Source organism: Paenibacillus sp. J5C2022, assembly GCF_025567625.1.
In the GTDB taxonomy this organism is placed as follows: Bacteria; Bacillota; Bacilli; order Paenibacillales; family Paenibacillaceae; genus Pristimantibacillus.
Genome location: NZ_JAOQJC010000045.1, coordinates 1 through 57671, shown reverse-complemented (window position 1 = coordinate 57671; position 57671 = coordinate 1). Strand labels below are relative to the sequence as shown.

Genomic DNA, 57671 nt, shown 5'->3' with positions numbered 1-57671 from the left:
GCGCCGTTAACCTCAGATTGGCAGCTAAGAAGCTTGCCGGCGAAGAGACGCCTGACACATACGATCTGGATGCGGCGCTGATTACACAGGCGCAGCTGAAGGAGTCGAAGGAAGAAGTGAACGTCTCTACGCTGGCCGATGTCGTACCTGGTTGGGGCGCGTCGAACGCCTTCGAAGAGGATTGGATGAAGGCTGTGAAGGAAGCGAAGTAACGAAGCAAGAGTGTGAAGGGCAAGCTGTCTTGAGAAGGCCGGCTTGCTCTCACATGACATGGAATATGAACAAGAATGGCTGCTGCAAGCGCCCTCGTCCTTATCGGACGGGGGCGCTCAGCCCTGTTTTTAGAGGAGGTATGCCTGGTGGCAGAAGGAAGAAAGAGCAGACTGGAGATGCGGGGCATATCGATTGCCTTCCCGGGAGTGCAGGCGCTAAGCGATGTAAGCTTCCAGACGGAGGGCGGCCGCTCCCATGCGTTGATCGGAGCCAACGGAGCCGGGAAATCGACGCTGATGAAGGTGTTGTCCGGAGCGTACAATCATTACACCGGCGAGATCTGGCTGGACGGCGCGCAAGTGACGATACGCTCGCCGAAGGATGCCAAGGATCACGGCATCCAGATCGTCTACCAAGAGGTGGACACCGCGCTCATTCCCACGCTAAGCGTAGGAGAGAATATTATGCTGGAGAGAACCGTTCACGGCATGAAGGGCAGTCATATGATGAACTGGCGGCAACTGCACCGCGAGGCGGAGGCCGTCCTGCGGCAGCTGGAGGTAGGCATCCCGACGCGCAAGCTCGTGCAGGAGCTGACGCTGGCGGAGAAGCAGATGGTGCTTATCGCCCGCTCCGTATCGATGCAATGCCGCTATCTGGTACTGGACGAACCGACGGCTCCGCTTAGCCACGGAGAGACGGAAGCGCTGTTCCGCCTTATCCGGCTGCTGAAGTCGCAGAGGGTCGGCGTCATCTTCATCTCGCACCGGCTGCCGGAGCTGTTCGCCATATGTGATGATATTACGATTATGCGCGATGGGCGTCTTGTCGCCCGGGAGGCGATCGCCGCTATCGACCAACATACCGTGGTGGAGCATATGCTGGGAGCGAAGCTGGAAGGCCAATTCCCCGAACGGAAGCCGTGCATCGGCGAGAAGGCGTTCGAGGCGAAGGAGATGCAGGATGGCAGCAAGGTGCTGGATGTATCGCTGTCGATACGGAAGGGCGAGATTGTCGGACTGGCGGGGCTGGTAGGCGCGGGCAAGACGGAGCTGTGCAGGGTACTGTTCGGTGCGGCTCCTGGGGCGACAGGAGAGCTGCTGCTGCATGGTAGGAAGCTGAAGCTGGGCTCGCCGCACGACGCTGTTCGGGACGGTATCGCGCTTGTGCCGGAGGAGAGGCGCCGGGAGGGCGTGCTGGTCGACGAATCCGTCACGGCGAATTTGACGGTGGCCAGTCTGTCGAAGTATGCCGGGCTCTTGTCTTGGGTGAGCAAGCGGAAGGAACGTGCGGCAGGCGGAGAGATGATCGCGAAGCTGGGCGTGAAGACGCCGCACGGCGAGACGAAGGTGCGCAACCTGTCCGGCGGCAATCAGCAGAAGATTGCGATTGGCAAGTGGCTGCTGGCGGATGCGGAGGTGTACATCTTCGACGAGCCGACCAAGGGCGTCGATGTCGGAGCGAAGCGCGATATATATGAGTTGATTGCCGAGCTTGCGGCGCGAGGGAAGTGCGTCCTGTATGCATCCAGTGAAATACCGGAGATTATGGGCATCACCGATCGTGTCTACGTCATGTATGACGGACGGGTTATGGCGGAATTGACGACGAACGATACGAGCGAGGAAGAAATCATGCTGTACAGCACGGGAGGCACAAAGCAATGAGTAAAGCGGGATCGATGTCGCAGGGGAAGAATTTCGGAGTATTCCAGTTTTTATATCAATACGGCACGCTGATAACGGTATTGCTGCTTATCGTCTTCTTCAGCTTCGCGGCGGACAATTTCTTGAACTACAACAACATTATTAACATATTGCGCGCCATCTCCATCGTGACGATTATTGCCATCGGCTTGACGATATCGCTTGCCGTGGGAGGCTTCGACTTGTCGGTAGGATCTACGGCTTCGCTTGCGAATGCGATCGTGATCTCCATGTTCGTCTGGCACGGGCAGAATATCGGCGTGGGGCTGGCGGTGACGATTGCTTTCTGCCTGGTGGTGGGGCTGGTCAACGCCTTGCTCGTCATTAACTTCAAGATTCAGGATATGCTGATGACGCTGGCGACCATGTTCGTGTTCCAGGGTGTGGCGATGACGTATACGAGAGGAGCGACGGTATCGCAAAATATGATCATGCCGAGCGGAGAGTATGCAACAGGCAAAATTCCGGACATATTCGGTCAACTCGGCAAGGTGCCGTGGATTATTATTATCATGCTGCTCGCCGTCCTTGTCGTTCACGTGTTCCTGAACTATACGAAGCATGGGCGGTTTATGTATATGATCGGAGGCAATCCGGAGGCGGCCAAGCTGTCCGGCATCGCCGTGAGCAAGTACCGGCTGCTCGCATACTTGCTGTCTGCCCTGTTCGCTTGCATCGGCGGTGTTATACTGGGAGCGAGAGTGATGTCGGCAGAGGTCAACTCCGGCGGCTCGTATTTGATGGACGCGGTTGCGGCAGCCTTTATCGGCTACTCTGTATTGGGCGCCGGCAAGCCCAATGCGTTCGGAACGTTCGTCGGTGCGGTGCTAATCGGCATTTTGTCCAACGGGCTGATCATGCTGTCGGTGCCTTATTACGCCATGGACATTGTGAAGGGCTCCGTGCTGGCACTGGCGTTGGGCATTACCTACTATAAGAGAAACCACGCGTAATAGCTGCTCTGGCGCGCCGAAATATCAGCCTCCTATCCCACTTGTGAGTGGGGCAGAAGGCTTCTTATTTACTCGGTAGCGGCTTCTATTCTATGACCAATTTCTCATAATTCACCTCTCTACTATCATACTAAAGTCCTGCTATTCCGATATATGGAAGTGAGGATGAAAATATGGGACAAGGAGCTCTGGTGAGAAAATGAAGCATTGGATGTTCAAAGGGATTATTCTTGTGTTGATAGCTATTGTAGCGGCATCTTGCTCTAGCGAGAAGAAGTTGGAGAAGCTTGGATATGATCAGGATAGCATAACTGAAGCAGTGGAGGGCAATTATGAGAAGGTTATCACCGAGAACAAGGTCCAGTACGAGGACTACCAGAAAATAATAAACAGCCCTTATTACGATGAGGCGAATATAAATCATTACTTGCGCTTGCTTTATCATACTTTTGATGTAGAAGAGCTGGACAAGCTGGTCGCAGGCGTGAATTTAATTCATAGATCCGCCGATTCAAGCACCCCCGGCAGCAAGAGTTATAATGAGTGGCGAAATGAGATCGATAGCACTTTAAAGCCGACACTAGAGTTGAAGGCGACTGAAGTACAAGCATCTATGCAAGGAGATAGCAAGCAAGCGATTCAAAACATATTACAAGCGAAAAGTGTATTTGACGGAGATTTGATTAAGCAGGCTATTATTACAACGGACATGAAGCTTGAGACGCCGGGAGAATATGATGTGAAGGTAGAAGTTCAGGATTCCAAAGGCTATTCAGCGGTGCTTGAAGAGCAAGTTCATGTGGTGGATAACATGCCGCCCTCCATTGAAGCGCCCGGCAGTATCGAGATTTTTATGGGAGAAGCGCTGGATATGCTGGCCGGTGTTAAGGTTGAAGACAATCTCGATGGAGATATGACTGCTGCCGTCACTATGGACATGGGTGATTTTACTTCCGACAAAGCGGGACAATACAGAATTGTCTATAAAGCGGTGGACAAGTCGGGCAATGAAGGCGTTCATCCGGTAACTGTTACGGTATTGCCGGTCGTTAAGTTGAATGAATCGTTTGAAGTCAATAAATATACGATTAACGTAAAATCTTGTTCGTACAACAGAACCGATAGCGAGCCAGTCGATTATTTCTACCAATATTACAATGCGGATGAAAATCAAACTTTTTTAATTTGCAAAGTGCAAATTAAAAATGAGCATGACATTCAAAGATCTCCATTTGAAATTTTCGGTGACGATAAACAGAAATTGCGCGCCGAGTTAATCTACGATGGCAATTATACCTATGGTGACGTAGCGCATGGGTTGGAGAATAACTGGTATGATACATTTATGTCCTTAAAGCCTTTAACAAGCAGTACGAAAAATTTAACGTTTGAAGTGCCTATGGAAGTAAAGGAATCGGGAAAGAGTGTTGTTCTGCAATTCTCCAGCTATAGCACATCAGATGATACCGTAAATCTAAAATTAAAATAGAGCAAAAAGAAAGCGACATCCAGCTTCACATGAAAGAGGCCGACCGGGCAATACTGCTCGTTCGGCCTCTTGCTATTCAGCTCATCCGTTCCTTACCCACCGTTGCCGAGCTCGACGAAGTCGTCGCGGTACCGCTCGTAGTCTGCCAAGCTGCATTCCAGCTTCATGCGCGTGCCTTCCGCTTCGTAGCTCGTCTCGAGCACATGGGCGCGTTCATTGAAGTAGGAGATCAGGCGTCCCTGGTTGAACGGAATGAGAATTTCGCGCTTCACATAGTTTTTGAAGACGTGGTTCCGGATGAGCTCGACGAGCTCCAGAAGGCCTTTACCCTCATGAACGGAAAGGAACACATCCTGCCCCACTACGCGCGGGTACGGATATTCCATCAGATCGCACTTGTTGTAAGCATAAATTGTCGGAATGTCTTTGGCTCCCAGATCGCCCAGCGTCTCGTTCGTCACTTGGATCATCTGCTCGTAATCGGGGTTGGAATAGTCGACGACATGAACGAGCAGGTCCGCCTCCGTTACTTCCTCCAGCGTGGAGCGGAACGCCTTCACCAGATGATGGGGAAGCTGGCTGACGAAGCCGACTGTATCCGTCAGCAGGAACGACTTGTGATCCGGCAGCTCAATGCTTCGCACGGACGTCTCCAGCGTGGCGAACAGCATGTTCTGGGCGAACACTTCCTTCTCCGTATCAGGATCGAAATGCCGCAACAGCGCATTCATCAAGCTGGACTTGCCCGTATTGGTATAGCCGACGAGACAGACAGAGGGCACTTCGTTCTTCTTTCGCTTCTTCCGCTGCAGTTGGCGGGTGGCGACCAGCTTCTCCAACTCCGCCTGCAGCGCGGTGATCCGCTCCTCAATTCTCCGGCGGTCCAGCTCCAGCTTCGTCTCGCCGGCACCTCTGTTCCGCAGTCCCGTACCGCCGCCTTGACGGCTCAAGGAAGCCCGCAATCCGACGAGGCGGGGAAGGGAGTACTGCAGGCGGGCAACCTCGACCTGCAGCTGCGCTTCACGCGTCTTCGCCCGTTCCGCGAAGATGTCCAGAATCAACACAGTCCGGTCGATAACCGTTCGGTCCAGATCCGACTCCAGATTGCGTATCTGGGACGGAGACAGCTCATCGTTGAAGATAATCATGTCGGCATCCAGCCCGTCGGCAAGCACGCGAAGCTCCTGCAGCTTGCCGGTGCCGATGTAATGAGAGGGATTGACCCGGCTGGCCTTCTGTCCCATCTCTCCCACGACCTCCAGATTGCGCGCTTCGGCGAGACTGGCAAGCTCCCCCATCGCGTATTGGAAGTCAGAATCGCTATTTAATTGCACGCCAACGATAATGGCGGTATCCTTCTGTTCTTGATCCATCATATAAGATTCATCCTCTCACAAACGTAATTTTCCATTAAAAAAACACAGACGAATCCGCCTGTGTTCATAGCTCACGCATGAGGATATAGGGAATGGTCTTCTATAGCGTTGGAAATTGAATAGCAGCCAACGCACCCCGGTAAGCGGCTAACGCTTGCGCCGGAAGCCGGATGGACATGCCAGCCGGGCGTCACGTGTGCAGGCACAACTATGCCAATGTACATTGTACGGGCATCGCTGCACGGGCGTTGACGAATCATCAAAATCCAGCTATAGACGGTTACATGGAAAAGTGAACAGACCAATCCTGAGTCCTCTGCGCACAGGCAGAGCTATCGCGTATTGCAGGCAGCAACGGCATGATCAGCGCTACATTCTTCATCAGTGTCGCCCTAATCATACGTCAGCCATTCATCGCGGAACAAGCTTGTGCCGCATCTTAATAACGGCAGTAGCTGCAGCGCTTGTTAGCCGCGCACTGTTCTGACTCGGATATAATCGATCACCTGTAACCCTCCATTCTTTGGAATGAAAACAGTGTAGCATACCGGCGAGGAAGTGGCAACAGCCAAGTTCTCAGCCAAGTCTTCTTGGCAACGTGTCCGCTCAACTCCGAATGGCATCGATAGGGGGGCTTATACTTTATTTCGATTTTGGCATATTCTTGTCCAATATTGGCTATTGTCATAAATAATGGTGGATGCGAACAATGGGCTGCTGTATGATACGGTTGTAAGCGATTTAGTTGCCAATATGAGGGGGATGGAATATGGGGAACAAACTTAAATTCGGTATTGTTGGAACAGGCAACATCTTCAAGGCGGCGCACTTGAAACCGCTGCTGGAGCATCCCGAAGTGGAAATTGTCGCATTATGCGATATTAACGGCGAACGGGCTCAGGGATTGGCTGACGCCCATGGCATTAAGCATGTCTATACGGATTACAGGGAGATGCTGGACGCCTGCGAGCTGGATGCCGTTGATATATGCACCCCGAATCTGTACCATTCCGAAGTGGCGATCGCGGCACTGTCGAAGGGGCTGCACGTATTCTGCGAGAAGCCGGATGCGGTCAATCCCGACGAAGCGAGGAGGATGGCCGATGCTGCGGAAGCAGGCGGCAAGACATTAATGGTTATGAGGAACAACCGATTCACGCCGGCTTCCAAATTTCTGAAGCGATACATTGAAGAAGGGCAGATGGGCGAAGTCTACACGGGGCGCTGCGGCTGGGTACGGCGCCGAGGCATTCCCGGCAAGGGTGGCTGGTTCACGACGAAGGAGCTGTCGGGCGGGGGCCCGCTGATCGATCTGGGCGTACATATGATTGACCTGACAATCTGGCTGATGGGCAATCCGAAGCCGGTAGCGGTGACCGGAGCGACGTATACGAAGTTTGCCAATGACGAGATTTCGGATTCCGTTCACAGTTCTTTCGGAGAGAAGCAAGAGGATGGCACCTTCGACGTAGAGGACTTGGCGATCGGCTTTATCCGATTCGATAACGGAGCGTCGTTGCAGATTGAATTCAGTTGGGCGTCCAATATTGGCGAAGAGAAGAATTTCGTGGAGCTAAGGGGGACGAAGTCCGGTTCGGCAATGGCTAACGGCCAGCTTGAGATTTACTCTGAGACGGCTGGACAATTAACGAATGTTACGCCTGTATTGAAGGGCGGCAATCCAGATGCCCACGGGGAGAATCTTCGTCATTTCATCGATGTGCTGCAGAAGCGGGCGGAGCCGATCTTCTTGCCGGAGCAAGGCGTCGATATGATCAAAATCCTGGATGCCATCTATACTTCCGCGGCAACGGGAAGAGAGGTCAGACTGGCCGACTAGCCGAGCTTGGGACTATCGGGTGATTTCGACACACTTCACAACATGTTACAATACGTGAAATAGAGATTGGAGCATGTTGGAGGTGTGGAGGGAGAAACATGAGAAGAAATAGTGCAGCAGCGGCCGTTCTGGCGGCATTCATCTGGCTCGCAGGCTGCGGTGCATCAGGCAGCGCGTTGGATGAAGCGGATAAGGTGAAGGATGGCGTTGAAGTATCGGAAGACGGAAGCGAAGTGACGATCTATTCCTCGGACGACGGGGAAATAACTGTGAGAAGCGATAACGATGGAGAGTCCATTCAAATCGACGGCGAGAATAAACAAACCGGCGAAAACATCACGATGTCGAACGAGCAGGAGCTGCCCGAGGGACTGCCGGAGCTGATTGATTTGCCGGACGACGCGGTCATCATTACATCCACCAAGACAACCGGAGAAGATGGGCTGAACAGTTATCTCGTAGCTTTCCAGACGATGAAGAGCATTGCGGAATGCGGCGAGCAGTATGAAGGCATATTTGAGACTCTCGGCTTTGAGGTTGCGCGGCTGGATACGGATGGGACTGCAGTGCTGACAGGCGATAATACTTCGGGTGCTTTCACTGTCATGATTATGGAGAACGAGCAGGAAGGCGCCAGGGAAGTGACGATTTCATATACGGAGAAGCAATAATAAGGCGTAACAACGACAAGAGGCTGTCCCGGGGGACAGCCTCTATGCTTCATGTCATTAAATATAACCCAGCAGCTGTAGCAAACGCTCCATAAGCATGACCGCTTCAGCTCGTGTGATGGCTTCCCGAGGGGCTAATGCAGTCGGTGTCCGGCCGTTGAACAGGCCTTCCTTGACCGCCAGCGCCATGCTGGTCATAGCGTAGTCTGCGTCCGTCGCATCGGCATATGCTTGCAGCGCATCCTCTTCTTCTTCGCTTGTAAGAGCTGTGTCGTATCCTGCAAGCTGCAACGCCCTGTTCAGGATAACGGCTGCTTCCACTCGTGTGATGGAACGTTCCGGACGGAAGGAGCCGTCTTCGTATCCGCCAATAAGACCGGCATTGACAGCGGCATTGACCTCATCCATGAACCAGGCGTCAGAAGCGACATCGGAGAAGGATGATTCGCTCTCTCCAGCGTGCTGCAAGCCCATGACGCGATTCATTAATGCCATGAATTCCGCACGGTTGACAGGTTGTTCCGGAGCGAAGGAGTGAGCTGTACGCCCTTCCACGATAAGTCGGCCCGCCATGCGCGAGATCGCTGCCTCGGCCCAGTGGCCGCTGGTGTCGGCGAAGGAGATGTTGCTGTTGCTGTGATATAGGGCGTATTGATCATTGCCATTGCTGAAGAACGTCGCTTCCCCTTCCTGCAATCGGCTTGGAACGAAGCGGAGTTCGCCCGTCGCTGGATGCGGCACAACGACAATGGCGCCTTCCGGCTGCGTCTCTTCGGTGCGCAAGGCCAGCTTCTGTCCATGCGGCAGAGCAATAGGCTCCGATAGGATGGATCCTCCCTCTTGATCCACTATACTGAGCGAGAATGTCACCCATGGCGACAGAAGTCCGCTTGCAGCCTGCTCGTCAGTCTCGCCATCAGATGGCTGCTTCCCGGTGATAGCGATGCGAATGAAGGAGTTCTCTATAGGCTGGCCATCCTCCAACAGCGCCTCCCAGTTCTTCAGCGGCAATCGGCCGATATCCAGTGTCCACGAGCCCAGCTCCGTCCGGATTACCAGGTTACCTTCACTCATCGTACTGATGAGCGAAGAGACGGGAATGACCGCCGCTTCCTCCGTATGAATAACCACTTGCTCGTATGCCTCGAACAGCTTATCCAGCAGTTGGCTGTCTATAGGCTGCTCCGCAATATCCTCGGGCAGTGTGACGGTGTTGCCGTCCACGGTCGGTAATACTGGAGGCTGTCCTACGGGTGGATAAGTTGGCGGTTCGACCGGCTTCGGCTTCGCCGGAATCACTTCAATCTCGATCGCCGATGCGGTCAGCAATCGCCCATCCAGTATAACTTGTGCCGTAATGGATGCTGTTCCGACGGATTGGCCGATCAACTGATTGCCGCTTACCGACACAATATCCGGGGCGCTTGAAGTGTAGATGACCTCGGCGCCGCCCAATTGAGCAAGCTTGCCGTTCTTCTGCATCACCGATACGGACGCCGTAGCAGCCTCTCCCACCTCAATTGTGCTCTTATCCGCATGCAAGCTCGCGCTATCCAATTGCACGGGCACTTTGTGCAGCTTGCTTCCTTGCGCATAGTACAGACTGCCGTCCTCGCCCATCGTCATCAGATTGACAGTGCCGGGGATCACTTGCTTAGAGCGCAGATCAGCGGGATCGATCGCCATCAGCTTCCTGCCGATCGTAGAATAGATCAATCCGTCTTCTCCCCAGCGGATATAATAAGGTCTGAATTTGCTCGTATTGAAAGGCGAAGCTGTAATGACCTTGCTCTTCACGATTTCCAGCGTCTCCGGATGCATGGCGAACAAGGCGGCATCGTAGCCTGAGCTCTGGTCGATGAAGCCGTCCAGAATGCCCCAGATTAATCCGTCAGGACCGACCGACAGCTCGCCGATGAGCTTCACTTCGCCATTGACGCCGGGAATTCTCGGTGTGAACGGTGCTTGAATCATCGTATGGGTGACAGTATCATAGACGAACATCTTCGCCTCTGCATCTGGCGTCTCGCTGCCGAGACCTCCCCAGACGGAGGTGCCTCCATAGATTTTGCCATCCAGATAAGCCAGACCGAACAAGCTCTGATCGGGTACGATATGGCGCACCGTCTCGGTGTTCACCGCGATGCTTCCGCCCGCTTGCTCCGATTCCTCCAGTATGGTCAAAGCCCCGCCAAGTTGGCCGTATGTCGGGAATGTGCCGATGAACAGCTTGCCGTCACCGGAAGTCATCGTGAACGGCCGATCCTGATCTGCTTCTATATCTGCTGCCAGGCCGGGATTGCCCTCGCCGAGCTCGTTGTATTGGAACGGCTTGTCCCGATCAAGGCGATACATGACCGCTCCGGAATAGGTGCCGAAGTAGACGGCGTCGTTCAGGAAGCTGATCCCCTCCGGCTGATGGAATTCCTTATTGCGGTAGACGAATTCCCCGCTGTCCAGATCGTAGATACTCATGCCTCTCTGATAGCCGCCCATGTACAGGGAGGTGCCATCGCTCTCCATGGCGTTGATGCTCGTAGCGGATGCAGGCACCTGCACGGCATGCTCCGTATAACGCTTGGTAGCTGGATCCAGCAGGAAGGACTCGCCGAAGGCAGCCATGCCCGCCAATACTTGAACGCCTTGCAGCGGCCCGCTGTCCGGCGTTATCCACGCATGATTCTTGATCGCTGTATCGGCCGGCAATTCGGGAATATTGTCGACAAGTGCAGAGCTGTTGTTCGCTATGTCGTAAGCGTATAGCTCCCCTGCCAGCTTGTAGTACACCAGATTGGGCTGATTCGGCGAAGGAGGCGCAAGCTTGGATTGGAACTCCAGCGTGTTGATTAGCTCGCCGGATTGCTCGTCGATCACGAACAGGTCCTTCCCGCCGTAGACGAACAGTTTGCCGCCATAGACGTCGATTTCCGACAAAGTGCGACTGGTGCCGGAGACGCCGGGAATAAGCACTTCCGATTTGTCGCCAGTCTCCCGGTCATAGCGCATAAGATGCGCAGTCGTTCCTATGCCTACGTAGACGTAGTCCTCCGTTACGCCCAGCCCCCGGGCATATTGCTGCCCATCCTTCGCGACACCCCAGTCGCTGAATTCACCGGAAGCAATGTCGTATTCGAAGACGCGTCCCATGTTGGTGCTGGAGAAGGTGCTGCCGTATATTTTCCCGTCCGAGCTTGCCTTCAGATCGAACACCTGCTTGTTGGAAGGATTCAGCCCCAGCGCCTCGATGGTGCGTTCCGCTGTCACATAGCGATAGAGCATGCCGTTCGAGCTGAAATACATGTTATCGTCGGAGCCCTTGGCTATCGACCAGATTGTATCGCCTGATCCGGCGATCTGCTGCGTGAACTTCAACTCTCCCGTGGATGCATCGACAACGTGGAAGGATACCGGCGATCCGACAGTCGCAATATATTGCTCCCACTTGCCGTCCGGTCCAATGCCGTATGCAGCGGCTTGGGAGAGGGCGTAGGATACGGCATCCCCAATCATGACCGGCTCATCGAAGTGCAGTTGCAGCGGATTAGCCGCCACGACGCGCTCCAGCTTCACATGATCGATATAAGCCTTCGTTCCAACCCCTGAAGCACCGTAATAAAAGGAGACCTGGGCATAGTCCGCATCTGCGGGAGCGATGCCCTCCAGCGCAATCTCCTTCCACTGGCCGACTGTATTGGCGAGCACATTGATCTGGCCGCCCGTCAGATCTGTGTCAGAGCCATTCTTCTTGAAGTGCAGGTAGACCCGGACACTCTTCGCCTCCACGTAAATGCTGGAGGTCAGCTTATATTTCTCGCCGGGGGTTACAGGCACAAGCTCGCTTAATACCTGAAGAGACTTCTTCGAGTTATCATCCGTCATATACAGACTGTTGGTGCTTGAACCGTACACACTGTTGGCAACGCTTACACGAAGCCCCTCTTGAGGCAGCTCAGGTATGGTCGTCCAGCCGGGATAATCCCCCAAGGCTTCTTCGAAGCCGTTATTCGGGAACGGTACCTCCTCGTACACCTCGTCCGCGGCATGGGCTGCCTTCGGCGCGGTCATCATGGCCGGAATAGCTAACGCGATGCACAGAAGCGCGGCGGTAAATTTAGTCCAATTCATTGTTCGTACCCTCCTGAATAGTGATTTGACCTCTCTATCAAACTTCCGTTATGGCTGCATGGAGGAAGATTGTGAGGATTTGAAGACAAGACTAATGCCAGTGTCATCCAATTGTCAATGTCATTTTTAACCATTAATTATGTGAATTATCATGAATTACATGAAAAAACCTTATGTTTATAAGGCTTTGTTTGATGTGGTGTTTTTTTGTGAAGGGAATCCGGCCTGCTGAACAGCAGGAAAAGATGCTTAAGATTTTCTTGTTTTTATTAAGATTGCATAATTCCTTATTGGCGGCATATCCCCCATAATGATACGGAGAAAGCGGATACAGCAAATACTTCTTAGCAAAAGGGGAACTTGATATGAATGTGACGGGGATGCCGCGGAGAGCGGATACGTGGAGGACCATCGTCAAAGACTGGGATCTTTACTTGATGCTTATACCGGGATTATTATTTTTACTTTTATTAAAATATACGCCAATGTATGGTCTAATTATAGCTTTTCAGGATTTTAGTATCTTTAAGGGGATAAGCGGGAGCGACTGGGTCGGATTGAAGCATTTCGAGCGCCTGGTCGTCAACGACCAGTTTCTCAATGTACTGGCCAATACGCTCATCATCAGCGTGTATAAGCTCCTGTTCCTGTTTCCGGCCCCTATCCTCATAGCGGTGCTAATGAACGAGATCAGGAAGCTGATGTTCAAGCGGGTCGTACAGTCCGTCATTTACCTCCCGCATTTCATTTCGTGGGTCATCATCAGCGGTCTCTTCATCAACCTGCTGTCGCTTAACGACGGCATTGTGAATACGATTATCGCCAAGCTTGGCGGAGAGCACATTGCCTTCTTCATGGATCAGAGCGTATTCCGCGGATTGCTCGTCCTTACCGAAGGGTGGAAGGAGGTCGGCTGGGGAACGATTATCTACTTGGCCGCGATAGCGGGCATTGATCCTCAGTTGTACGAGGCGGCGAAGATGGACGGGGCCAGCAAGCTGCAACAGATGATTCACGTCACGCTGCCGGGCATCTTCTCCACCATTGTGCTGATGCTTATCCTGCGGCTGGGCAATATGCTGGAGGCCGGGACGGAGCAGATTCTCGTCATGTATAATCCGGTCGTCTACGATGTTGCGGATGTTATCGGCACTTATGTGTATCGGGTCGGCATAGGGGCCTCGGATTACAGCTTCTCTACCGCTGTGGGCATGTTCGAATCGGTCATCGCATTTACGCTCGTCGTCTCGGGCAATGCGATATGCAAGAAGTTTCTGGGAAGGAGCATTTGGTAATGGGAGCGACAAGCGAACCGGCCATCCGGCAAAATAAGAAAAGCGGCAACACGATCAAGCTTTCCGCGGGAGAGAGAATCTTTACCGTATGCAATTACGCTTTTTTCACCCTATTGGGCATCATGACCTTGTTTCCCTTTCTCAACGTCATTGCCAAGTCATTCAGCAGCGAGGCGGCGGTCGTATCCGGCATTGTGACGATCTATCCGATTGACTTCCAGATCGGCACCTACAAGCTGGTATTGGCCAACAGCCAATTCATTAATTCTTTCAAGATTACCATCTTCGTGACGGTGGTCGGAACGCTGGCATCCTTGCTTATGACCGTGCTGGCGGCTTATCCGCTGTCCAAGCCGGGGTTGAAGTTCCGTAAGCCGCTGCTGCTCATCTACGTGTTCACGATGCTGTTCAACGGCGGCATTATTCCCTCCTATCTGGTCATGCGGGAGCTGGAGCTTGTCAATACCGTATGGGCGCTGTTCGTGCCGGGGCTTGTTAACGTATTCTATATGCTTATCGTCAAAAACTTCTTCGAAGCGCTGCCGGACGGCCTGGAGGAATCGGCGAAGCTTGACGGGGCATCGAACATGCGCATCCTGTTCAATATTATATTGCCTCTATCGAAGCCGGTGCTGGCGACAGTGGGATTGTTCTATGCGGTTCTGCTGTGGAACAGCTACTTTAACGCCATGATCTATATCACCTCGGCCGAGCTGAAGACATTGCAGCTTTACTTGAAGGAACTGATCGCTTCCACGCAGGAAGTGCTCACGACAGCCGGGCAGATCGACGTCAACCGCGATTTGAATCAGGCGCCGGAGGCGGTGCGCGCCGCATCCATCGTGACGGCTACCGTTCCTATTCTGCTGGTCTATCCTTTCCTGCAGAAGCATTTTGTTAAAGGTGTGCTGGTCGGTTCGGTAAAAGGTTGAGAAACGCCATATCATTCCTTCCATCGCTTCCTGTTTTCAATCTAGCGATGGGAGGTTTTTCTGCTATCATGAAGAGTGACAGCATAGAAACGGGAGGATGGGTGTGAATGAGAGCGATTATAGTAGACGATGAGCCGATGACGAGAAGCGGTTTGCGGCGATTCATCAAGTGGGATGAGCTAGGCATTGAAGTGGCGGGCGAGGCGGAGGACGGCATTGCGGCTTATGAGCTTTATCTGGAGAAGAGACCGGATATCGTGCTGTGCGATGTGCGAATGCCCCGCATGGACGGCATCGCGTTCGCCGAACGAATTCGCCAGATCGATCCGGAATGCAGAATTATTTTTTTAAGCGGTTACAATGATGTCGATTACTTGAAGTCTGCGATCAAGCTGCAAGCGGTCGACTATATGCTGAAGCCCATACAGATGACGGCGCTGACGGAGCTGCTTCGCCAGACGAAGGAGACGGTGCTGTCGATTCGCGAGGAGCGGCGGGAGCTGCATGCCATGCGAAGCCAATTCGACCGCAGCAAGTCGGAGTTGATGGAGCATCTATTGAGGGCGTTGATTGCCGATGATCCGGAGCCCGCCTCGCACGCTCGTGAGAAGGAGAGCGATCTTGCGCGACTGCATCCTTCCTTTCCATTAACGGGATATTATCAGGGCATCTCGTTCCGATTCCGCGACGAATCCGACAAGCTGAACTGGCAGAATACGGTTATGACGGCGGCGGAAGAGGAGGAGTTGCCCGTTCTTGCTTCTCTCGTGGATGGCTTGGGCTTCGCTCTTGCGGCGATTAACGGTTCTAAAGGGGATGAAAGGATAGGGTTATGGCTGGACAGGCTAATCCGCCGCAGAGAGAAAGGAGAGCCTGCCGGCATCGTAGCCGGAATAGGCGAGCCTTGCTACAGCCTGAATGGATGCGGCAGTACGCATAGGCAATCGATGACGGCGCTTTCCTATCAATTCTATCGCGGATGGGGCACGATAATCGGGTATAACAGCCTGCTGCAGGAGCAACGGGAGCCTAGGCTATTCGATAAGCAAGCTGTCATCAAGTTCGGGGAACTGCTGCAGAGCAAGCAATTGCAAGCGGCAGAGCAATGGCTGGACACCATTATTAATGAGCTGCTGCTGCACACGCCGGCAGACATTGAAGGCATTCGGAAAAAGCTGTTCCGCTGGTATGCGTCCATGACCCGCATCTATCCGGAGTCGATGTGGGAGTTCGAGAATGACCGGATGTGGGCTTCCATGTTCGTAAGCGGAGAGCTGTATACGATTCGCAAATTTCTCGTTCAACGATTATCCGCAATCGGAGAAGCATTGGATCAGATGAATGGCGGCGACAAAGCGGTCATCAGGGACATTATGTCGTTCATTCAGGACAATTACGATGAGGACGTATCCGTCAATACAATTGCAGGACATGTTCACTTGGCGCCTACCTATATGTGCATGCTGTTCAAGAAAGAGAAAGGGCTGTCGATTCATGATTACATTACCCAATATCGGATCAAGCAAGCGAAGCGGCTGCTGGAGGATCGCAAGCTGAAGCTGTATGAGGTCGCGGCAAGGGTAGGTTATCAGGATGCCAATTACTTTGCCAAGGTGTTCCGCAAAGTGACGGGCGTCGTTCCTTCGCAGTACAGGGATGCGCGGCAAGATGGAGGGTGATGGCGATGCTTAAGCAGGCGTTCCGCAACAAGCTGCAGCATATTCGCATCCGAACGAAGCTGATGCTGGTATTTATGACGCTCATTATCCTGCTGCTTAGCGTCGTTTCCTTCGTGGTCTATCAGCATACAGTAGAGATACTGGAAAACCGGGTGAAGCAAGCAACGGAACGAGCGATGGATCAGGCCAGCTCGTTTCTTTCCTATAAACTGAGCAATGTGGAGGATGTATCCAGCATTCTATATATGAACAAAGAGCTGACGACAGCTTTATCACAGGGGAAATCCGATCTGCCCCTTGGGGAACAAATCGATGATTATCATAGAATTATCAATATTCTGCGCTCGGCTAAGAACAGCCGCGAAATATACAGCATCAGACTATTCGTGAATTCGGACAGCATCTACGCCAGGGAGAATATGACGATCTTTCCGCTCGGCGTGATTGAGGGCGAAGATTGGTACAGGGAGATGCTGACTAATTCGGAGGGCATCTACTGCCGCTCTACCTACGAGCATAACTACTTGGGAGAGAGAGGAATTCAGCGAATCGTCTCATGCATCAGACCTCTGCACGCTGACGGCAATAGCAGCGACATTGTCGGCGTGCTCTCGCTGGATATACTGGAGAGCACGCTTCAGCAGATTATCATGCATACGCAAATTACAAAACAGGGCAAGGTGTTCTTGGTCGATCGCAGCAGCCATGTGCTGTCCAGTATGGATGAAGCGGATATCGGACATCCGCTGTCCGAGGTAGATGCCGGGACGCATATGGTTGTCAATAAGCCGATCGAAGGCACGAGCTGGAAGCTGGTTGCCCACATCCCGAAGGATGAGATCTACGGGGAAATCAAGGAGTGGTCTTATGATCTCTACGTCATTCTGATCGTCGTCCTTATTGTGGGGGCGGTATTGGTGGCTGCTGTGTCGCAAGGGCTGACGCGCCGCATCGGCCCGCTGCTCCAGCAAATTAAGCGGATCGAATCGGAGAACTGGGATCATCGCACCCCCATTACCTCGCATGATGAGATCGGGGTGCTGCAAGCGCATATGAACGGAATGGGAGCGAACATTCAGCGGCTTATTCAAGAGAAGTACCAGTCCGAGACTTTGAAGAAAGCGGCGGAGCTGCAAGCGCTGCAAGCGCAGATCAATCCCCACTTTCTGTACAACACGCTGGATATGATTCATTGGATGGCCATGGAGAGGGATGCCGAGGAAATCAGCGAGGTTGCCGTGCAGCTGTCGAGCTTCTTCCGGATCAGTCTCAGCAGAGGACGGGATATTATTCCCATTGCGGATGAGCTGGAGCATGTTCGAACATACCTGGATATTCAAAACCGGCGATTCGGCGGTCAAATTCAGTATGTGATCGAGGCGGAGCCGGAAGTCAAAGCGCTAATGACGGTAAAGCTGGTGCTGCAGCCTTTTGTTGAAAATGCACTGCTGCATGGCATTCGCGAACGCCATAACAAGTCGGGATGCGTGAAGATCTCTTGTCGTATGCAGGATGGGTGCGTTTCTTTTGTCATTTATGACAACGGGGTCGGTCTAACGCCGGACAGAGTGGCGGAATTGAATGGAGATATGGGCGGCGAAGGCTATGGCATCCGCAATGTGAAGGAGAAGCTGAAGCTCTACTTCGGCGATGAGGCGTCCGTTACATTCCAATCGGAGGAGCATGAAGGGACGCAAGTGACGATCCGCTTCCCGGTCGCGATAGAAGAAGTGCGATGGAATGAGAAGCTTGGAGGAAGCGGGAGTGGGAGCGACTTATGACAACTAAGGGAGCGCGCTGGGACAAATACACGCTCAAAAACACATGCTAGACTAAATGGCAAGCAAAAGAAAACACTTACATTTGGGGGAGATCACATGTTTAAGAAGTTATCGACGGGCATTGCGCTCTTGCTGGTCATGGCCCTGCTCGCGGCTTGCGGCAGCGGCAATAACAGCGGCGGCACAGGCGATGGCAGCGGGGAGCAGGGGGGAGATGCGAAGCCGGAGCTTAAGCAGCTGGGCTTCCAGCGGAACTTTGATCCTAATCAGGATCCGGTGGCGAAGTTCCTGGAAGAGAAGACGGGCTATAAAGTGAAGTATGAGACGCTGCCTCTTGAAAATCCCGACGACAAGCTGAATCTGCTTATGGCCAACAACGAGCCGTATGATATTGTGAAGCTGTCCGGCACGCAGTATAACCGCTTGGCGGTGCAAGGTGCGCTGGAGCCGCTGGATGAGCTGCTGGCGGAGCATGGACAGAATTTGCTGGAGGCAACGCCTGCCGAATTTTATGAGAACGCCAAAGTAGACGGCAAAATCTACGGCATACCGGAGAAGCACCCGCGCGGCTTCGTCGGCAGTGCGCTTGCGATTCGTCAAGGCCTGCTGGATGAGCTGGGGATGCAAGTCCCAACGACGATTGATGAATTCTACAATCTGTTGAAAGCGATCAAGGAGCAGAAGGGAATTATTCCGCTGACCGGCTTCGAAAGCATGATTCCCGAGATTTCCGGGGCGTTCGGCGTCGTGACAAGCTTCGACGTACAGGACGGGAAGCTGATTCACCGTCTGGAAGGACCGGGCATGAAGGACTATCTTGCCTTTATGAACAAGCTGTATAGCGAAGGGCTGATGGATCCGGAATGGCCTGTGAACAAGTCGGAGACAGTGCAACAGAAGTTCACGACTGGCAAAGCGGGCATCATGACGTACGGATGGGGCGTTGCTCCTGCCGTGACGGATGCGCTGAACAAAAACATGCCTGATTCCAAAATTACGCTGATTACCTCGCTGCAAGGCGAAGACGGTCAGATCGGCAACTGGGTGCAAGGCGGCGGCGTAAGCTGGTATATTGCGATTCCGAAGTCGTCCAAGCATAAAGAGGATGCCATGAAATACTTGAACATGAAAGTGGAAGCGGCGACGTTCAAGGAGCTGGCAATCGGTCAGGAAGGCGTTCACTTCAAGTCCGAGGCAGAGGGCATGCAGCCGATTCTGCCGGCCTTCAATGAGGCTCGCGGCAATTCCGACTGGTTCATGACCAGCACCGATGCGGACGCTTTCGAGGAGCAATGGCTGCTTCGCGTTCGCAAGAATCAGGTCATGTACGATACGTTCCAAGAAATTCAAAAGCAGCTTCCGATCTCTGTAAGCGATCCTACGCTGCTGGCTCCGCCAATGCCTGTCGTTGCGAATAACTTGCAGAAGCTGAATAAAATCGAGAATGACTACGCCATTAAAGTAATGGCCGGAGCGGAGTCGCTGGACGGCTATGCGAAATTCGTAGAAGAGTGGATGTCGCAAGGCGGCAAGGATATGCTGGATGAGCTGAGAGGCTGGTACGACAAATCGAAATAATGATGCGCCGATGAGGGCCATGCGGGAGCTGCCGCTTGGCCCTCTGCTCATTGCGGAGCAAAAGAGCTGAAGATATTCCTTATTATCATAAGATTCGTAAGCTGACGGACGGCGCTCTTCTGCGGCAGAATAATAGAAAGCGATTCATGATCGTGGAAGAAGCAGAATGGAAGGAGGCTTATTCATGTCCGCAAGAGCTGCATCGTCCCTTCGAACAAGCTCATCGTCCATCTTTCACAAGCGCTATCTTGAACACTCCTGCATGCTGACGCATGTCAGGCTGCTGCAGCTTCATGATCAGTGCACGCATGCGGCGCAAGGGCGCACATTGCAGGGCGGCTACTGTCTTCTATACATGCTGTCGGGCTGCGGCACTCTTCAGACGGAGGCGTCAGAGCTTAAGCTGCCGCAGAGGCATGCCGCCTGGCTGCAGTCGGATTGCGCATACCGCATCAGCTCCGATAGCCGTGAGCCCATTCGACTGGTGGCGATTGAATGGCAGCCGATTGGCGAATTGCTGCGTCAGCATACAGCCGTGCAAGATTTCGAGAGCTGCAGAGTGATAGCGGATCGGACGGGCATGGATGGCCTATTGATAGATACGATGCGTGAGCTGGAGCGTAAGGATGACTACACTTTAACAATGGTGGACGTGCTCGTCAGCCGCTTGCTCATGCTTGCTCTGCGCGAGCTGAGGGGCGTATCCATGAAGGAAGCATGCTGGGACAAGTCCTATGGCAAGAAGGAGCTTGTCTATCGGGCAGTTCAATACATCGATCAAGAAGTGGACGCTATGACGGAGCTTGGAGAAGTATCGAAGCAGCTCGGGTACAGCCATTCGCATCTGTCGCACGCTTTCCGGGAGGAGATGGGCATGTCTATGCAGGCCTACTGGGCGCAGCGTCGGATGATGAGAGCGATGAATCGGCTGCAGTCGGGCCATTCCAGCATTACGCAGATTTCGGAATACTTGCATTACCGCTCGATTCATGCGTTCAGCAAGGCGTTCAAGAAGGCGACGGGCTTCACGCCTTCGGAATATCAAGCCTTGTATGGAAGCGATGATCGGGAAGGCTACCCTATTTAAAGGTTGGAGGTCGTATCATGAAAGTGGTCATATTTTCGGAGAAGCCGTTTAGCGGGCATATGAATATAGAAGGGGCATCGAGGAAGGAGTGGGCGGAATTGGAATCCGTCGTTCTGGAAGATTACGATGCCGTGTGTTTAATCGGAAGCCAATCATTGGACCACCCCTTGTCCTTATCGATGGAGGTCTGCTCCAAGCTGTGGGCCTATGCGGAGAAGGGCGGACTGGTTTACGCGGAGATGATCGAAGCTTTTGACTTCCCTACCTCCAGGCTGCTGGGCTGGAAGCAGGATTTCCCCGCCACAAGAAGGACGATGGAGAAGCTTCGCGCAGCCGGCAATCTGGGGCGGCTGGAGGAAGGCGCTCTGCTGGAATGGGGCGGTGCCATGCAGCAAGGGTTTTCGTTCGAATCGGAGGAGCTGCTCACCTTCGGACCGTATGGGGATACGCACCGCAGCGAGCAAGTAGCGGAGACAGCCCGTCCAGCGATTAATGTTCGCAAGCTTGGACAGGGAACAGTTGTCTATGCGGCGTTCTCGTTATTCTCCAGTCCGTCTCCAGAGCAGCTGAGACCCTACAGCAGCTGGGCTATGCTGCTGGAAGCGCTGGCGGAGCGGACAGGTCTTCCCTGCGCCATGTGGGAACCGGCGATCAAGCTGGCGGGCGACAACGGATCGGAGCAGGCATTGGCATGCAATATGCGCTGGTTCGAACAGTCGGGCATGCTTCCGAACCATGACGGATCGGAGGGCGTGTACGAGAATATTCACTCCGTTACCGCCCAGTTGTCGAAGGATCGGAGACCGGACTGTCATGCGCACGCTGCGCTTATGTTCCATCTATACGGAAGATGGAGCGGGGATGCCTCCTATGAGGAGCGTTCCTATCGTCTAATGGATTATCTCTTCCGCGAAGGCTATCAGGACATGGACCCGGATTCCGAATCCTATGGCTTCTTCAAGTGGTATCAGTTTCCCGGTGCGTATCCTCACCAGATCTTCACGGATGATAACGCATGGGCATGCTTCGTGCTTCTCTATCTTGCCCGGAGCACGGGGCGGGAGGAATACCGCCGCCGCGGCATCCTGCTGGCGCAAGCGCTGCTGGATACCCAGCGTCGCGACGGCCTCCGTCCGAACGTGCTGATCCGCTCGGAGATGAAGACGCTCGGCCGGGAAGGCGTATTGGAGCTGGAGCCAAGCTTGAATCCGCATTTCGAGAGCATTACGCATGCCGCCTATATTCAGGCCTACCTCGTCACCAAAGATGAGATGTATCTGGATGCCGCATTGACGGGGACACGCACCTTGCTGGCTAAGGAAGCGGAATATAAATTCATGTACAGCCGCACATCGGGGCTGACGCGCTTGTTGCTTCCGCTCGGTTATCTGATTCAGCATGACGGCACAGGAGAGATTGAGGCCGCGCTGAACCGGACGATGGCGTATCTTATGAAGCACCGGCATGCATCCGGCGGCATTGAAGAGGCCGATAACCCGGATCCGCAACGGTTCGGCAAGGAAGATGCGGGCGTGTATATCGCCAATGGCGAAGGCATAGCAGATCAGCTGTACACGAACAACTTCCTGCTGATGAACAGCTGGGAGGCATGGAAGGCAACGGGAAATCCGGCTTACAAGGAGCTGTATGATGACGTGTCCGCCTTCATGAGATCGATTCAGATCAGCAGCGAAGACTGCAGGTATAACGGCGGCTGGATGCGTGCCTTCGACCTGAACAAGCGGGAGTACTTCGGCAACAATGGCGATACGGGCTGGGGGCCTTACTGTATGGAGAGCGGCTGGACCAATGCGATCGCTTCCGCAGGTCTTCTGATGGGGTTGTTGGATGAAAGCTTATTTGCATAACGGGGACGGAGGAATATAGCGATGGAACATAGAGTAGAGACGATGTCGCTGGAGGAGAAGGCAGGACAGCTGTTCACCTTCTATTATTGTAATCAGAATTATGCAGAGGCTGCGGAGATGTGCATTAAGCAGTTGAAGGCGGGCGGGATGTTCCTGGACGTTCAGAGCTTGGACAATCCGGAGCAGGTGCATGAGCTGACCGGAAGAATGCAGGAGACGGCGTTGCAGGAGGGGAGCGGCATCCCCTTGTTCATAGCCGCCGACTTCGTCGCCGGCGCGGGCTGCAAGCTTCCTGGCGGCGGCGCGGTGCACTTTCCCAAGAACATGGCGATCGGCGCGGCCGGAGATGAACGGCTAGCCTACGAGAGCGGACGAATTACAGCTGAAGAGTCACTGGCGATGGGCGTTAACTTCAATTATAGTCCGGTTGTCGATATTAACAACAATCCGGATAATCCCGTCATCGGTACGCATTCGTTCGGGGAGACCAGAGAGCTTGTCGCGACGATGGGGACGGCTGTTATCAGAGGTTATCAGGAGCATGGCATGATTGCGACCGCCAAGCACTTCCCGGGACATGGCGACACGAATGTGGATTCGCATCTGGCGCTTCCCGTCCTGCCATTCGACGAGGAGCGGCTCCGGCAGTTCGAGCTGTCGACGTTCAGGGAGGCGATCCGCTGCGGAGTGGATGCGATTATGGTGGGACATATTGCCGTGCCCGCACTGGATCCCTCCATGTTTCCCGCCTCCCTGTCGAAGCCGATGGTAACAGGGCTGCTGCGGCAAGAGATGGGCTTCCATGGACTGATCGTTACCGACGGCATGTCCATGAAGGGCGTCACATCGCTGTATTCCCAAGCCCGTGCCTGTGTCCTGGCTTTGGCAGCGGGAGCGGATATTGTGCTGGCTCATCCCAGAGAAGATCGGGAAGCGGTAGAGATGGTCGACGCTGTACTGGAGGCGGTGCGGAGCGGCGAGCTGGAAGAAGCGCGAATCGATGAATCGGTGCGGCGCATATTGGCGGTGAAGGAGAAGTACGGGCTGACGCCGGAGAGAGCTGCAACTGCTGCTGGGGCGATGAAGACGACTCTTCTCAATCAGCCTGCGTCTCGAGAGATCAGCCTTCAGCTGGCCGCTCAAGTGATGAGCCCAATTGGCGAAGCCGGTCGATGGGAGCAGGTGAAGGGAGTAAGAGCGGAGGGAACGCAGTGGAACCTGATTGCTCATTCTTCCTTGACGTTATTTGCCGACAGGCTGGAGAAGAGTGGCGCAATCGCTTCCAAGCGGCTGGTGGATGCCAATGAGCGGCTGTCGCAAGCGGCAGGCGAATGGGCAAGCGAGGGGCCGCTGCTTGTGGCGATTGCCCATAACAAACGATTGCCGGACGAAGTGTATGAGCAGCTGCGCGCCCTTGCCGCGTCTTCGGCGCATGATGTTGTTGCGGTTCACTTCGGCTCGCCATACGATGTGCGGGAGTGGCCGGAGCTGCCCGTCTTGCTCATGTACGATCACGCTCCCGCTTTACAGGAGACGGCGGCGCAATTTTTCACCTCATAGCAATACTAGCCTTTGAACACGGCCGCTCAATTCTGAAAGGTCGAGTGCAGAGGTTTTCACAACGAATTATGGGGTTGCGGTCATTGGCTGCAGCCCTTTCTTGTATATAAAGCGTATGAAATTTCGGGGTGAGATTGTCTTTCGTCAACCTGCCAAATGGATTTTATGTCATTATTTCAACTAATATCATCGTTGTACATAATGGAAATGGATAATGTACAGTTGAATTTGGCTATATAGCACAACATCTCATCAATCGGTCAAAGGAATAGCATGAAATCCAGTTCATTGCGATAATAAGGGTAATTTTGGAAGATAGATAGCAAATAATACAGTTAGATCATAGCCTTTTCTCGAATAATCCATCCTTCTCCGCATCATAGCGACAGAGAGGTTTGTTGAGTAGCGGCATTTCGTCTGCTTCCGTTATTGCACTCGTTACTGCACCCGTTACTGTTCCCGTGCAGACAGTGAGGACTGCACATATTGCTCCGGCGTTACGCCGATAATCGACTTGAAATCGCGGATGAAATGGGGCTGGTCGTAGTAGCCTTGCGATAAGGCTAGCTCCATCCAGCCGCCGGAATACCCTTTATCCAACTGCTCCGCCACGTTCTGCATGCGGTACAGCTTAATGACCCACTTGGGGGTGACGCCGACATATTGCTGGAACAGACGCTGAAGCTTGCGGATGTGTATACCGCTGTTGCTGCACATTTGCTCGACAGTGGTAATGGTATCGGTATGCTTCACATCGTTAATAATATCGTTAACAGTATGAATGATAGGGTCCGCTTGCGGCAACTGATGGGATAAGATGTCCGCCGACAGCCGAATGAGCGTGTCTGCGGGAGCGGAGTCGCGGAAGGCTTCGCAGAGTGCGGAGTCGTCACAAGGGAAGGCGTCGGCTATATTCATCCTGCTATTACGCAGCTCCGCCAGCGGTTTGCGAATGTACGGATATAATCCCCCGGGCTTGAACTTCACTCCGAAAGCGCGTCCCCGTCCCGTTAGCCGCTTCGTGTATATTCTGTCGGGAACGCCATACAGCCCGCTTCCGGCCTTCTCTACAACCAGATTGGCGCACGGATTCGGAATGACGTCCTGCAAGTAGATGGTCTCGCCGGGAAGATCCCAGCTTACCAGCCAATAGTGAAGAACGAATGGGGACAAGCTTTCATGTGGGGCGAACCGCTCAAGTCGAATAGGCGAAGTTTTTTGGTGGAATTGCAGAATGCCCATGCTGGGCAGAGTTGAGACGGATTGGCTCATCATCTTCACTCCTGTCAAGGGATGTCGCGGCTTTTTGCAATACCGCTTCCGTTCGTATCTCTAATCATAGCAGCGCAAGTCTGCGAGGCACAATACGAATTGGACAAAGAGCGACGAAGATAGGCAGCTTAACTTTATGAATGTCGAGCCTTCCAAGGGATGGAACGCCCTGATGAAGCCGCTTGGAACGAAGGCGGTGTTCTTTGACTGTATGTTCCAATTGGAGCTGAAGAAGGACGATTATGGGTGGTAATGGCAAGAGTGAGTTGGTGCGTTACTACTTAGCTAGCTACTAAGCAAGTAGGAGCTTATCGCTCAATATGGTCACATAGAAGCGGAAAAATAGAGGAAAGTGTGCGCTATCGCTCATTTTGCTCACATAGCTCCATCAAGCGTGCCTCGTACCGCCGAAAAGTAGGAGCTATCGCTCAAAATGGTCACATAGAAGCGGAAAAGTAGTGGGAATTGTGCGCTATCGCTCATTTTGCTCACATAGCTCCATCAAGCGTGCCTCGTACCGAATGGACCTAAGTAGTAACGTTGGTGCAAATAGCTGGCGGGAACCTCTCCTATTCTTTATACTGATGTATACAGAGAGTTAGCGGATAGCCATGCCGCATAAGAAATGGGAGAGGATGAAGCGCCATGAGCTGCAAAATAGTATTTTTTGATATCGACGGTACATTGGTCAATGAGCAAAAGAACATTCCGCAGGATACCGTTGAAGCGATTCGCGAATTGAAAGCAAGCGGAGTGGAGCCTGTTATCGCCACCGGACGGGCTCCTTATTTTATTGGGCCGATACTGGAGAAGCTGGGCATCGAATCCTACGTCAGCTTGAACGGAGGCTATGTTGTCTATAAGGGCGAGCCCATCTATCGATTCGCCATTGCTAGAGAGATAATGGGCGAGCTGGTCGACAGGGCTGCTGATCATGGGCATGGACTGGTGTTCGAAGGTGCGGAAGCTTATTACGCCAATCAAGAGACGAATACGTTCATGACTGATTCGGTGCTGTCACTTAAAGTGAATCCTCCCGGCTACGATCCTGAGTTCTGGCGGAAGGAAGAGGTGTATCAGACGTTCCTGCACTGCGAGGCGCATGAGGAGACGTTGTATGAGCCGCTGAAGGATGAGTTGACCTTCATCCGTTGGCATGAGGGCGCAATGGATGTGCTGCCGAAGGGCGGCTCCAAGGCGAAGGGCATTGAAGCGATGCTGGACAAGCTGGGTTATGATGCTTCCCAAGCCGTCGCATTCGGAGATGGGCTGAACGACAAGGAGATGCTGGAATACGTCGGGTTCGGCATTGCGATGGGCAATTCCCATCCCGATCTGCTGCCGTATGCCGACTACGTTACCGCTCATGTCGACGAGTCCGGCATACGCCGGGGATTGGTGGAGGCGGGACTGCTCCCGGGCGAGCCGGTTGCTGCGGCGCATAGTGGCGCGGGCGCGGTGTAACACTCACCAATTGTCACGGGCATACGTACAATAACCTAACCATATCAATGGCTTGGGGGTAAGTGACGTGATCGTGATAATGAACGACAGCATCAATAATCTGTATCCAAGCATGCTATCGGATCTGGAGCGCCGAATTGTGAGCAAGAAGCAAGCCAGTCCCATGATCTACCGGTATCCCAGCATGGATGCCTTAATGTTCGAGCTGAGGATGCGTTCCAATATTGTTCAGGCTGCCAAGGATATGAATGCCAGCGACGTGGGCTTCGCCACGTTCAGCAATTCCCGCTGCAACCCTCAATACTGGATACGAACGCCGAATGGCGGCTTCTTGCTCAGACCCGGCGTACCGCCTTCGGTAGGCATCAACGACATTTTCCAGAACGGTCAGCTGTATGCGTTTGAATGCGCAGGAGCGATTATTATCATGCTGTACAAGGCGGTGCTGTCGACGATCGGCGAACCGGCGTTCAACTATTATTTTCAGAACTTGTTCCTGAGAGATTGGCAATATGACAGAGATCTGCGCTTGATTACTACCTATAACCTGGCTGAGACTTATCCCGGCGACGTCCTGTACTTCAAAAACCCGGACCATCATCCCGCTACCCCGGAATGGCAAGGGGAGAACGTCATCATGCTGGATGAAAATCTGTACTTCGGACATGGGATCGGTATGGGGACGGGGCAGGAGATGATCGCAGCCTTGAATCGCGCAAGGCGGCCGGGCAGCATGGTATCCGCCTATTTGCAAAATCTGGTGCTGACGCCGGACTTCGAAGCCGTCCGCAGGCTGACGATGCGGGAGCAGGTGGAGGCGGAAGAGGCAGCGCTGGCGGCGATGTCGGCGATTGATGAGGATGAGGGCGATGGGATTATTGGCGCGGCTGCTGGAGTGGCTGCCGTGATGGCTGCGGAGGATGCTGACGGCGAGCAATTGCCGGTATGAGGTGAGTGGGATAGAGGGGCTTAAGTCGTGCTGCACGTGATGCGGGGCGGCTTTTTTTATGTTGATGAGCTACGTTCGGGTGAATCGTTGGCGGAGGCGAAGTTGGCGGGTTTACGTGGCTAATATGAGTGATAGGCCACACATTACAGCACGTTCTCGATGGCTATGTGATCAAATTGAGCGATGACGATAGTTATGGGGCGTGGCGCGCTTTGGTGGATATGTGTTGAAAGGTCTGAACAAAAATGCTCCGGAGCCCATATGGGTACGGAGCATTTGGTTATGTCGTTAACTTGTTTTCTTCGGTTCCTCAAACGTCATGCCTTTCTTATCCACCGTAACTTTCTTCATGGAGATCGGCTCCAGCGGCTTGTCCTGACCGTCGCGGTCCTGGTTGACAATTTCATCCACTGCTTCCATACCTTCAATAACTTTGCCGAATGCCGCATAATCTCCATCCAGATGAGGCGCTTCATCGACCATTATAAAGAACTGCGAGCCAGCCGAATCCGGCATTGTCGATCTAGCCATGGAGATGACGCCGCGGTCATGCTTCAAGTTGTTTTCGAGTCCATTATTCGTGAACTCGCCTGGGATTGAGTAGCCTGGACCGCCCATGCCGGTGCCATCCGGATCGCCGCCTTGAATCATAAACCCGGGCATGACGCGATGGAAGATGACGCCGTCATAGAAGCCCTGATCCACGAGAGCGATGAAGTTGTTTACCGTATTGGGAGCAACCTCCGGGTACAGCTCCACTTTAATAATGCCGCCGCTGCTCGTCTCGATTGTCACTTCAGGATGTTGATCGGAGCCTAGCAGCTCAGGCTCCTTGTCTTCCGGAGCGGCAGTCACTGCAGGAGGTTGTGTTTCCTTTGTTGCTTCCGTGTTTGTGGCGGAATTACCCGCAGAGCCTTGCGAATTGTTTTGCTTCGCCTGATTTACACCGCAGCCTGCCGCTACCAGAATGGTGAGCGCGATAACTAGCAGGGTGCATAATCGCAGTGTTGTTGTAAGTTGTTTCAATGGGGTAACCTCCTTCTTCATGTTCCACACTTCATATTATCACAGAGATTGAAGTCAGGCCAATGGTTGTAGCCGGTGTAGATGCGGACGAAGCGGTGTGTTGCAAGCGAACTCTGATCCGCGCAGGAGCAAATGTAGCGGTTGCCACAGAGCTTAATCGGCTCAAAATGGGCAAATTTTTAGAGTAACGGTTGTGACGGGGCTTATGAAACCCGGAAAATGCGATATCGGATGTCACGGCGAGAAATAGGCCTCGTGGTGCCCGTTACAGCAAATAAAGAGGGATTTGAGATGCAATAAGCTCGATGGCAACCGTTAAGAGCGGAGAGCGGAACGTTCGAGGATGGAGCGGCGAACGGAATGTTCGAAGTACGAGCGGTGATTGGAACGTCGGAAGAACGAACGGCGAAGGCTGTCACCTGTCAGGGTGATTTGTTCTTTCGTTTACGTTGGGGAAGTCGACGTCCGGAATTAAGAAGCAATGAAACATCCGTATCATGTTAAGACTTGACCTTCTCGTAGCGTCAACGTATACAGTGTGAAGGAACACATGTGAGAAGGAGATGAAGCAATGCCGAATCATGAACAAATTTATGCAGAACAAGCGGCCCGTTATGAAGCGATGATCTCGAAGCAGCCCGATCTGCTTGAGGTTGTGAACAGCATATGCAGTGTGCAAGGGCTGGACGTCGTGGATATGGGAGCGGGGACGGGACGGCTGACGAAATTGCTGGCGCCTGATGCGAAGTCGATTGCCGCGCTTGATGCGTCGGGAGCGATGCTGCAACTGACGGCTGCGAGCCTGCGGCAGTCCGGGCTGGTGAACTGGAGCGTGCATACGGCCGATCACCGTACACTTCCGCTGGAAGACAACTGCGCCGACTTGATCGTATCGGGCTGGAGCATTTGTTATCTGTGCGCGACAACTCATGAAGAGTGGAGGAATAATCTTGCTGCCGTCATGAATGAAATTGAACGAATTCTGCGTCCGGGCGGAACGGTCATTATTTTCGAAACGATGGGAACGGGGTGCGAGACGCCTTCGCCGCCGTCCTTCCTCGTGCCTTATTATGAAGCGCTCCAGACGGAGTACGGCTTCCAGCACCGTTGGCGTAGAATGGATTATACGTTCGGAAGTGTGGAGGAAGCGGAGGGAATGACGAGATTCTTCTTCGGTGACGAGCTTGCCGATGCGGTGGCACGGAGAGGAGAGTCTGTCGTGGCGGAATGCGCAGGCGTATGGTGGAAGACGCTTGAATAAGCGGAGTTAGCAGAAAGTGCAGCCGATGTGACCTCGGCTGGAGCGCGTAAAGCAGCGGAAAGAGCAGAAGTAGGAGATGGAACCTCGGCTGGAGCGCGTAAAGCAGTGGGAAGAGCAGCAGCAGCCGATGTGACCTCGGCTGGAAGGGCCGAGGTTTCATCTGTGGTCTGAAGAATCGCTGTCGGGCGCTTTTCTCATTCTGTCCAGCAAGGTATGCACCTGATCCAGAAGCGCCGCGCCTTCTTCGGGGGTGGCGTTCAACTGGCAGGCAAGCTTGTAGGGGATGGAGACAGCCTTCTCCCTCAGCGCTGTTCCCGAATCAGTCAAGGTGATCACAACGCTGCGCTCATCCTGCTTGTCCCGTGCGCGCACAATCCATCCCGCGGCTTCCAGCTTCTTCAGCAACGGCGTCAAGGTGCCGGAATCCAGATGCAGCCTATGGCCAAGTGCGTTGACGGTTACATGATCTTCTTCCCATAACGCCAGCATCGTGACATATTGCGTATAAGTTAAGCCCAGATCTTGCAGCAACGGGCGGTAAAGCTTCGTTATTTCCCGCGAGCAGGCATATATGGCGAAGCATAGCTGGCGGTCCAACTGCAGCGGATTGCTAGTCGTCATCGTCTACCTCCGTTAATTGAGTGGTTCTCAATTCAATTGTGTTAAATCTAATATAGCGAACAGGCTGATTGAAGTCAATTTTGGAGAGATTGGCTAAGTGTTGCAAAGCACGAAGGCCTCTAACTGGATTTTGTGTAGTTAATGGGGCTGATGTTGTTGTACTCATATGCTGCAAATGGATCTTGTGCAGTTAAATCAGGTCACATGGCATAATATCAATTCTTCCGATCGGATTAACAGCATGAAATCCCGTTCATTGTGACAAATAGGGGGATTTCGATAAATGAAAGACATGAAATCCAGTTAAATCGGAATGTATGAGAATCAAGTCGGAAAGAGGCTCAATATAGCGTACCCCGAATTGGGTATTCGCTGCTGCTGCAGTAAATTGGTCTCGCAGCTGCTATTCCAGAGCTATGCCAATATCCAGTCTTCGGCTTTCCCGGACGAACCAGCTTGCCACGGCGATATCGAATACAGCCATGCCCATAGGTGCGAACATTACGGATTCCTTGCCGGGATCGGTCAGGACGGCGGACAAGGCGTCCCGACAGACGACATCCCGGAGCGATATCGTATCTTCTTCCTGCAATCCGTGAAGAAGATGGAGCTGCTCGATGTCCGTATTCTCCCGGCACACTTCCCTCCAATCGTCCACGACAATATGCGGGATAGACCGCAATGCATTCGCTTCGTAGTCTCGAAGCGAGACGTGCAGCAGCAGGCTCCCGGGTTGCGGAGGGAGGCTTACATAGCGATCACGGCTTGCCGTACAAGTAATCACGACATTGCATTGCCGATACAAGGCTGGCCAGCTATCGGCAATCGAAGTTGCGGCTTGCAGCGATGGAGGTACAAGCTCCAGATCAACCGGGCGAATGTCGTGCGCGATCACTTGGCTGACGGCATCGGGGAATAATGCGGCGCACATCTCCAGGTGGAGACGGCCGACGGGTCCCCAGCCGATTATGCCGACGCGAAGATCTGCCGGAGCTGGAAGAATGTCCGAATAACGGCGCAGCATGAGCCCGCTTACCGCCGCCGTGCGGACCGCGCTGAGCAGTGCGCCGTGCAGCAAGGCGAACGGCGCTCCGCTGTCGGCGTCGTTCAGGATGGTGACGCTGTGCGCCCGAGGCAGCCCCTGCCGCAGATTGTCCGGGAAGCTGGCGATCCACTTCAGGCCGGCCGTATGAACGGCTCCGCCCACATATGCCGGCATGGCGATGATACGGTTGCGCGGATCGCCGTATCGCAAGTATGGCTTCAGCGGCTGGGTGCAGTCGCCGTTATCCAGCAGCCGTACGGCCTCTTCTATCTCTTGCAGCAGCGCTTGCCAGTCAGTCCCGATCCGCTTCATATGCCCCTCTCCCAAATAGATCAAGCCGCTTCCCTCATTTCTCAGTCAAGTGTGTTCCGAAGTGCTCCTTCACCCATGCTTCATTGTATACCGTGTCCAAATAGCGCTCTCCGCGATCGTGAATAATGGCTGCGATTACGGACTCCTCAGGCAGACGGTCCATGAGCGTCTGCACAGCCGATATGACGGCTCCGGAGGAAGGGCCGGCCAGGATCGATTCCTGCTTCAGCAGACAGTGGCAGCCCATCGTCATGTCCCGGTCCGTCACCTTCACCGCATAGTCCATTGCGATGCCTTCAGCGAACGGGGGCACGATGCCGGCTCCCAATCCGGGGTAGAGCCGCATGCCCGGCGAACCGCCAAGAATGATGCTGCCGGCGGCATCGACGGCGATTGATTTGGTCGGCAGACCGTGCTTTCGGATATATTGCGAGCAGCCCAGCATGGTGCCGCAGCTGCTGACGCCCGCTGCCACGTAGTCAATGCTACCCAGTTGCTCGGCAATCTCGCGCATCGTCCCTTCCTCATGCGCAAGTGGATTGTTCCTGTTGCCATATTGATTGGGCCAGTAGCTGCCGGGGATATCCTCCAGCAGTTCCCGCACCCGCTGCAGTCTTGCGGGCAGGAACTCGCCGGTGTCCGGGTCCGGCTCGGTCACATAAGACACTTCCGCTCCATAGGCCCTCATAATGCGAATGTTCTGATCCGTCGTGCGGGGATCGATGACGCTGATGAATCGCATGCCCATGCAGGAACAGATCGCCGCCATGCTGATGGCCATATTGCCGGAGCTGGATTCCACGACGACAGAGCCCGGTCCGACCGCTCCTTCGCGCCAGGCGTGCTGCAGAATGCGCAGAGCGGGGCGGTCCTTGGCGCTGCCGGTAGGATTCATCAGTTCCAGCTTGCCGTACACTTGAATTCCGCGTGGATTAGAGAACAGCTTCGACAAGGGCACCAACGGTGTGTTCCCGATATGTTCAAGCCAACTGCGATTCATACTCCAATTCCCCCTACGAATAAATGCGCTTCCCCTTCACGGCGCCGCCGGGGAGCTGCTCATGCTCCTCCAGGACGATTATCTCGATGTCCTCCAGCAAGCCGTTGCGGATCATCATCCCGATAGCGGGAATCTTGTCTCGCAGCTCCGATTGTATGAGCGCCAGCTTCCTGCCGTCCCGGCGCAGCTCCGCGCTCTTCAAGAAAATCTTCAGTCGGTTGCCTTCCACCATGACGCGCAAGGCCGCATCCTTCAGCAGACGGCTTGTCACCTCTTCGATGTCATACAGGCTAATCTTCTCGCCATGCTTCAGCTCCGATCCGATTCGCTTCACGATGGCGGAGAAGACGCCTCTTCGCTGTCCGTTCACTTCCACCGTCGTAAAGTTCCTGACCACATCGTAGGTCACGTAACGTATGGCGGGGAATTGCTCCCGCATAAGGGAGGTAAGCACGAGCACTCCTTCGTTGTCCGCCAAGTCTGCGAGGCTATGCTCAAGCTCCGGCAGATCAGCTGGCAGATCATCCGGCATATCATCCGATAGATCGTCCGGCTGCGGAAGGGGAGTCTGATCCCTCGCTTCCGGCCGCTTCATCTCCTGTAGATCGCTCCAGCTTATGCATTCGCCTTCGACGCCCTCCGCCAGCACGTACAGGCCCAGCTCATGGTCGTAAGCGGCGATGGAGCCGATCTCGATGGAGCCGTAGGTGTCCAGTATATCGTGCTGCGACAGGTCGAAGCGTGCGGCGATGTTGCGCTGCCATTCCGGCGGTGCGATCTCGCCGACCAGAATGATCTTGCGGATGCCGAGTCGGCTCGGGTCGGGGGCAGCGCCAGTGATGGACTCCAGCAGCGATGGCATCGTGTAGAGCAGCTGAGGACGGAAGTCCGCCAGCTGCCGGATATGCTCCTGAATCGGTGCAGTGAACGGGATGCTCCTACCTTCCATGCCCATGCCCATGAAGATAGCCGGCGCTGTGCTTGCGGCATGGCCAGTGCCCAGATCCGCCATCGCGCGGCCGCCGCTCAAGCTGCCGCCGAGCCACTTCTGGAACGCTTGCCGCTTGCTGCGGACATATTGCTCGTCATCTTGCCAGGAGTAGCGAATCTCTTTCCTCTGCCCGGAAGAGGTGCCCGATGTGTAATAGCGCGACAGTTCATCTCCTGCCCCGAAGGTCTGATTCAGATGGTATGGCTTCAGCCGTCTCGCGGTGAGAAGTGGAAGTCGTTCAAGTGCGATATTCTCATTGCCGGACGGCATGCCGCTCGGGAACAATTCTCTATACCAAGGGTGATAATGTGCAATAATATGCAGGTGCGTCCCCGGTATGCCCCGGCTTGGCTGCTCTGTCATAGAAAGTCAGTTCCTCCTTCGTGCAACGATGTCCTTTCCATAAGCATATGTGATTATCGCCTGTTGGTTCGCCATGGATGTCAGCTGCCTACAGCGAATTTTCTATTCTTTCGTATAGTAATAGTAGGGAAGTCTCATAGAGATACCAGTCTAGCAAAGAGAGGAGATCAGAAGAGGAGCATGGCGAAGTCAATTGTAAAAACAAGCGGCGTTTACCGGATTGCGGACAAGTGGGCCAAAACGAATGTCATGCTGACTGACGAAGGCTTGCGCTCTTATATCCCCGTTACGAAAAAGCTGAGCAAGCAGACGTTATCGTCTATGCTGGAGCGGCACGGCATGGTCTATGTAAAGCCGACATTCGGTTCGCTGGGAAAAGGCGTCATGAGGGTCGAGCGGCTGTCGGGCGATCCTTCATCCGGGTATATCTATCAATTGGGCGGCGAGCGCAAGAGCTTCCAGAGCTTCCAGCCGCTCTATCGATCTATTCTGAAGGACGCGGGCGGGAGAGTATATTTGGTGCAGAGAGGGATATATGCATTGACTTATAACGGCAGGCCGTTCGACCTTCGTCTCGTTGTCCAGCAATCGCCAAGCGGTGGCTGGGAGGCGACGGGGACGGTAGCCCGCGTAGCCCATCCCGACAAAATTGTCACCAACGGGAGCCAAGGGGGCACGATTGTTCCGGTGGAGCAAGTGCTGCAAGGATATGCGAATCCGATTCAGAGCGCCAAGCTGATGAGGCAGCTGGAGCGAATAGGCGTGAATACGATGAAGCGGCTTCATCGCCGCTATCCCAGGCTGCGCGAGCTCGGCCTGGATATCGCGCTTGACCAGGGACTGAAGCCGTGGATTCTGGAAGTGAATACGACGCCGGATCATTGTCCGTTCGCCATCTTGCAGGATCAGACGATGATTAACCGCATAGTGCATTATGGCAGCCAGTATGGCCGCAAGTATCGGTTGAACTGCTTCAAGGCGCAGCGGGGTTAGTCTCGATCGGGAGATTAGTCTCCATATATAGTAGAAAAAGAGCAGTCCCGGCTCATACGGGACTGCTCCTGCAATTTAAGCCTTCTTCGCGATGGAGAAAACGATGGTGTCGCCGTCGATCATGATTTGAACGGTATCCGTACCGATAATGGCTTGTTCGGATTCCGGCATTTCACCGTTCTCGACGCGATTGCACACATTGGCGAACAGCTCCCGGAATGCGCTGGCATTGTAGCCGAACAGTCCGTTCGCGAAGCCGTCGACGACCTCCTGATTGCGTGCAAGCGCTCCTTCTCTAAGCGAGATTGTAACGCCATATGTATTGTATTGCGGATCTAGCCAGATGGCGGCTTCCTCGCGAGGAGAGGCCGATCCTGACGGTCTGTTCTGAACATTGTCCTTCTCCGTCTGATCGCGATACAGGCGCAAGGTTGTGCCGTACAGATCGTGATTGCTGCCTCGCAGCTCGCTGATGACCGTCAACGTCTCATAGGCGTCCCACATTCTTTGGTCGGGGAAGACGATGATTTTGTTGCCTCCCTCGGCTGTAGGGACGATTCGCTCCAGATTGTCGGGCGACACTTCGATAGCGATGCGCTTCGTCTTGTCCCGCAGCCGTTGCAGGATGACGAGGGCTTCTGCACGCGTTACTTCCTCACCTACGCCGAAGAAGCCGCTGGGGTAGCCTTCCATAATCCCTTTCACAAGCGTCTCGGCGATGAAGCGCTGTTCTCTATCTGAAGCGCTTACGATATCGCCGTAGGCTTCCGCCATGCGTTGGCCGAATCGGTTATCTTCCAGAAATTCCGTTTCCTGCAGTGTATAATAGATAATTTCAGCCACATTTTCACGCTTCATGTCAGCCTGGAAGTCGGCATAGCGATCCTTGTTCATAAAGTGCAGGTCGCTGGCGATATCGATAAAGTCCTTCGCCCAATAGCCGACAGTGTTCGGCTTGAAGCTGAAGTAACGGTAGTCTTGCTTGATAATGGCTTGATTCTCGGGGCTGAGTGCATCCAGAAAATCCTTGTTCCAGCTGCGCGAGCCGTTCTCGTGGAGCTCGCTGTAGGAGAGAATGAGCATTTTGACGAATTGATCCACTTTCACAGGATCGTTCGGCCGGAACGTTCCGTCCGGATAGCCGTTCAATATGCCTTTGCCTACCATTTCCTGTATCGTATCCCTTGCCCAGTGCCCGTCAATATCTTGGAAAGCGACCGCATCCGACGAGGCGGCCGCGGCAGAATGGCCGAGCGATGTCAGAAGCAGGGCGATGCTAATCGTTAATAAGGCCCATCGTTTCATGTGAATATTTTCCTCCTCCAATTGATATAATCCGACATTCTTTAGATAACCATAACTAATAATGATTTAGAATGGGCTATATGATGCAACTATTTGAGGGTACAAGGTCCTGAATTGATTGGGGGTGGCGGGACGTGAGTTGTGCGGATAGGGTGGGTAGTGGTTCGTGTTTCACAGTTGGAGGTGAAGATATGGGTCTATGGTCACAAAAGCAGCCGCGCCTCATGTCGGCACGGCTGCAGGCAGGATTATTTTTGAAGCATTTCGGAAATGAACGCATCCGTTATATGCCAATGCGAAGTGGACGCTACGACCTCTTTGTTTTTAATATACAGCAGTTGAGGGGATGCGTGCTTGATGCCGGTATCCTCCGCGATTCGATTGGACACGGGGCGCGATTCGATTACCTTCACGAATAAGTAATCGACATCAGCGCTAGGCGAAGCTTGCAGGTGGTCCGAATATACGCCGTATGCGTCGGCGCTGACGTTGCATTGCGTGCTGTGCTTGAACACGACGAGCGGACGTTTGCCGGAGCTCTCGAAGGCGTCGCTCCATTGCTCCAGCGAAGTCAATTCCTTGTAAGTACCCATAAAATCTCTCCTTTATATGTCATGGCATGTACAGTTGATTATAGCGTTATTCGCTTCAGGATGCCATGCGGCTGAGGAGGATTCAAGTAGCTTATTGCATTGTACCGACGATAGGCTGGCGATGACAGAATGCCGGTGACTTGCTGGTGACCTATTGCCTGCGACTTACTGAGTGGGACTTGCTGATGACCTATTGCCTGCGACTTACTGTTGATTTTACCCGCGAGTCGTGCTATTATCATTTCAGACGAATTGACCAAATTAGTAAAACAGTCAGTCGGTCGATGGCGCGATGGAGTCGGGAGGTGGCAAAGTGGCTGTTGATCGCAAGCAGCAAGTGGTGGAAGCGGCGGCGAAATCATTCGCTTTATTCGGATATAAGGCGACGACGATGGACGGTGTGGCCAAGATCGCAGGCGTGGGGAAAGGAACAATCTATACGTTCTTCGCCAATAAGGAAGAGTTGTTCCAGCATATTATGAATACGATGCTGCTGGAGATGAAACGTATGGCCGAGAGCGCTTATAATGAACAGTTGACGTTCTTCGATAACCTGCACATTGTGCTGGAGCAACTGCTGGAATTCAGGGAGCAGCATGAGCTGGCATTGAAGCTGTCGCAGGAGGTTCGGGAGATCGGGACGCCGGTGGCGGTCGAAGCGCTGCAGCAGATGGAGAGGGCGGTCGTCAGCTATATTGCGAAGCAAGTAGCTGTCGCGGTGGAGCGAGGAACGATTAAGCCATGCGAGCCGGAGATGACGGCATTCGTCATGCTGAAGCTGTACATGGCGCTAACGGTGGAGTGGAAGCTGAAGCATAAGCCGCTTGAGAAGATGCAGGTTGCGCAATATTTGCGGTTTTATTTGGAGCAAGGCTTGGCGCCGGAATGAAGGTGCCGTTTTTTTATGGATGAATTGACCAAAATACTAAAATAGTCATTCGGTATTGAATCAACTATTAGAAATAGGAGTGAGAAGGAATGAGATTAAAGGGATTGAAGCAATTCGGCCATGAGCTGGCTGCCATTGCTCGCAACAAAAAAGTATTAATCCCGGTCATTGCAGTGCTGCTGATTCCGGTCATGTATGCCGGCATGTTCCTGGGGGCGTTCTGGGACCCGTATGCGAAGCTGCAGGAGCTGCCTGTCGCGGTCGTCAATTCCGATGTCGGAACGGAGCTGAACGGGGAGCAGGTGCATATCGGCAAGGACTTCGAAGAGCAGCTTCGCGAGAACGAAGTATTCCGATGGGACTTCGTCACCCGGGATGAAGCGCTGGAAGGGATGAAGGAGAATCGCTACTATATGGCCATCGAGATTCCGGCGAACTTCTCCGAGAAGACGGCTTCGCTCACGTCGGAGGTGCCTGAGCCGGCGAAGCTGATCTATCTGCCGAATGAGAGCTTCAACTTCCTCGCCGCACAGATCGGCAATACGGCCGTGGAGCAGATGAAATCGATGCTCAATAAGGAAGTGACGGAAGCTTATACGCAGACGGTGTTCGACAAGCTGCAGGAAGCGGCGGACGGTATCGTGGCGGCGAGCGAAGGAGCGAGCCAGATTGCCGACGGTACGACGAAGGCGAAGGACGGCGCTCAACTGCTGACGCAGAATCTGAACAAGCTGTCTAATGGCACTACCTCTCTGACGGAAGGTACGGCGAAGCTGAACGACGCCGGCAAGCAGCTTCATGGCGGTGCCGCCGAGCTGAATGCGGGTGCCGGCACGCTGGCTGACGGACTGGGTCAGTTGTCCGCCGCAGGCGGGAAGCTGGCGGAAGGGGCATCCGGCGCCGGACAGGCGGCTTCACAGCTTGCCGGAGGTCTGCAAGCGTCAGTTGACGGCACAACGCAGCTGGATGCCGGCGTGAAGCAACTGGTCGCCGGTCTGGAGGGACTGGCTGCTTCCGATGAAGAGCTTGCGGCGAACAAGCAATTCGCATCGCTGCTAGCGGCGAGCAAGGAGCTGTCGGCGAAAGTATCCGCGGCAGCGACGGGGCAGGAACAGCTGCATGGCGGCGCGGAGCAGCTGGTGAAAGGGCTGAGCGAGCTTCAGGCCGGAGCCGGTACGCTGCAGCAGAAGTTGGCGGGTGCGCAGCAAGGCGCAGCCGGACTGGCAGAGGGAAGCGGCAAGCTGGAAGCGGGCTCGAAGGAGCTGTCCGCCGGGCTGCAGAAGCTGAACGAATCCGCCGCATCGCTGTCCTCCGGCTCCAAGCAGCTGGAGAACGGAGCGTCGGAGATTGCCTCGGGGCTGCTTGAGTTGGACAGCGGATCGCATGAGCTGTCGTCGAAGCTGAGCGACGCTTCCAGGGAGACGGCCGACATGGCGCTGTCGGAGGAGCAGAGCGACATGTTCGCCGACCCTATTCGGCTGGAGGTTGACCGCATGACCGAAGTGCCGAATTACGGCACTGGCTTCGCGCCTTATTTCCTGTCTCTTGGCTTATTCGTAGGCGCGTTGTTGATTACGATTGTATACTCCGTGCGCGAGCCGGCGATTACGCCGGATAACGGCTGGAGCTGGTTCTGGAGCAAGTCGCTGACGCTTGTGGCAGTTGGCGCACTGCAGGCGATCATTGCGGATGCTGCGCTGTTGCTGGTGTTGAAGCTGGAGGTACAGAACTTGCCGGCATTCCTGCTGTTCTCTATTATTACCAGCATTACGTTCATGATGCTGACCCAGTTCTTCGTCACCTTACTGGGCAATCCGGGCCGCTTCGCAGCCATCGTCATTCTGATTCTGCAGCTGACAAGCTCGGCGGGCACGTTCCCGATGGAGCTGACGCCGAACTGGCTGCAGAAGGTGACGCCTTGGCTGCCGATGACGTATTCCGTCGCAGGGCTGAAGGATGTTATCTCCGGTGGCGATATTAGCCGGATGTGGAACGATGCAGGCATGCTGGGTCTGTTCTCCCTGGCATTCGCGGTGCTGACTATGGCTTATTTGATGATCAGCCATCGCCGCGAGCATACAGCAGCGGATCATACGAATCCGACAACGGCATAACTGACGCAAGCAAGCAGTTAATTTACGGAATCGGGCTGTCCCGCAGGTCATGGAATGACTTGCGGCGGATAGCCCGATTTTTATTGATGATATGAGATTATAAAATTCGAGTTGAATACCCGAAGCTAGTGGATAGACTCGTGCGAGCGCGCCTGCAGTGTATGTGGCCAACACTAAAGTGGCTGAATCCCGTGCGAACGCGCCTGCAGTGAATGTGGCCAACACTAAAGTGGCGGAATCCCGTGTGAACGCGCCTGCAGTGTATGTGGCCAACACTAGAGTAGAGGAATCCCGTGCGAACGCGCCTGCAGTGTATGCTACCAACACTAAAGTGGCGAAATCGCGTGCGAATGTGCTTATAGTGTATGTGGCCAACACTAGAGTAGAGGAATCCCGTGCGAACGCGCCTGCAGTGTATGCTACCAACACTAAAGTGCGAAAACGTGTGCGAATGTGATTACAGTGTATGTGGCCAACACTAGAGTAGAGGAATCCCGTGCGAACGCGCCTGCAGTGTATGCTACCAACACTAAAGTGGCGAAATCGCGTGCGAATGTGCTTACAGTGTATGTGGCCAACACTAGAGTAGAGGAATCCCGTGTGAACGCGCCTGCAGTGTATGCTACCAACACTAGAGTGGCGAAAACGTGTGAGAGAGCGTCGAAAATGAGCATGCGAGCCGGAAGTGAGTAGGGATGCGGCTAGGCGTTTTTCTTCTTTTTGGTAAATGATGCGCTTAGTCCGAACTGTGGATAACGAAGGTGAAATAGGAAAGTGGTGCAGGAGCGCACGTAGCGGTTGCCACAGAGCTTAATTGACACATAATGTGCGAATTTGCAGGCTAACGGTCGTCCTGGCGCTTATTGAGATCGGAAAGCGAGCTATTGGGTGTCAGTGGGTAAAATAGGCATCGTGGCGCCCGTTACAGCAAAAAAAGTGGAATTAGAGGCGCAATAACCGCTATGACAACCGTTAAGAACGTCGGACGGAACGCCCGAAAACGAGTGTCAAACGGAACGCCCGAAAACGAGCGTCGAATGGAGCACGCGAAAAACGAGCGTCGAATGGAACGCTCGAGAAAATGGGAAGCCTGTCAACCGTCCGAGTGGTTTGTTCTTACATGTGTGTTTCCGCTTAAGAAGTCGTGCGTCCATCAGCGTGCCCGGCTGGCGCGACGCTTGCTCCATAGCCAGTCGATGGCGAGTCCGATCAGGAACCAGAATAGGAAGGTGAGCAGGACGACGACGTATAGCGGAATTTCCGACAGGGGCATCCATTTCGTCGCTGTAGTAAGGCGGAATTCCAATAACCGTGCCGGGGGACTGCTGATGAACAGCAGGATGTTGTAGTCGTCTTTTTCCCACTGAGTTGAACATTATAGGAAGTAAGTATAAAGCCGGCAGAATGATGCTGAGCCGCCATTTCATGAGACATCTTCTCCTTAAACTTATTCTATCATGGCTATAGACTGCAATTGCTAAAAAATGTTTTGTTTTGAGGGGGACAGTGTGAAAACGATGGGTGGATTCCATAGGCGAAATATGGGGATGATGAAACAAGACAGATGTGATAAGATAGTTAGGTTTGTGATTGGCAAGGGTAATAGAAGCAGGGGTAAAGGAGAAGACGGAATGTCGGAAAGCAAAGGCAACACCATTATACAATTCCAGCATGTAACCAAACGTTACGATGCGCGCGAGCCTGCCGTGCTTAACGATGTAAGCCTCGAGCTGGAACGGGGCAAATTTTATACGCTGCTGGGACCGTCAGGCTGCGGCAAAACGACGATTCTGCGTCTTATCGCGGGGTTTACGGAGCCTTCGGAAGGGTATATTTACTTCAACGGGGAGCTCATCAATGAAGTGCCCGCCAATGAGCGGCAGGTCAATACGGTGTTCCAGGACTATGCGCTATTCCCCCATCTGAACGTGTTCGAGAATGTGGCGTTCGGGCTGCGGATCAAGAAGCTGAAGGAGGCCGTCATTCGGCAAAAGGTGGAGGAGTCGCTGCGCTTCGTCAACTTGAAGGGATATGAGAATCGCGAGATTACAGAGATGTCGGGCGGACAGCGGCAGCGCGTCGCCATTGCTCGGGCGATCGTCAACGAGCCGGAAATATTGCTGCTGGACGAGCCGCTGTCGGCGCTCGATCTGAAGCTGCGGACGGAGATGCAATATGAGCTGCGCGAGCTTCAGCGACGTCTGGGCATTACGTTCGTCTTCGTCACCCATGATCAGGAAGAAGCGCTTGCCATGTCCGATGAGATCTTCGTGCTGAATGAAGGCCGCATCCAGCAGTCCGGTACGCCGAACGATATTTATGACGAGCCGATCAACCGGTTCGTAGCCGACTTCATCGGGGAGTCCAACATCGTCAAGGCGCGCATGCTGCAGGATTTCGAGGTGGAGATCGCGGGCAAGGTGTACGAGTGCGTCGATCAGGGGCTGAATCCTAATGAGGCAGTCGATGTCGTCATCCGGCCGGAGGACCTGGAGATTGTGCCGCCGGAGCAGGGCAAGCTGCAAGTGCGTGTCGATACGCAACTGTTCAGGGGCGTGCATTACGAGATTAGCTGCTATGACGATTCCGGCAACGAGTGGCTCGTTCATTCCACGCGCAAGGCGACAGTGGGCGAGCGAATCGGACTGCGCTTCGACCCGGAGGCGATTCATGTCATGCGGCTGGGAGAGACGGAAGAGGAGTTCGACAGGCGTCTGGAATCTTACGAGGAGCATGATGATGGAAAATAGAAGCCGCGTCTTTTATCTCATTCCTTATATGCTGTGGATGGCCGTCTTTGTCGTCGCACCCATTGTGCTAATCGGCTACTACTCGTTTTTTGATGTAGAAGGCTCGTTCACGCTGGGCAACTATGCCAAATTTTTTACGCCGGTTTATTTGAAAATGACGGCAAGCTCGTTCTGGTATGCGTTCCTGATTACGTTCTTTGCACTCTTGATCGCTTATCCGACCGCCTATCTGCTGATGAAGACCAAGCATAAGGAACTTTGGCTGCTGCTCATTATTCTGCCCAGCTGGATTAATCTGCTGCTGAAGGCGTACGCATTCATCGGACTGTTCGGTACATACGGCTTCGTGAACAGCTTGCTGGAAGTAGTCGGCATCGGAGGTCGGCAAATTCTGTTCACGGACTTCAGCTTCGTGTTCGTATCCGTCTATATCTTCATCCCGTTCATGGTGCTGCCTATCTACAATGCGCTGGAGAAGCTGAACCCGACACTTCTGTATGCGGCGAGAGATCTGGGCGCTTCGCCATGGACGGCGTTCCGGCGCGTCATCTTTCCGCTGACGGTCGGCGGGGTGAAGGCAGGCTGCATGGCCGTGTTCATTCCGGCATTGTCGTTGTTCATGATCACCCGACTGATTGCAGGCAATCGAGTCATTACGCTGGGAACGGCGATCGAACAGCATTTTCTCGTGACGCAGGATTGGGGGATGGGCGCCACGATCGCTGTATTTCTCATTATCGCGATGGCGCTGCTCATGCTGCTGACGGGGAATCGGAAGCGAGGGTTGATCGACATTGTCAAAAAATAAATGGAAGCTGTCCCGCATCTATCTGATCGCTGTATTCATGATCTTGTACGCGCCGATCTTCTATCTGATGGTGTATTCGTTCAACAGCGGCGGGACGATGCACAGCTTCGAAGGCTTCACCGGCGAGCATTATGCCGAAGTATTCCAGGATACGCGGCTGCTTATCATCGTGCTCAATACGTTCGTCATTGCGCTGCTGTCGGCGGCTATCTCTACGATTGTAGGCGTTCTGGGAGCGATAGCCATATATTATATGCGCAGATACCGTCCGAAGCAGACGCTGCTGACGCTGAATAACGTGCTTATCGTCAGCCCGGACGTCATTATCGGCGCTTCCTTTCTAATTTTGTTCACGATTGTGGGCATTAAGCTCGGCTTCGTCTCGGTGCTGTTGTCCCATATCGCGTTCAGCGTGCCGATCGTCGTCATTATGGTGCTGCCCAAGCTGGAGGAGATGAGCCCCTCCTTGATCGATGCCGCCCGCGATCTGGGGGCGGGAGCGCTGCAGGTGTTGACGAAGGTGGTGCTGCCTTATATTAGCCCCGGCATTTTTGCGGGATTTTTCATGGCATTAACGTATTCCATGGACGACTTCGCTGTGACGTTCTTCGTCACTGGCAACGGCTTCTCCACATTGTCCGTCGAGATCTATTCGCGGGCACGGCAAGGCGTGTCGCTGTCCATTAACGCGCTGTCTACGCTAATCTTCTTGTTCACGATTCTGCTGGTGATCGGCTATTACTTCATTAACAAGCGCAATAACCGTTCGCAAGGGAAGGGGGCTGGAGCATGAGCAGGCTGATAAGGGTGCTGCTGCTGGTATTCGGCTCGGCGATTGCGCTCATGTATGTGACAGCTTACTTGAACTCAAGCGAGGGATATACAGGCGACAATACGCTGACGATCTACAATTGGGGGGATTACGTCGATCCCGAGCTGATACGGCGGTTCGAGCGGGAGAGCGGCATCAAGGTCATCTATCAGACATTCGACTCCAATGAGGCGATGATGACGAAGATTAGTCAGGGCGGTACGACGTTCGATGTCAGCATTCCGTCGGAATATGCTATCAGCCGCATGAAGGAAGACGATCTGCTGCTGCCGCTCGACCACGACAAGCTGCCGAACCTGAAGCATATCGACGATCGCTTCATGGACCTTGGCTTCGATAAGGGCAATGCTTACTCTGTTCCATACTTCTGGGGAACGGTCGGCATCGTCTATAACCCGGAGCTGGTCGGCGAGCTGGACTTCCTGAGCTGGAACGATCTGTGGGACGCTTCGCTCCGCAACGATATTCTGCTGCTGGACGGCGCGCGCGAGGTGATGGGAATGGGGCTGAACAGTCTCGGCTATTCTCTGAACGATACGGACGAGGCGCATCTGCAGGAGGCGCTTCGCAAGCTGTCGGAGTTGACCCCCAATGTGAAAGCGATCGTCGGCGACGAGATCAAGATGCTGCTGGCCGGCGAGGAGGCGGCTGTCGGACTTGTCTGGTCCGGCGATGCATCCGAGATTATGAGCGACAACGAGAAGTTGGATTACGTCGTGCCGCGGGAAGGTTCCAATCTATGGTTCGACAACATGGTCATTCCGAAGACGGCCCGCAATATCGAGGGAGCCCATCAATTCATCAACTTTATGCTGTCGCCTGATGTTGCGGCGCAAAATGCGGAATATGTGGGATATTCCACGCCCAACAAGTCCGCCCTTGAGCTGCTGCCGGAAGAGATTGCCGTCGATGAACGATTTTACCCCGACGAGGAGCTGACGCGCAGGCTGGAAGTGTACGACAATCTCGGGCCGCGCATGCTGGCGCACTATAATGAGCTGTTCCTGGAGTTCAAGATGCACAGGAAATAATGCCATCTCAGGCAGGATAGAGAAGAGCTGCACTCCGATTATACGGGAGTGCAGCTCTTCTCTTGCACATAGGCTTACAGCTCTCAAGTTCGTTCGGAACAGGTCATTGGCAATTGCCGTCTCATCAAGTAACGTTATAATGCTGTGCGGCCCCCGTCGCCTTCCCTGCGCTTCGCTTGCGGAATTCGCCGGGGGTAATGCCTGTATATCGCTTGAACATACGTATGAACGAATTGACATTAGAGTAGCCTACCCCGGCGGCAACATCCTGAATCCGCAGCTCCAGATTCATGAGCAGCTTCTTGGCGCGTACGATTCGAAGGTCGTTCAGATAATCGCTGAAGTTCGTACCCGTCTTCTCCTTGAAGTAGCTGGAGAGGTATCCGGGGGTGATGTTCAGCTTATCCGCAACGAGATCAAGATGGATATCCTCGCTTAGATGATTGTTCAGGTAATCCGTCACGAAGCTTGTGATGGGATCATTCGTCTCTGTCTGTATGCGGATGATGGCAGACAAGGCAGGTCGCAGGCGCTCCCGCAGCCATTGCTTGTATTCCTTCACGGAGTAGAACCGATCGAGCGCACCCAAGTCCTGCAGCTTGCTGCCGTCGACGGCAAGCTCTTGCACGTTCAGCTTCGCCAGAGCCTTCTCTACCTGCTCGGCTACGCCTCGCGCGTACGCTTGGAACTCCGCCGCAAGCGCATCTTTCCTCTCAAGCTGTTCCAGATGGCGGTCGACCCACTGGAATACGGACTCCTCGCTGCCGGATAGAAGCCGGGCTTGCAATTCCTCCCGCTGGGTTACCTTCATGGAATGGTTCCTTGTGCCGGAGGCGCGGGTCTCGGCAATAATTTGCGTATCCCCGGTCAACCTCTTCTCCCTCAGCATGATCAAGAGATTCTCGTATGCTGATGTAATCGGTGTATGGTCCAGATGGATTGGGCTGACGGCAATCGTCAGACAGAGATAGTCTTCGAACTGAAGAAGCTCCTTCAGCGTGTTCAAGACGTGAAGAATATCGCTTCGCGAGCCCGGCTGGATGAGCAGGGAGATCAACTGATTATGCTCGATCTGCAGTGTGACGGGCTCAAGGCAGTGGTCGGTGAACAAGCCGTGAACGAGCTTGCGAAGAAGCTGGATTTCCTGGTCGTATTCCGAATCCGAATTTTTGAACCCGATCTCATAGAGTACGGCGGCATAGGGCTCGCTAAGCTGTACCGTATCCTCCAGCTCGGCCAGCAGCATGTTCATCGGAATGTTCTTCACTTTATTCGTGAATGCATATTGTCGTACGAGCGTATTCTTCTGATCCAGATCCTTCTGAAGCCCTTCGTTGGCGTTCATGATGGTGCTCATCCTGTCGCTGATGATCGCGAATTCCTTGATCTTGCTCGTTGGCATCGGCACCGCTTGCCTGCGATCAAGCATGTCGATGATGCGCTTCAACGGATGGTTCAGGCGGATGCTGAAGACGGCCGAGCCGAAGAGGCTGACCAGAATGGCCGCGACCAAGAGCGTCACGAGCACGATATTCAGCTTGATCATTCCTGAAGTAATGCTCTCGATCGGCGCGACGCGCACATAAGTGAAGCCGGTGTCGGAGCCCTGTTCATAGAAGTAATAATAGCCGTCGCTGCGTACGTGACGCATGCCGTGCTGAAAGGAAGAGGGAGGCGGCACCTCTATGGAAGGGTGCGAGGCGAATAGCGTCCTTCCTTCGTCGTCCAGGATGTAGAAGGGCTCTCCCGTATTGGCATAAGCGGCATATAGCTCCCGTGGATTCAGCATGATGATGCCATACACTTCCTCGTACGGCGCGGCCTTGATGACAATAGGAAGCTGCAGTCCGAGCGAGCGGGTGCTGTTCATCGATTCCTCGGTGAATACGGCGGCCGGCAAGATTTGCATGGAGTAGTTGTCGATCGACAAGCTCTCCCAATATTCCAGAGGGTATGCATCGCTTGCGTAATAGCTGGCGAACATAACATTGGCGCTGCTGGTGCCCTCCTTCTCAAGCACATATCCGGATTCTTTGAAGTAGAGTATGAAGTTGTCGAAGTGAAGGAAGGGATTTGTATACAGCTCGGCGAGGTCTGTCTTGACCGCGTTTATTTGATCGTAACGGCGGTTCTCGACGACATGGCTCAATATGCCGATGTTGGCGATCCAGCGATCAGATCGGGTGAGCGAGAGAATCATATTACGAGTCAATTGGAAGTGGTTCTCATAGCTCTCTACCGTCTGCTTGATGCCAAGCTCATTATACCGGACGATCTCATCGTACAGTTTGTCGCGCAGATAAAGGAAGGAGAAAACATTGAAAGCCGCGAGCACCAGAATAACGCTCAGGAAGCTGGCCATCAGCTTGGTGAGAAGCGTATTGGAGGGTAAGGCCGGTTTTAACAAGGACATCAGGGTCATGGATGAGAGCACCTCCGGTTTACGACGGACTATGCAGAATGATGGATTTGTCTGCAGATACCCGTATTGGCTTGCAAGCCTTGCAATGGCAGCGCTTTCGATGAAGCGGCTGCCGCGTAGTTGTTCGTTCTATCATACTGGCTGGGCACGGAATGGGACAATATGCACTTCTTCATATTTATACACATCTCTCCCGAAATTGAAAGATCGGAAGATTCCTCATGCCATGTGGAGATATATCTCATCAATGGTCGGGATTATACTCTGATCACGAAGTACGCGCCGATGGTGCAATGGAATCTAACCAATACAACGTCGAGGAGAAATGCGTATGGCTCAAGTCAGTGTTACACCAGGGACATCCGGAATGGAGGATGCGCTTGCGCTCAAGCGGCGGAGATCAAGTGTGAAGCGTCTGTGGCAGCAGAATAAATATTTGTGGCTGATGTTCCTGCCTTGTCTTATGTATTATCTGATTTTTCGTTACGCCCCCATGTTTGGACTCGTCATTACCTTCAAAAACTACAACCTGTTCAGAGGGGTCTGGGCAAGCGAGTGGGTCGGCTTTAAATACTATCGGATGTTTCTCGAAAATCCTGATTTTCTGCTGCTGATGAAGAACACGTTTCTGTTGGGAATTATGAATTTGGCTTTCGGCTTTCCGGCTCCAATTATACTGGCGCTGCTGCTTAATGAGGTGCGCAAGGCCGCATTCAAGCGTTTTGTTCAAACGGTCAGCTACTTGCCCCACTTTATATCCAATGTCATCGTTGCAAGCATGGTGATTATGTTCCTGTCTCCGACGGGAGGTCTCATCAACGAGATGATTGCGGCGCTTGGATTTGAGCCGATCAACTTCATGAACGAGCCCGGCATGTTCCGAGCCATCTACGTTCTGTCCGAAATATGGCAGCATATCGGCTGGGAGACCATTATTTATTTGGCGGCATTGACGTCAATTGATTCCCAACTGTACGAAGCCGCCAGTATCGACGGGGCGGGCCGAATGCGCAAGCTGTGGCACGTCACGCTGCCCGGCATCTCGTTCGCCGTTGTCATTACGCTTATTCTGAATATCGGAGCCGTGCTTGAGATCGGCTTCGAGAAGGTGTTCCTGCTTCAGAATCCGGCGATCTACGAGACGGCTGACATCATCAGCACTTATGTGTACCGGGTCGGGATGGAACAGGGCAATTTCAGCTACGGCGCGGCAATAGACTTGTTCATGGGAGTCATCAGCCTCGTGTTCATCTATACGGCTAACTTTGTAAGCCGCCGTATAAGCGAGACGAGCTTATGGTAGGGGGAGAATACAATGAAGATTGAACGGATCAGCTTATATCCTATCGTCAGCACGGTCATACTGCTGCTCGTCGTCGTCGTGACGCTTTATCCTTTTCTCCACATGCTCGCTGTGTCCTTGAGCGGCGACGTGTATGTCATGATGAACGAAGTGAGCATTTGGCCCAAAGGACTGAACTTCAACATGTATGACATTGTGCTTGGCGATCCGAAGATGTGGAATGCCTTCAAGAATACGGTTGTGTATACGACAGTCGGCACCTTGATTGCGTTAATCGTCACATCGATGGGCGCTTATGCGCTATCCAGATCCTATATGGCGTTCCGAAAAGCTTTTATGATCATGATTGTGTTCACAATGTTCTTCGGCGGCGGAATGATTCCGACATTCCTCGTCGTTCGTTCCCTGGGCTTCGTAGACACCCTCTGGGGGATGGTCATTCCGGGAGCTGTCAGCACCTGGAACCTCATCCTGATGAGAACCTTCTTCTCTGGAATACCGAAAGAACTGGAGGAGTCCGGACGCATCGACGGGCTGAACGATATCGGTATTTTCCTTCGCATCGTCGTGCCGCTTTCCAAAGCTTCCTTCGCCACGATTGCACTCTTCTACGCTGTGGGCATGTGGAACAATTTCATCTATCCGCTCTTGTATCTGCGGTCGCCGGATTTATTCCCGCTGCAGGTGCTGCTGCGTAACCTGGTTCTGGCCGGCAGCGTCAGCTCCGGAGATGTAACCCGAATTGGAGGTGATAATCAAGTCGTAGAAGAATCGTTGAAGTACGCGACCATAATGGTTTCGACGCTGCCGATTCTAATGGTGTATCCTTTTATTCAAAAGTACTTTGTTAAGGGGGCTATGATCGGAGCGGTCAAAGGCTGATCGTTCGCTGCTCCGAGAGTCGGATTCGGGCTTTTCCGCGAATGACATTCGTAACTGTACGAACGCTGTTCATTATTCCATGTTAGGGAGTTGATTACATGAGGCAATCGTTCGCTCTCATTCTATCATTTGTCTTGACGATGATGCTGTTGACCGCCTGTTCAGGCAATGGAAACAACGACAATAATAACGCCGGACCAAGCGCCACGACCGGCAGCGGGCAAGCGGGGCCGGATAGCAAGACACTCACTGCGCTGCTGGACAACAATGCGACATTCCCGTATTCCGAAGATTGGCCAATCTGGAAGTGGCTCAAGGAGAAGACGGGCGTTACGCTTGACGTGCAGACGCCTTCCGGCAAGCTTGGCGAATCTCTGAATTTGGTGGTGGCATCCAAGTCGATGCCTGATCTGATGTACATGCCGAACCGCAATGAATCCAATAAATTCGGACAGGACGGCGCGCTTGTGGATATTCTTGAGTACGTTGACCAGATGCCGAACTTGAAGGCGTGGATGGAGCAATATCCGGAGGAAGCGAAGGCCGCCTTGTCCGCCGACGGGAAAATGTACATGTTCCCGAACCAGGGCTTCGGAGAGACGAATCGCATGATCTGGCTGTACCGCGAGGACGTATTCGCGAAGGAAGGGCTCACTGCGCCGAAGACATACGATGAGTTGTATGACACGCTGAAGGCGCTGAAGACGAAGTATCCGGACAGCTACCCGCTGTCGATCCGCTATGGCCAGATCCCGGATGAGATGAACGCGAACATGACCGTCAACTTCGAGACGGGCGAAGGCGCGTATTATGATTTCGACGCGATGGAATGGCGCTACGGCCCGATTGAAGACAACTACAAGGCGATGGTCGCAATGTGGAAGAAATTCTATGACGACGGCCTTATACCGCCGGACTTCCTCTCTCTGCAGACGAAGCAATGGCAGGACATGATGTCGACGGGCCAATCGTTCATGACGATCGATTATATTAGCCGTGTAGACTTCTTCAACAACGCTATGCAGAAAGAAAATCCCGATTACAATATGCAATTCATGGCACCGCCGGCAGGCTTGCCCGGCGGCAAGCAGCAGAACCCGTACTTTCACTACCTGGTTGGCGGCCTGACGGTATCTTCGACCTCCAAGAACATTAAAGATGTCATGCAGTATATGGATTTCTTCTATTCCGAGGAAGGGCGCTTGCTGGCGAGTTGGGGGGCTGAAGGAGAGACGTTCGTCAGGGAGGGCGGTGCAATCAAATTCAAACCGGAGTTCACGGATGTTACCGAAATGCGGAAGCAGACCGGTCTGCAGACGAGCGGCACGTACACCTGGATCGATTATAATGCCCATCTGTCGCTGTTCTCCGACAATCTGCAGAAGGCATACACAGAAGCGGGCAAATACGATCCTCCGGGAATGCAGCCGCGTCCGGCATTCACGGAAAGCGAGAACGAAGTGATCTCGCTCACGGGTCAGGCCATCAAGAAGCATCGTGACGAAAGCTTCGCCAAGTTCATTACGGGTTCGAGAAGTCTGAATGAATGGGACCAGTATGTGGAAGAGTTGGATCGTCTTGGCGTCGACAAGCTGTTGGAGACGTACCGAACCGCCTACGATCGGATGCAGGCGGTGAAGTAGCGCCGATAGGATGAAGGCGCTTCCCTCCTTCATGAGAGAGGCGCCTCACAGGGAAGGCGGTTCGCCGCATGCAAGGCAATCCTATTCAATCCGAAAGGGTGATTCTGCATGTATACGTTGATTCGCAATCGACAGACAAGCTTCTCCCTGCTTCTTGTTCTATGTGTTGTGTTCACGCTCGCAGCCTCGACAGCCTTCCCTCGGGCCTTCGCGGCCGCAATGCCGTCTATTACGCTACTTGCACCTGAAGATGACGATGTTGCGAGTGGAGAGAACGTCGAAGTGAGCGGCGCTTATTCCGGCGTTTACGATATCCGGCTGTACATCAATGGCGTTAGTCAAGCAGTCGTCTCGATGGATGATCCCGACGGCGATAATGCCGGCACGTGGTCATATACGCTCGACACATCGCTCTATGACGGAGAGATTGAGCTGGTCGCCCGCGGCCTCGATGTCGCGACCCGATACGGTGTCTGGAGCAGCAAAGTTCTGTTGCAGGTGGTTAACCCGGCCGGCTCCATTCCGGTCGTCACCATCGTCAGTCCGCAAGAAAGCGTATCGCTATCCGGCAAGGTTCAGATCAAGGTTAGCGTATCGTCGGATGAACAGGTAGGGGCGGTTCAAGTCCGAGTGAACAGGGGGCCTTGGCTGGAGGCGGAGTTCGATGGGACGAACTATATCCATACATGGTGGACATTGGGGCTTGGCGACAGGACGGTTAGTCTGGAAGCGCGTGCTCTGTCGGCATATGGCAAGACGGGTTACAGTCCGACCGTATACGCGAAGATCGGTGAGGGAACAAGAGAGCCGTTCAGCCTGCAGCATCAAGATCGGGCAATGTGGATCTGGGAGCCGGAGAGCTACAAGCTTCTGCTCAATCCAGGCTCAAGAACGGTGCTGGAGGACTTCATCGAGGACACCGAGACGTTCGACTCGGAACCGGTGAAGACATTGTATCTTGCAGTGGGGAGCTATGCGGGGTACCGCGCGCTGGAGGAGCAGGAGTGGCAGTTGAAGTCGTTCATGAGATGGGCGCACGCCCGCGGGCTGCAGGTTCATGCATTGATAGCCGGGGGGACCTCTCCCGCTTATATGGGCGCTTATGAACGCTATCATCATCACGCCGTTCGGGAGATGGAGCAGATCGTGAACTACAATCTCGCGGCGGGGCCGAATGAGAGGTTCGACGGCATCAATGTGGATATCGAGCCGTACATCTCACCCGACTTCAAGGACCCAAGCCAGTTTCTTCAGAAGGAATATTTGGACGGTCTGGCGAAAATGATTGCAAGAAGAGACGCTGCGGGCATCCATCTGCCATTCGGGCCGGCAATTCCGAAATGGTACGATACATCTGCGCAAGCAGCCGACATCATGTGGAACGGGGAAACGAAGTGGTTATCCCAGCATATTCAGGACATCTCCGACTATATCTCGATTATGGATTACCGCGATACCGCCGACGGCTCGGCCGGCATTATTGCTGGAGCAGCCGGTGAGATTGCGTACGCTTCGCAGATCGGCAAACCGAATTCCGTCGTCATCGGCGTCGAGACGCTGGATATAGCAAGCAGCGGAGATCCGGAGATGATCAGCTTCCGGGAAGAGGGGCGAACGCATATGGAGGCAGAACTGGACAAGGTGTACGCCGCATATGAGGCGGATAGCGCATTCGGCGGCATTGCTGTCCATCATTACGATTCCTATCGTCTTCTGCCGTCCTACTGGGGAGACGGCGGCGTATTCTGGACGCCGGCTGCGGATCGTCTGCCCCCAACTATGGTTCTGAAGAAACCGGCAGCTGCGGTCGTCGATTATCAGACCGTGAATGTGAGCTACGGCATGGCGCTCGATAATGCGGATATCGACCGCTATATCGTGTATCGGAGTACGGAGCCGGGATTCGCTGCTACAACCGATAAGATTGCAGGACTGTCTCGATCACTGAGTTATCGGGATACAGGGCTTCTGCCGGATACGACCTATTATTATAAGGTCGCTGCGCGGGATGTGAGCGGCAATATCGGCTTCGTGTCGTCGGAGACATCGGTTACGACTGCCCATACGGAGCTGAAGCCAATGATCGTAAAAACGATGAACGTGGAATATTCGGAAGCTTTGGGCCGCGCTTCGGCCGTCCTGACCATCGCGGATTACGCCACCGGAGAGGAGCTGGCGGGCGCGGCAGTAGAAGGGCGGTTCACCTATGCGGCAGGACGCTACGTATCTGGAACGACGAGCAGCGACGGGATGATCGTCTTCAGTTCCGAGACGATCCCGGCGGATCGGCATGCAGGCTTCGAACCGCGCCGCATCATGCTGTCCGGTTATTATTACGCCAGCGCGCATGACGTCACTCACGCGACGGCGCTTATCCCTTAGACTGGGTTAAGCGGCGGGCGTGCCGCCGGATTTGTTGTGGAAAGCCGCGGAGGAAGCTCAGACACGATATCGCTAATTGCTTCCGAGCCGCAACATTCGTGGACTAGCCTCGTGTGAGACGAAGCGCAGCTGGAGGAGTGGAGTGCAAGCCATGAAGGATGAAGACCGTCTTTCCGGAATCGGAGGTGCGGTCTCTTTTTTTGCAATTGCATCTCCTATGGATAGGATTAGCTCTCGCATCATAAAATTTATTTTTCTGAAAAATGCAAACGATTTCCTGAAAACGCATTACTTCAGGAGGGGTAAGAGATGAGGTATGATAGAAGAATAGGGTAAAATGTGTCGATTATGTGACGGAGAAGGGCGGGCGGCTCTTGACGCATTTCCCTAATCCATGATACGGTTTTGTTAACATAACTGACGCGATTTAGTGTGAAAGGGGAAAATGATATGATTAAAGCAATGGTATTTGACTTTGATGGCACAATAATTGACACGGAAACGGCTTGGTATTATGCATTTCGTGATGCGTATAAAGAGCATGGGGTGGAATTGTCGCTGGAGCAGTACTCGCAATGTGTTGGAACGAGCTTGCATGCATTCAATCCATATGAATATTTGATGACGGAGCTGAACCTCCCGATTAATAAGGATGAATTCCGCCAGCGCATACACAGCGATCACACCCGGCTGATGGGGCAGGAGCAGATTCGTGAGGGTGTGGTGGACTATCTGAAGGCGGCGAAAGAATCGGGATTGCGCATCGGGCTGGCATCCAGCTCAAGACGCGAGTGGATTGATCGATTTCTGGAGCAGCTGCAACTGGCGGACTACTTCGAAGTGATCTGTACCGCAGACGATGTAGAGAAGGTGAAGCCGGACCCGGCGTTATATGTGAAGGCGGTGGAGGGACTCGGCGTGAAGCCCGAAGAAGCGGTGGCGGTGGAGGACTCCCCGAACGGAGCCAGAGCCGCTGTGGCGGCGGGGCTGGCATGCATCATCGTTCCCAATACGCTCACGAAATTGCTTCGCTTCGACGAAGCGGCGCGTTGCAAGTACGGCGATTCGTTGAAGGATATCGCATTCGAAGAAGTGGCGGCGGGCAAGTTCTAATGCTTGCCTTTCCTCTAGCTTTAATTGTTTGAATATTCAGATAAAAAAGGGAGTGGATGAGGGGATGAAGGCAGTACACTTTGGAGCGGGCAACATCGGAAGAGGGTTTATCGGCTTATTATTATCGCAATCGGGCTTCGAGGTCACCTTCGTAGCCCGCAACGAGAAGCAGATCGCGCTGCTGAAGCAGCGGAAGAAATACCATGTGACATTGGCGAATGATGCGAAGGACCGGGAAGTGGTAAAGAATATTACCGCCATTAACATTCATCACGAGGAAGAGGTTGCTCGCGCCATATGCGAGGCCGACTTGATTACGACCGCAGTGGGCATGGCTTCCTTGCCGCATATTGCGAAGTCGGTCGCCGAGGGAATAACGGCCAGAATGCGGTTGGGCATTAAGTGCCCCTTGCATGTCATGGCTTGCGAGAACGCGATAGACGGCAGCTCGCAGCTGAAGGCGAGAGTGTACGCGCTTATGCCGCGGCCTATGCGGGAACAGGCGGAACGGTTCGTCGCCTTTCCGGATACGGCGGTCGACCGTATCGTACCCGATCAAGCTGGGAACGATCCCCTTGGCGTAACGGTTGAGCCTTACTTCGAATGGGTGATCGAATCGGCGGATATGCTGGACGGCTTCCCCCGCATTGCAGGTGTGAAGCTGGTGAACGCCCTGAAGCCTTATATAGAAAGAAAGCTGTTCACCGTGAATACGGGACATTGCGCTGCAGCTTATTACGGTTACTTGAAGGGTTATGCCACGATCCAGCAGGCGATGAAGGATGAAGGTCTGCTGCGGAAGGTGAAGGGTGTCTTGCAGGAGACGGGCGGGCTGCTGACAACCAAGTACCATTGGAGCAAGGAGAAGCATGACAGATACGTTCAGCGTATGCTTAACCGCTTCATGAATCCTCGCTTGAAGGACGATATAGTTCGTGTCGGACGCTCCCCTCTCCGCAAGCTCTCTCTTAACGACCGCTTGGTCAGACCGGCGCTGCAATCCCATCAACTCGGCCTAGATATCTCGCATCTGACTTCTGCAATTGCAGCCGCATTGCTGTTCGACTATAAGAAGGATCAGGAGGCGATGAAGCTGCAGCGAGCCCTAAGGGAACAGGGGGTCGATGAGGTCATTACGCAAATTATGGGCATTCCGCACAAGCACGCCATACACGGACAGATTGCGAATCGCTATAGGGAGATGAGGGACAGATATGGCAGGGCGCACCGATTGCTTGCTGCAGCGGAGTAGGCGATCGAACCATAATCATCGCAGCCAGCCAGAATGGACGAATGAAAAAGGCGGGGCGAAGGCAGTGGTTATCGCTCAGAATGATCACATAGACCGCCAATAGTGCTCGTTCCGCCTTAAAAGTAACCTTCTATCGCTCATTATGTTCGCATGGCCATTGGAAATGAGCAGGAAAGTGTGTGCGATCGCTCAGAATGATCAAATAGACCGCCAACAGTGCTCGTTCCGCCTTAAAAGTAACCTTCTATCGCTCATTATGTTCGCATGGCCATTGGAAATGAGCAGGAAAGTGTGTGCGATCGCTCAGAATGATCACATAGACCGCCAACAGTGCTCGTTCCGCCTTAAAAGTAACCTTCTATCGCTCATTATGTTCGCATGGCCATCGGAAATGAGCAGGAAAGTGTGTGCAATCGCTCAGAATGATCACATAGACGGCCAACAGTGCTCGTTCCGCCTTAAAAGTAACCTTCTATCGCTCATTATGTTCGCATGGCCATCGGAAATGAGCAGGAAAGTGTGTGCGATCGCTCAGAATGATCACATAGACCGCCAACAGTACTCGTTCCGCCTTAAAAGTAACCTTCTATCGCTCATTATGTTCGCATGGCCATCGGAAATGAGCAGGAAAGTGTGTGCAATCACTCAGAATGATCACATAGACCGCCAATAGTGCTCGTTCCGCCTTAAAAGTAACCTTCTATCGCTCATTATGTTCGCATGGCCATCGGAAATGAGCAGGAAAGTGTGGATCGCTCAGAATGATCACATAGACCGCCAATAGTGCTCGTTCCGCCTTAAAAGTAACCTTCTATCGCTCATTATGTTCGCATGGCCATCGGAAATGAGCAGGAAAGTGTGTGCAATCACTCAGAATGATCACATAGACCGCCAACAGTGCT

General features: G+C 53.6%; 42 protein-coding genes (1 of these 42 running past the window's edge). 30 read left to right on the top strand and 12 right to left on the bottom strand.

Annotated features, from left to right (window positions below; translation table 11 throughout):
• The 4 genes from M6D81_RS26365 to M6D81_RS26350 all read left to right on the top strand — a co-directional run.
• Nucleotides 1-212: the end of a sugar ABC transporter substrate-binding protein gene (locus M6D81_RS26365; protein ID WP_262680163.1), read on the top strand. 886 nt of this gene lie to the left of the window's left edge; 212 of the gene's 1098 nt are visible here — the last part of the coding sequence; its start codon lies off the left edge, out of view; it ends in the stop codon at nucleotides 210-212.
• Between the two features lie 177 nt (nucleotides 213-389).
• Nucleotides 390-1880 (top strand): sugar ABC transporter ATP-binding protein, encoded by a 1491-nt coding sequence (locus tag M6D81_RS26360; RefSeq protein WP_262680174.1) that lies wholly within the window; start codon nucleotides 390-392, stop codon nucleotides 1878-1880.
• Complete coding sequence (locus M6D81_RS26355) at nucleotides 1877-2872, top strand: ABC transporter permease (RefSeq protein WP_262680162.1); 996 nt, start codon at nucleotides 1877-1879, stop codon at nucleotides 2870-2872. The genes M6D81_RS26360 and M6D81_RS26355 overlap by 4 nt, the downstream gene beginning before the upstream one ends.
• Nucleotides 2873-3071: 199 nt before the next feature.
• Nucleotides 3072-4361 carry an immunoglobulin-like domain-containing protein gene (locus M6D81_RS26350; RefSeq protein WP_262680161.1) on the top strand — a complete coding sequence of 430 codons (1290 nt, stop codon included), beginning with the start codon at nucleotides 3072-3074 and terminating at the stop codon, nucleotides 4359-4361.
• Nucleotides 4362-4453: 92 nt separating this feature from the next.
• Here M6D81_RS26350 and hflX read toward each other — a convergent pair whose 3' ends face one another.
• Nucleotides 4454-5734 (bottom strand): GTPase HflX, encoded by a 1281-nt coding sequence (gene hflX, locus M6D81_RS26345; protein WP_262680173.1) that lies wholly within the window; start codon nucleotides 5732-5734, stop codon nucleotides 4454-4456.
• A gap of 772 nt (nucleotides 5735-6506) precedes the next feature.
• Between hflX and M6D81_RS26340 the strand changes: the two genes are divergently transcribed.
• Entirely contained in the window at nucleotides 6507-7577 is a 1071-nt protein-coding gene (locus M6D81_RS26340; RefSeq protein WP_262680160.1) for a Gfo/Idh/MocA family protein, read from the top strand.
• A 98-nt stretch (nucleotides 7578-7675) separates the two neighbouring features.
• A complete protein-coding gene (locus M6D81_RS26335) occupies nucleotides 7676-8248 on the top strand; it encodes a hypothetical protein (protein ID WP_262680159.1) in 573 nt (190 codons plus the stop codon).
• 57 nt (nucleotides 8249-8305) lie between these two features.
• On the opposite strand, the gene M6D81_RS26330 is transcribed toward M6D81_RS26335, so the two are convergent.
• Nucleotides 8306-12373 (bottom strand): S-layer homology domain-containing protein, encoded by a 4068-nt coding sequence (locus tag M6D81_RS26330; RefSeq protein WP_262680158.1) that lies wholly within the window; start codon nucleotides 12371-12373, stop codon nucleotides 8306-8308.
• 365 nt (nucleotides 12374-12738) lie between these two features.
• Between M6D81_RS26330 and M6D81_RS26325 the strand changes: the two genes are divergently transcribed.
• From M6D81_RS26325 to M6D81_RS26290, 8 genes are all read left to right on the top strand, one after another.
• On the top strand, nucleotides 12739-13668 hold the full coding sequence (locus tag M6D81_RS26325; RefSeq protein WP_262680157.1) for an ABC transporter permease: 930 nt from the start codon (nucleotides 12739-12741) through the stop codon (nucleotides 13666-13668).
• On the top strand, nucleotides 13668-14600 hold the full coding sequence (locus M6D81_RS26320; RefSeq protein WP_262680156.1) for a carbohydrate ABC transporter permease: 933 nt from the start codon (nucleotides 13668-13670) through the stop codon (nucleotides 14598-14600). The genes M6D81_RS26325 and M6D81_RS26320 overlap by 1 nt, the downstream gene beginning before the upstream one ends.
• Before the next feature lie 107 nt (nucleotides 14601-14707).
• Nucleotides 14708-16279: a response regulator gene (locus M6D81_RS26315; RefSeq protein ID WP_262680155.1), complete on the top strand. Its 1572-nt coding sequence runs from the start codon at nucleotides 14708-14710 to the stop codon at nucleotides 16277-16279.
• A gap of 5 nt (nucleotides 16280-16284) precedes the next feature.
• Complete coding sequence (locus M6D81_RS26310; protein ID WP_262680154.1) at nucleotides 16285-18060, top strand: cache domain-containing sensor histidine kinase; 1776 nt, start codon at nucleotides 16285-16287, stop codon at nucleotides 18058-18060.
• Between the two features lie 96 nt (nucleotides 18061-18156).
• Nucleotides 18157-19638, top strand: coding sequence for an extracellular solute-binding protein (locus M6D81_RS26305; RefSeq protein ID WP_262680153.1), 1482 nt, complete (start codon nucleotides 18157-18159; stop codon nucleotides 19636-19638).
• Between the two features lie 184 nt (nucleotides 19639-19822).
• Nucleotides 19823-20725 (top strand): helix-turn-helix transcriptional regulator, encoded by a 903-nt coding sequence (locus tag M6D81_RS26300; protein ID WP_262680152.1) that lies wholly within the window; start codon nucleotides 19823-19825, stop codon nucleotides 20723-20725.
• A 17-nt stretch (nucleotides 20726-20742) separates the two neighbouring features.
• A complete protein-coding gene (locus M6D81_RS26295) occupies nucleotides 20743-22593 on the top strand; it encodes a hypothetical protein (RefSeq protein ID WP_262680151.1) in 1851 nt (616 codons plus the stop codon).
• A gap of 21 nt (nucleotides 22594-22614) precedes the next feature.
• On the top strand, nucleotides 22615-24153 hold the full coding sequence (locus M6D81_RS26290; protein WP_262680150.1) for a glycoside hydrolase family 3 protein: 1539 nt from the start codon (nucleotides 22615-22617) through the stop codon (nucleotides 24151-24153).
• Nucleotides 24154-24603: 450 nt separating this feature from the next.
• Here M6D81_RS26290 and M6D81_RS26285 read toward each other — a convergent pair whose 3' ends face one another.
• Nucleotides 24604-25428, bottom strand: a complete 825-nt coding sequence (locus M6D81_RS26285; protein WP_262680149.1) for a helix-turn-helix domain-containing protein — start codon at nucleotides 25426-25428, stop codon at nucleotides 24604-24606.
• A gap of 642 nt (nucleotides 25429-26070) precedes the next feature.
• Here M6D81_RS26285 and M6D81_RS26280 point away from each other — a divergent pair.
• Together M6D81_RS26280 and M6D81_RS26275 are read left to right on the top strand one after the other, a co-directional pair.
• Complete coding sequence (locus M6D81_RS26280) at nucleotides 26071-26889, top strand: Cof-type HAD-IIB family hydrolase (protein WP_262680148.1); 819 nt, start codon at nucleotides 26071-26073, stop codon at nucleotides 26887-26889.
• Nucleotides 26890-26956: 67 nt separating this feature from the next.
• Nucleotides 26957-27838 carry a protein-glutamine gamma-glutamyltransferase gene (locus M6D81_RS26275; RefSeq protein ID WP_262680147.1) on the top strand — a complete coding sequence of 294 codons (882 nt, stop codon included), beginning with the start codon at nucleotides 26957-26959 and terminating at the stop codon, nucleotides 27836-27838.
• Between the two features lie 288 nt (nucleotides 27839-28126).
• Here M6D81_RS26275 and M6D81_RS26270 read toward each other — a convergent pair whose 3' ends face one another.
• Nucleotides 28127-28864, bottom strand: a complete 738-nt coding sequence (locus M6D81_RS26270; RefSeq protein ID WP_262680146.1) for a peptidylprolyl isomerase — start codon at nucleotides 28862-28864, stop codon at nucleotides 28127-28129.
• A 571-nt stretch (nucleotides 28865-29435) separates the two neighbouring features.
• On the opposite strand from M6D81_RS26270, the gene M6D81_RS26265 reads away from it, so the two are divergent.
• Complete coding sequence (locus M6D81_RS26265; RefSeq protein WP_262680145.1) at nucleotides 29436-30125, top strand: class I SAM-dependent methyltransferase; 690 nt, start codon at nucleotides 29436-29438, stop codon at nucleotides 30123-30125.
• A gap of 156 nt (nucleotides 30126-30281) precedes the next feature.
• Here M6D81_RS26265 and M6D81_RS26260 read toward each other — a convergent pair whose 3' ends face one another.
• The 4 genes from M6D81_RS26260 to M6D81_RS26245 form a co-directional block, all read right to left on the bottom strand.
• Nucleotides 30282-30746: a MarR family winged helix-turn-helix transcriptional regulator gene (locus M6D81_RS26260; protein ID WP_262680144.1), complete on the bottom strand. Its 465-nt coding sequence runs from the start codon at nucleotides 30744-30746 to the stop codon at nucleotides 30282-30284.
• Nucleotides 30747-31149: 403 nt separating this feature from the next.
• Complete coding sequence (locus M6D81_RS26255; protein WP_262680143.1) at nucleotides 31150-32103, bottom strand: 2,3-diaminopropionate biosynthesis protein SbnB; 954 nt, start codon at nucleotides 32101-32103, stop codon at nucleotides 31150-31152.
• Nucleotides 32104-32137: 34 nt separating this feature from the next.
• Nucleotides 32138-33103: a 2,3-diaminopropionate biosynthesis protein SbnA gene (gene sbnA / locus M6D81_RS26250; protein WP_262680142.1), complete on the bottom strand. Its 966-nt coding sequence runs from the start codon at nucleotides 33101-33103 to the stop codon at nucleotides 32138-32140.
• Nucleotides 33104-33116: 13 nt separating this feature from the next.
• Nucleotides 33117-34457 (bottom strand): phenylacetate--CoA ligase family protein, encoded by a 1341-nt coding sequence (locus M6D81_RS26245; protein ID WP_262680141.1) that lies wholly within the window; start codon nucleotides 34455-34457, stop codon nucleotides 33117-33119.
• A gap of 180 nt (nucleotides 34458-34637) precedes the next feature.
• Between M6D81_RS26245 and M6D81_RS26240 the strand changes: the two genes are divergently transcribed.
• Nucleotides 34638-35450: a YheC/YheD family protein gene (locus tag M6D81_RS26240; protein ID WP_262680140.1), complete on the top strand. Its 813-nt coding sequence runs from the start codon at nucleotides 34638-34640 to the stop codon at nucleotides 35448-35450.
• 75 nt (nucleotides 35451-35525) lie between these two features.
• Here the strand turns inward: M6D81_RS26240 and M6D81_RS26235 are convergent, their stop codons facing one another.
• Together M6D81_RS26235 and ytxJ are read right to left on the bottom strand one after the other, a co-directional pair.
• Nucleotides 35526-36755 (bottom strand): S-layer homology domain-containing protein, encoded by a 1230-nt coding sequence (locus M6D81_RS26235; protein ID WP_262680139.1) that lies wholly within the window; start codon nucleotides 36753-36755, stop codon nucleotides 35526-35528.
• Nucleotides 36756-37003: 248 nt separating this feature from the next.
• A complete protein-coding gene (gene ytxJ, locus M6D81_RS26230; RefSeq protein ID WP_262680138.1) occupies nucleotides 37004-37348 on the bottom strand; it encodes a bacillithiol system redox-active protein YtxJ in 345 nt (114 codons plus the stop codon).
• A 313-nt stretch (nucleotides 37349-37661) separates the two neighbouring features.
• Here ytxJ and M6D81_RS26225 point away from each other — a divergent pair, with 313 nt between their 5' ends.
• From M6D81_RS26225 to M6D81_RS26200, 6 genes are all read left to right on the top strand, one after another.
• The gene (locus M6D81_RS26225) at nucleotides 37662-38237 is read left to right on the top strand and encodes a TetR/AcrR family transcriptional regulator (protein WP_262680137.1); all 576 of its coding nucleotides are present in this window, start codon (nucleotides 37662-37664) and stop codon (nucleotides 38235-38237) included.
• Nucleotides 38238-38326: 89 nt separating this feature from the next.
• The gene (locus M6D81_RS26220; protein ID WP_262680136.1) at nucleotides 38327-40351 is read left to right on the top strand and encodes a YhgE/Pip domain-containing protein; all 2025 of its coding nucleotides are present in this window, start codon (nucleotides 38327-38329) and stop codon (nucleotides 40349-40351) included.
• A 1631-nt stretch (nucleotides 40352-41982) separates the two neighbouring features.
• Nucleotides 41983-43101, top strand: a complete 1119-nt coding sequence (locus M6D81_RS26215) for an ABC transporter ATP-binding protein (RefSeq protein WP_262680135.1) — start codon at nucleotides 41983-41985, stop codon at nucleotides 43099-43101.
• Nucleotides 43091-43909 carry an ABC transporter permease gene (locus M6D81_RS26210; RefSeq protein ID WP_262680172.1) on the top strand — a complete coding sequence of 273 codons (819 nt, stop codon included), beginning with the start codon at nucleotides 43091-43093 and terminating at the stop codon, nucleotides 43907-43909. Before M6D81_RS26215 ends, M6D81_RS26210 begins: the two co-directional genes overlap by 11 nt.
• Nucleotides 43910-43946: 37 nt before the next feature.
• On the top strand, nucleotides 43947-44702 hold the full coding sequence (locus M6D81_RS26205) for an ABC transporter permease (RefSeq protein ID WP_262680171.1): 756 nt from the start codon (nucleotides 43947-43949) through the stop codon (nucleotides 44700-44702).
• Nucleotides 44699-45772, top strand: a complete 1074-nt coding sequence (locus tag M6D81_RS26200; protein ID WP_262680134.1) for an ABC transporter substrate-binding protein — start codon at nucleotides 44699-44701, stop codon at nucleotides 45770-45772. Before M6D81_RS26205 ends, M6D81_RS26200 begins: the two co-directional genes overlap by 4 nt.
• A 124-nt stretch (nucleotides 45773-45896) precedes the next feature.
• Here M6D81_RS26200 and M6D81_RS26195 read toward each other — a convergent pair whose 3' ends face one another.
• Together M6D81_RS26195 and M6D81_RS26190 are read right to left on the bottom strand one after the other, a co-directional pair.
• Complete coding sequence (locus M6D81_RS26195; RefSeq protein ID WP_262680133.1) at nucleotides 45897-48194, bottom strand: helix-turn-helix transcriptional regulator; 2298 nt, start codon at nucleotides 48192-48194, stop codon at nucleotides 45897-45899.
• 29 nt (nucleotides 48195-48223) lie between these two features.
• A complete protein-coding gene (locus M6D81_RS26190; RefSeq protein ID WP_262680132.1) occupies nucleotides 48224-48370 on the bottom strand; it encodes a hypothetical protein in 147 nt (48 codons plus the stop codon).
• Between the two features lie 191 nt (nucleotides 48371-48561).
• Here M6D81_RS26190 and M6D81_RS26185 point away from each other — a divergent pair, with 191 nt between their 5' ends.
• From M6D81_RS26185 to M6D81_RS26160, 6 genes are all read left to right on the top strand, one after another.
• Complete coding sequence (locus tag M6D81_RS26185) at nucleotides 48562-49497, top strand: ABC transporter permease (protein WP_262680170.1); 936 nt, start codon at nucleotides 48562-48564, stop codon at nucleotides 49495-49497.
• A 12-nt stretch (nucleotides 49498-49509) separates the two neighbouring features.
• Nucleotides 49510-50379: a carbohydrate ABC transporter permease gene (locus M6D81_RS26180; RefSeq protein WP_262680131.1), complete on the top strand. Its 870-nt coding sequence runs from the start codon at nucleotides 49510-49512 to the stop codon at nucleotides 50377-50379.
• 98 nt (nucleotides 50380-50477) lie between these two features.
• Nucleotides 50478-52022: an extracellular solute-binding protein gene (locus M6D81_RS26175; protein WP_262680130.1), complete on the top strand. Its 1545-nt coding sequence runs from the start codon at nucleotides 50478-50480 to the stop codon at nucleotides 52020-52022.
• 108 nt (nucleotides 52023-52130) lie between these two features.
• Nucleotides 52131-54404, top strand: a complete 2274-nt coding sequence (locus M6D81_RS26170; RefSeq protein WP_262680129.1) for an Ig-like domain-containing protein — start codon at nucleotides 52131-52133, stop codon at nucleotides 54402-54404.
• Nucleotides 54405-54857: 453 nt separating this feature from the next.
• Nucleotides 54858-55517, top strand: a complete 660-nt coding sequence (locus M6D81_RS26165) for an HAD family hydrolase (protein WP_410795797.1) — start codon at nucleotides 54858-54860, stop codon at nucleotides 55515-55517.
• Nucleotides 55518-55581: 64 nt separating this feature from the next.
• The gene (locus tag M6D81_RS26160; RefSeq protein WP_262680127.1) at nucleotides 55582-56769 is read left to right on the top strand and encodes a mannitol-1-phosphate 5-dehydrogenase; all 1188 of its coding nucleotides are present in this window, start codon (nucleotides 55582-55584) and stop codon (nucleotides 56767-56769) included.
• Nucleotides 56770-57671: the final 902 nt, after the last annotated feature.

Excerpts from the sequence above, each read along its gene's own strand:
- M6D81_RS26175 (WP_262680130.1), top strand. The coding sequence starts at position 50,478 with ATGAGGCAATCGTTCGCTCTCATTCTATCATTTGTCTTGACGATGATG.
- hflX (WP_262680173.1), bottom strand. The coding sequence starts at position 5,734 with ATGGATCAAGAACAGAAGGATACCGCCATTATCGTTGGCGTGCAATTA.
- M6D81_RS26240 (WP_262680140.1), top strand. The coding sequence starts at position 34,638 with ATGGCGAAGTCAATTGTAAAAACAAGCGGCGTTTACCGGATTGCGGAC.
- M6D81_RS26295 (WP_262680151.1), top strand. The coding sequence starts at position 20,743 with ATGAAAGTGGTCATATTTTCGGAGAAGCCGTTTAGCGGGCATATGAAT.
- M6D81_RS26180 (WP_262680131.1), top strand. The coding sequence starts at position 49,510 with ATGAAGATTGAACGGATCAGCTTATATCCTATCGTCAGCACGGTCATA.
- M6D81_RS26280 (WP_262680148.1), top strand. The coding sequence starts at position 26,071 with ATGAGCTGCAAAATAGTATTTTTTGATATCGACGGTACATTGGTCAAT.
- M6D81_RS26310 (WP_262680154.1), top strand. The coding sequence starts at position 16,285 with ATGCTTAAGCAGGCGTTCCGCAACAAGCTGCAGCATATTCGCATCCGA.
- M6D81_RS26300 (WP_262680152.1), top strand. The coding sequence starts at position 19,823 with ATGTCCGCAAGAGCTGCATCGTCCCTTCGAACAAGCTCATCGTCCATC.
- sbnA (WP_262680142.1), bottom strand. The coding sequence starts at position 33,103 with ATGAATCGCAGTTGGCTTGAACATATCGGGAACACACCGTTGGTGCCC.
- M6D81_RS26315 (WP_262680155.1), top strand. The coding sequence starts at position 14,708 with ATGAGAGCGATTATAGTAGACGATGAGCCGATGACGAGAAGCGGTTTG.
- M6D81_RS26355 (WP_262680162.1), top strand. The coding sequence starts at position 1,877 with ATGAGTAAAGCGGGATCGATGTCGCAGGGGAAGAATTTCGGAGTATTC.
- M6D81_RS26325 (WP_262680157.1), top strand. The coding sequence starts at position 12,739 with ATGAATGTGACGGGGATGCCGCGGAGAGCGGATACGTGGAGGACCATC.
- M6D81_RS26235 (WP_262680139.1), bottom strand. The coding sequence starts at position 36,755 with ATGAAACGATGGGCCTTATTAACGATTAGCATCGCCCTGCTTCTGACA.
- M6D81_RS26350 (WP_262680161.1), top strand. The coding sequence starts at position 3,072 with ATGAAGCATTGGATGTTCAAAGGGATTATTCTTGTGTTGATAGCTATT.
- M6D81_RS26285 (WP_262680149.1), bottom strand. The coding sequence starts at position 25,428 with ATGATGAGCCAATCCGTCTCAACTCTGCCCAGCATGGGCATTCTGCAA.
- M6D81_RS26190 (WP_262680132.1), bottom strand. The coding sequence starts at position 48,370 with ATGAAGAAGTGCATATTGTCCCATTCCGTGCCCAGCCAGTATGATAGA.
- ytxJ (WP_262680138.1), bottom strand. The coding sequence starts at position 37,348 with ATGGGTACTTACAAGGAATTGACTTCGCTGGAGCAATGGAGCGACGCC.
- M6D81_RS26210 (WP_262680172.1), top strand. The coding sequence starts at position 43,091 with ATGGAAAATAGAAGCCGCGTCTTTTATCTCATTCCTTATATGCTGTGG.
- M6D81_RS26305 (WP_262680153.1), top strand. The coding sequence starts at position 18,157 with ATGTTTAAGAAGTTATCGACGGGCATTGCGCTCTTGCTGGTCATGGCC.
- M6D81_RS26335 (WP_262680159.1), top strand. The coding sequence starts at position 7,676 with ATGAGAAGAAATAGTGCAGCAGCGGCCGTTCTGGCGGCATTCATCTGG.
- M6D81_RS26265 (WP_262680145.1), top strand. The coding sequence starts at position 29,436 with ATGCCGAATCATGAACAAATTTATGCAGAACAAGCGGCCCGTTATGAA.
- M6D81_RS26200 (WP_262680134.1), top strand. The coding sequence starts at position 44,699 with ATGAGCAGGCTGATAAGGGTGCTGCTGCTGGTATTCGGCTCGGCGATT.
- M6D81_RS26360 (WP_262680174.1), top strand. The coding sequence starts at position 390 with ATGCGGGGCATATCGATTGCCTTCCCGGGAGTGCAGGCGCTAAGCGAT.
- M6D81_RS26290 (WP_262680150.1), top strand. The coding sequence starts at position 22,615 with ATGGAACATAGAGTAGAGACGATGTCGCTGGAGGAGAAGGCAGGACAG.
- M6D81_RS26340 (WP_262680160.1), top strand. The coding sequence starts at position 6,507 with ATGGGGAACAAACTTAAATTCGGTATTGTTGGAACAGGCAACATCTTC.
- M6D81_RS26320 (WP_262680156.1), top strand. The coding sequence starts at position 13,668 with ATGGGAGCGACAAGCGAACCGGCCATCCGGCAAAATAAGAAAAGCGGC.
- M6D81_RS26195 (WP_262680133.1), bottom strand. The coding sequence starts at position 48,194 with ATGACCCTGATGTCCTTGTTAAAACCGGCCTTACCCTCCAATACGCTT.
- M6D81_RS26185 (WP_262680170.1), top strand. The coding sequence starts at position 48,562 with ATGGAGGATGCGCTTGCGCTCAAGCGGCGGAGATCAAGTGTGAAGCGT.
- M6D81_RS26255 (WP_262680143.1), bottom strand. The coding sequence starts at position 32,103 with ATGAAGCGGATCGGGACTGACTGGCAAGCGCTGCTGCAAGAGATAGAA.
- M6D81_RS26260 (WP_262680144.1), bottom strand. The coding sequence starts at position 30,746 with ATGACGACTAGCAATCCGCTGCAGTTGGACCGCCAGCTATGCTTCGCC.
- M6D81_RS26215 (WP_262680135.1), top strand. The coding sequence starts at position 41,983 with ATGTCGGAAAGCAAAGGCAACACCATTATACAATTCCAGCATGTAACC.
- M6D81_RS26245 (WP_262680141.1), bottom strand. The coding sequence starts at position 34,457 with ATGACAGAGCAGCCAAGCCGGGGCATACCGGGGACGCACCTGCATATT.
- M6D81_RS26160 (WP_262680127.1), top strand. The coding sequence starts at position 55,582 with ATGAAGGCAGTACACTTTGGAGCGGGCAACATCGGAAGAGGGTTTATC.
- M6D81_RS26220 (WP_262680136.1), top strand. The coding sequence starts at position 38,327 with ATGAGATTAAAGGGATTGAAGCAATTCGGCCATGAGCTGGCTGCCATT.
- M6D81_RS26205 (WP_262680171.1), top strand. The coding sequence starts at position 43,947 with ATGATCTTGTACGCGCCGATCTTCTATCTGATGGTGTATTCGTTCAAC.
- M6D81_RS26330 (WP_262680158.1), bottom strand. The coding sequence starts at position 12,373 with ATGAATTGGACTAAATTTACCGCCGCGCTTCTGTGCATCGCGTTAGCT.
- M6D81_RS26170 (WP_262680129.1), top strand. The coding sequence starts at position 52,131 with ATGTATACGTTGATTCGCAATCGACAGACAAGCTTCTCCCTGCTTCTT.